Annotated in this window: 61 protein-coding genes and 1 pseudogene (2 of these 62 only partly in view); 36 read left to right on the forward strand and 26 right to left on the reverse strand. The window is 62.8% G+C overall.

The features are described 5' to 3' along the window. Positions 1-248, reverse strand: partial view of a class II aldolase/adducin family protein gene (locus XH92_RS15820; RefSeq protein WP_021080321.1) — the start only. It extends 547 nt beyond the left edge of the window; only the first 248 of its 795 coding nucleotides appear in the window; the start codon lies at positions 246-248; its stop codon lies off the left edge, out of view. Between the two features lie 188 nt (positions 249-436). Here XH92_RS15820 and XH92_RS15825 point away from each other — a divergent pair, with 188 nt between their 5' ends. Continuing rightward, a complete protein-coding gene (locus tag XH92_RS15825) occupies positions 437-1933 on the forward strand; it encodes a M81 family metallopeptidase (protein WP_194460010.1) in 1497 nt (498 codons plus the stop codon). Then, complete coding sequence (locus tag XH92_RS15830) at positions 1930-2940, forward strand: glutathione S-transferase N-terminal domain-containing protein (RefSeq protein WP_194460011.1); 1011 nt, start codon at positions 1930-1932, stop codon at positions 2938-2940. Before XH92_RS15825 ends, XH92_RS15830 begins: the two co-directional genes overlap by 4 nt. A gap of 31 nt (positions 2941-2971) precedes the next feature. Here the strand turns inward: XH92_RS15830 and XH92_RS15835 are convergent, their stop codons facing one another. The 5 genes from XH92_RS15835 to XH92_RS15855 all read right to left on the reverse strand — a co-directional run bounded on the left by XH92_RS15835 (position 2972) and on the right by XH92_RS15855 (position 8934). Then, positions 2972-3604, reverse strand: a complete 633-nt coding sequence (locus tag XH92_RS15835) for a 2-hydroxychromene-2-carboxylate isomerase (RefSeq protein ID WP_194460012.1) — start codon at positions 3602-3604, stop codon at positions 2972-2974. A gap of 493 nt (positions 3605-4097) precedes the next feature. Beyond that, positions 4098-6020 (reverse strand): NAD(P)/FAD-dependent oxidoreductase, encoded by a 1923-nt coding sequence (locus XH92_RS15840; RefSeq protein ID WP_194460013.1) that lies wholly within the window; start codon positions 6018-6020, stop codon positions 4098-4100. Positions 6021-6029: 9 nt separating this feature from the next. Then, positions 6030-6803: an SDR family NAD(P)-dependent oxidoreductase gene (locus XH92_RS15845; RefSeq protein ID WP_194460014.1), complete on the reverse strand. Its 774-nt coding sequence runs from the start codon at positions 6801-6803 to the stop codon at positions 6030-6032. Further along, positions 6800-7441: a TetR/AcrR family transcriptional regulator gene (locus tag XH92_RS15850; protein WP_194460015.1), complete on the reverse strand. Its 642-nt coding sequence runs from the start codon at positions 7439-7441 to the stop codon at positions 6800-6802. The genes XH92_RS15845 and XH92_RS15850 overlap by 4 nt, the downstream gene beginning before the upstream one ends. After that, complete coding sequence (locus XH92_RS15855) at positions 7438-8934, reverse strand: AMP-binding protein (RefSeq protein WP_194460016.1); 1497 nt, start codon at positions 8932-8934, stop codon at positions 7438-7440. Before XH92_RS15855 ends, XH92_RS15850 begins: the two co-directional genes overlap by 4 nt. A 169-nt stretch (positions 8935-9103) precedes the next feature. Between XH92_RS15855 and XH92_RS15860 the strand changes: the two genes are divergently transcribed. The 9 genes from XH92_RS15860 (at position 9104) to XH92_RS15900 (ending at position 17192) form a co-directional block, all read left to right on the forward strand. After that, complete coding sequence (locus XH92_RS15860) at positions 9104-10363, forward strand: ABC transporter substrate-binding protein (RefSeq protein WP_194460017.1); 1260 nt, start codon at positions 9104-9106, stop codon at positions 10361-10363. A 95-nt stretch (positions 10364-10458) separates the two neighbouring features. Next, positions 10459-11361: a branched-chain amino acid ABC transporter permease gene (locus XH92_RS15865; protein WP_194460018.1), complete on the forward strand. Its 903-nt coding sequence runs from the start codon at positions 10459-10461 to the stop codon at positions 11359-11361. Next, positions 11358-12377, forward strand: a complete 1020-nt coding sequence (locus tag XH92_RS15870; RefSeq protein WP_194460019.1) for a branched-chain amino acid ABC transporter permease — start codon at positions 11358-11360, stop codon at positions 12375-12377. Before XH92_RS15865 ends, XH92_RS15870 begins: the two co-directional genes overlap by 4 nt. Before the next feature lie 2 nt (positions 12378-12379). After that, positions 12380-13138: an ABC transporter ATP-binding protein gene (locus XH92_RS15875; protein ID WP_194460020.1), complete on the forward strand. Its 759-nt coding sequence runs from the start codon at positions 12380-12382 to the stop codon at positions 13136-13138. Beyond that, positions 13135-13851 carry an ABC transporter ATP-binding protein gene (locus XH92_RS15880; protein ID WP_194460021.1) on the forward strand — a complete coding sequence of 239 codons (717 nt, stop codon included), beginning with the start codon at positions 13135-13137 and terminating at the stop codon, positions 13849-13851. The genes XH92_RS15875 and XH92_RS15880 overlap by 4 nt, the downstream gene beginning before the upstream one ends. Before the next feature lie 27 nt (positions 13852-13878). Further along, positions 13879-15105, forward strand: a complete 1227-nt coding sequence (locus tag XH92_RS15885) for a CaiB/BaiF CoA-transferase family protein (RefSeq protein WP_194460022.1) — start codon at positions 13879-13881, stop codon at positions 15103-15105. Beyond that, on the forward strand, positions 15102-15878 hold the full coding sequence (locus XH92_RS15890) for an enoyl-CoA hydratase/isomerase family protein (protein WP_194460023.1): 777 nt from the start codon (positions 15102-15104) through the stop codon (positions 15876-15878). The genes XH92_RS15885 and XH92_RS15890 overlap by 4 nt, the downstream gene beginning before the upstream one ends. Continuing rightward, complete coding sequence (locus XH92_RS15895; protein WP_050405270.1) at positions 15879-16334, forward strand: MaoC family dehydratase; 456 nt, start codon at positions 15879-15881, stop codon at positions 16332-16334. 3 nt (positions 16335-16337) lie between these two features. Beyond that, on the forward strand, positions 16338-17192 hold the full coding sequence (locus XH92_RS15900; protein WP_194460024.1) for a CoA ester lyase: 855 nt from the start codon (positions 16338-16340) through the stop codon (positions 17190-17192). Here XH92_RS15900 and XH92_RS15905 read toward each other — a convergent pair whose 3' ends face one another. The 7 genes from XH92_RS15905 to XH92_RS15935 all read right to left on the reverse strand — a co-directional run bounded on the left by XH92_RS15905 (position 17193) and on the right by XH92_RS15935 (position 25040). After that, a complete protein-coding gene (locus XH92_RS15905) occupies positions 17193-18347 on the reverse strand; it encodes a CaiB/BaiF CoA-transferase family protein (RefSeq protein ID WP_246788559.1) in 1155 nt (384 codons plus the stop codon). Between the two features lie 80 nt (positions 18348-18427). Then, positions 18428-19471, reverse strand: a complete 1044-nt coding sequence (gene dctP, locus XH92_RS15910) for a TRAP transporter substrate-binding protein DctP (protein WP_194460026.1) — start codon at positions 19469-19471, stop codon at positions 18428-18430. Between the two features lie 40 nt (positions 19472-19511). Further along, complete coding sequence (locus XH92_RS15915; RefSeq protein WP_194460027.1) at positions 19512-20801, reverse strand: TRAP transporter large permease; 1290 nt, start codon at positions 20799-20801, stop codon at positions 19512-19514. Next, a complete protein-coding gene (locus tag XH92_RS15920) occupies positions 20798-21358 on the reverse strand; it encodes a TRAP transporter small permease (protein WP_194460028.1) in 561 nt (186 codons plus the stop codon). The genes XH92_RS15915 and XH92_RS15920 overlap by 4 nt, the downstream gene beginning before the upstream one ends. Positions 21359-21375: 17 nt before the next feature. Beyond that, positions 21376-22407, reverse strand: coding sequence for a TRAP transporter substrate-binding protein DctP (gene dctP / locus XH92_RS15925; RefSeq protein WP_194460029.1), 1032 nt, complete (start codon positions 22405-22407; stop codon positions 21376-21378). 339 nt (positions 22408-22746) lie between these two features. Continuing rightward, entirely contained in the window at positions 22747-24339 is a 1593-nt protein-coding gene (locus tag XH92_RS15930; RefSeq protein ID WP_194460030.1) for an ATP-binding protein, read from the reverse strand. After that, the gene (locus XH92_RS15935; RefSeq protein ID WP_194460031.1) at positions 24336-25040 is read right to left on the reverse strand and encodes a response regulator transcription factor; all 705 of its coding nucleotides are present in this window, start codon (positions 25038-25040) and stop codon (positions 24336-24338) included. Before XH92_RS15935 ends, XH92_RS15930 begins: the two co-directional genes overlap by 4 nt. A gap of 326 nt (positions 25041-25366) precedes the next feature. On the opposite strand from XH92_RS15935, the gene XH92_RS15940 reads away from it, so the two are divergent. Then, positions 25367-26671 carry a glycoside hydrolase family 3 N-terminal domain-containing protein gene (locus tag XH92_RS15940; protein ID WP_194460032.1) on the forward strand — a complete coding sequence of 435 codons (1305 nt, stop codon included), beginning with the start codon at positions 25367-25369 and terminating at the stop codon, positions 26669-26671. A gap of 10 nt (positions 26672-26681) precedes the next feature. On the opposite strand, the gene XH92_RS15945 is transcribed toward XH92_RS15940, so the two are convergent. The 3 genes from XH92_RS15945 to XH92_RS15955 form a co-directional block, all read right to left on the reverse strand. After that, positions 26682-27950, reverse strand: coding sequence for an OpgC domain-containing protein (locus XH92_RS15945; RefSeq protein ID WP_371818040.1), 1269 nt, complete (start codon positions 27948-27950; stop codon positions 26682-26684). A gap of 50 nt (positions 27951-28000) precedes the next feature. After that, entirely contained in the window at positions 28001-28276 is a 276-nt protein-coding gene (locus XH92_RS15950; protein WP_194461288.1) for a hypothetical protein, read from the reverse strand. A gap of 160 nt (positions 28277-28436) precedes the next feature. After that, on the reverse strand, positions 28437-29075 hold the full coding sequence (locus tag XH92_RS15955; protein WP_194460034.1) for an XRE family transcriptional regulator: 639 nt from the start codon (positions 29073-29075) through the stop codon (positions 28437-28439). Between the two features lie 127 nt (positions 29076-29202). Here XH92_RS15955 and XH92_RS15960 point away from each other — a divergent pair, with 127 nt between their 5' ends. The 4 genes from XH92_RS15960 (at position 29203) to XH92_RS15975 (ending at position 32751) form a co-directional block, all read left to right on the forward strand. Beyond that, the gene (locus XH92_RS15960; RefSeq protein WP_194460035.1) at positions 29203-29763 is read left to right on the forward strand and encodes a GcrA family cell cycle regulator; all 561 of its coding nucleotides are present in this window, start codon (positions 29203-29205) and stop codon (positions 29761-29763) included. Positions 29764-29856: 93 nt separating this feature from the next. Beyond that, entirely contained in the window at positions 29857-30432 is a 576-nt protein-coding gene (locus tag XH92_RS15965; RefSeq protein ID WP_194460036.1) for a DUF6456 domain-containing protein, read from the forward strand. A 343-nt stretch (positions 30433-30775) separates the two neighbouring features. Then, a complete protein-coding gene (locus XH92_RS15970; RefSeq protein ID WP_194460037.1) occupies positions 30776-31198 on the forward strand; it encodes a GFA family protein in 423 nt (140 codons plus the stop codon). Between the two features lie 290 nt (positions 31199-31488). Further along, positions 31489-32751 (forward strand): CaiB/BaiF CoA-transferase family protein, encoded by a 1263-nt coding sequence (locus XH92_RS15975; RefSeq protein WP_194461289.1) that lies wholly within the window; start codon positions 31489-31491, stop codon positions 32749-32751. Positions 32752-32901: 150 nt separating this feature from the next. Here XH92_RS15975 and XH92_RS15980 read toward each other — a convergent pair whose 3' ends face one another. Beyond that, positions 32902-33087: a hypothetical protein gene (locus tag XH92_RS15980; RefSeq protein WP_016847356.1), complete on the reverse strand. Its 186-nt coding sequence runs from the start codon at positions 33085-33087 to the stop codon at positions 32902-32904. A 25-nt stretch (positions 33088-33112) separates the two neighbouring features. Between XH92_RS15980 and XH92_RS15985 the strand changes: the two genes are divergently transcribed. Further along, positions 33113-33295, forward strand: coding sequence for a hypothetical protein (locus tag XH92_RS15985; protein WP_194460038.1), 183 nt, complete (start codon positions 33113-33115; stop codon positions 33293-33295). 23 nt (positions 33296-33318) lie between these two features. Here XH92_RS15985 and XH92_RS15990 read toward each other — a convergent pair whose 3' ends face one another. The 4 genes from XH92_RS15990 to XH92_RS16005 are packed head-to-tail and all read right to left on the reverse strand — an operon-like array spanning position 33319 to position 36443. After that, on the reverse strand, positions 33319-33639 hold the full coding sequence (locus XH92_RS15990; protein ID WP_194460039.1) for a cupin domain-containing protein: 321 nt from the start codon (positions 33637-33639) through the stop codon (positions 33319-33321). Next, the gene (locus tag XH92_RS15995) at positions 33636-34391 is read right to left on the reverse strand and encodes a YqcI/YcgG family protein (protein ID WP_194460040.1); all 756 of its coding nucleotides are present in this window, start codon (positions 34389-34391) and stop codon (positions 33636-33638) included. Before XH92_RS15995 ends, XH92_RS15990 begins: the two co-directional genes overlap by 4 nt. Before the next feature lie 25 nt (positions 34392-34416). Then, positions 34417-35709 carry an MFS transporter gene (locus XH92_RS16000; RefSeq protein WP_194460041.1) on the reverse strand — a complete coding sequence of 431 codons (1293 nt, stop codon included), beginning with the start codon at positions 35707-35709 and terminating at the stop codon, positions 34417-34419. Beyond that, positions 35709-36443 (reverse strand): hypothetical protein, encoded by a 735-nt coding sequence (locus XH92_RS16005; protein WP_246788452.1) that lies wholly within the window; start codon positions 36441-36443, stop codon positions 35709-35711. Before XH92_RS16005 ends, XH92_RS16000 begins: the two co-directional genes overlap by 1 nt. Positions 36444-36485: 42 nt before the next feature. Between XH92_RS16005 and XH92_RS16010 the strand changes: the two genes are divergently transcribed. From XH92_RS16010 to XH92_RS16020, 3 genes are all read left to right on the forward strand, one after another. Continuing rightward, positions 36486-37505, forward strand: coding sequence for a GlxA family transcriptional regulator (locus XH92_RS16010; RefSeq protein ID WP_194460042.1), 1020 nt, complete (start codon positions 36486-36488; stop codon positions 37503-37505). A gap of 165 nt (positions 37506-37670) precedes the next feature. After that, positions 37671-38804, forward strand: coding sequence for an alpha-hydroxy acid oxidase (locus tag XH92_RS16015; RefSeq protein ID WP_194460043.1), 1134 nt, complete (start codon positions 37671-37673; stop codon positions 38802-38804). A gap of 183 nt (positions 38805-38987) precedes the next feature. Further along, complete coding sequence (locus XH92_RS16020) at positions 38988-39143, forward strand: hypothetical protein (RefSeq protein WP_371818041.1); 156 nt, start codon at positions 38988-38990, stop codon at positions 39141-39143. 13 nt (positions 39144-39156) lie between these two features. Here XH92_RS16020 and XH92_RS16025 read toward each other — a convergent pair whose 3' ends face one another. Beyond that, positions 39157-39342, reverse strand: a complete 186-nt coding sequence (locus XH92_RS16025) for a hypothetical protein (RefSeq protein WP_194460045.1) — start codon at positions 39340-39342, stop codon at positions 39157-39159. A gap of 225 nt (positions 39343-39567) precedes the next feature. Here XH92_RS16025 and XH92_RS16030 point away from each other — a divergent pair, with 225 nt between their 5' ends. Next, a complete protein-coding gene (locus XH92_RS16030) occupies positions 39568-39921 on the forward strand; it encodes a phasin (RefSeq protein ID WP_029079996.1) in 354 nt (117 codons plus the stop codon). A gap of 28 nt (positions 39922-39949) precedes the next feature. Here the strand turns inward: XH92_RS16030 and XH92_RS16035 are convergent, their stop codons facing one another. Next, positions 39950-40210 (reverse strand): hypothetical protein, encoded by a 261-nt coding sequence (locus XH92_RS16035; protein ID WP_176530039.1) that lies wholly within the window; start codon positions 40208-40210, stop codon positions 39950-39952. Positions 40211-40390: 180 nt separating this feature from the next. Here XH92_RS16035 and XH92_RS16040 point away from each other — a divergent pair, with 180 nt between their 5' ends. Next, positions 40391-40711, forward strand: coding sequence for a hypothetical protein (locus XH92_RS16040; protein WP_194461291.1), 321 nt, complete (start codon positions 40391-40393; stop codon positions 40709-40711). A 100-nt stretch (positions 40712-40811) separates the two neighbouring features. Here the strand turns inward: XH92_RS16040 and XH92_RS16045 are convergent, their stop codons facing one another. Then, positions 40812-40997, reverse strand: coding sequence for a hypothetical protein (locus tag XH92_RS16045; protein WP_194460046.1), 186 nt, complete (start codon positions 40995-40997; stop codon positions 40812-40814). Between the two features lie 710 nt (positions 40998-41707). Here XH92_RS16045 and XH92_RS16050 point away from each other — a divergent pair. The 9 genes and pseudogenes from XH92_RS16050 (at position 41708) to XH92_RS16090 (ending at position 47711) form a co-directional block, all read left to right on the forward strand. Then, positions 41708-41869, forward strand: coding sequence for a hypothetical protein (locus tag XH92_RS16050; protein ID WP_194460047.1), 162 nt, complete (start codon positions 41708-41710; stop codon positions 41867-41869). 1 nt (position 41870) lies between these two features. Further along, positions 41871-42125 (forward strand): hypothetical protein, encoded by a 255-nt coding sequence (locus XH92_RS16055; RefSeq protein WP_194460048.1) that lies wholly within the window; start codon positions 41871-41873, stop codon positions 42123-42125. 218 nt (positions 42126-42343) lie between these two features. Then, positions 42344-42610: a hypothetical protein gene (locus tag XH92_RS16060; RefSeq protein ID WP_194460049.1), complete on the forward strand. Its 267-nt coding sequence runs from the start codon at positions 42344-42346 to the stop codon at positions 42608-42610. A 253-nt stretch (positions 42611-42863) separates the two neighbouring features. Then, the gene (locus XH92_RS16065) at positions 42864-43142 is read left to right on the forward strand and encodes a hypothetical protein (protein ID WP_194460050.1); all 279 of its coding nucleotides are present in this window, start codon (positions 42864-42866) and stop codon (positions 43140-43142) included. Positions 43143-43667: 525 nt separating this feature from the next. Continuing rightward, positions 43668-44141: pseudogene (locus XH92_RS16070) on the forward strand (phage terminase large subunit); the annotation flags it as partial. Positions 44142-44445: 304 nt separating this feature from the next. Continuing rightward, positions 44446-44874 carry a GNAT family N-acetyltransferase gene (locus XH92_RS16075; RefSeq protein ID WP_194460052.1) on the forward strand — a complete coding sequence of 143 codons (429 nt, stop codon included), beginning with the start codon at positions 44446-44448 and terminating at the stop codon, positions 44872-44874. Between the two features lie 362 nt (positions 44875-45236). Further along, entirely contained in the window at positions 45237-46463 is a 1227-nt protein-coding gene (locus XH92_RS16080; RefSeq protein WP_194460053.1) for an acyl-CoA dehydrogenase family protein, read from the forward strand. 10 nt (positions 46464-46473) lie between these two features. Then, a complete protein-coding gene (locus XH92_RS16085; protein ID WP_194460054.1) occupies positions 46474-47028 on the forward strand; it encodes a flavin reductase family protein in 555 nt (184 codons plus the stop codon). Continuing rightward, positions 47025-47711, forward strand: a complete 687-nt coding sequence (locus tag XH92_RS16090; RefSeq protein ID WP_194460055.1) for a TetR/AcrR family transcriptional regulator — start codon at positions 47025-47027, stop codon at positions 47709-47711. The genes XH92_RS16085 and XH92_RS16090 overlap by 4 nt, the downstream gene beginning before the upstream one ends. A gap of 6 nt (positions 47712-47717) precedes the next feature. Here the strand turns inward: XH92_RS16090 and XH92_RS16095 are convergent, their stop codons facing one another. Beyond that, the gene (locus XH92_RS16095) at positions 47718-48593 is read right to left on the reverse strand and encodes a polysaccharide deacetylase family protein (protein WP_194460056.1); all 876 of its coding nucleotides are present in this window, start codon (positions 48591-48593) and stop codon (positions 47718-47720) included. 15 nt (positions 48594-48608) lie between these two features. After that, the gene (locus XH92_RS16100; RefSeq protein ID WP_194460057.1) at positions 48609-49703 is read right to left on the reverse strand and encodes an LLM class flavin-dependent oxidoreductase; all 1095 of its coding nucleotides are present in this window, start codon (positions 49701-49703) and stop codon (positions 48609-48611) included. A 167-nt stretch (positions 49704-49870) separates the two neighbouring features. Here XH92_RS16100 and XH92_RS16105 point away from each other — a divergent pair, with 167 nt between their 5' ends. The 5 genes from XH92_RS16105 to XH92_RS16125 all read left to right on the forward strand — a co-directional run. Further along, on the forward strand, positions 49871-50752 hold the full coding sequence (locus XH92_RS16105) for a xanthine dehydrogenase family protein subunit M (RefSeq protein WP_194460058.1): 882 nt from the start codon (positions 49871-49873) through the stop codon (positions 50750-50752). After that, a complete protein-coding gene (locus XH92_RS16110; protein WP_194460059.1) occupies positions 50749-51234 on the forward strand; it encodes a (2Fe-2S)-binding protein in 486 nt (161 codons plus the stop codon). Before XH92_RS16105 ends, XH92_RS16110 begins: the two co-directional genes overlap by 4 nt. After that, a complete protein-coding gene (locus tag XH92_RS16115) occupies positions 51231-53621 on the forward strand; it encodes a xanthine dehydrogenase family protein molybdopterin-binding subunit (protein WP_194460060.1) in 2391 nt (796 codons plus the stop codon). Before XH92_RS16110 ends, XH92_RS16115 begins: the two co-directional genes overlap by 4 nt. Positions 53622-53685: 64 nt before the next feature. Beyond that, positions 53686-54939 carry an ABC transporter substrate-binding protein gene (locus XH92_RS16120; RefSeq protein ID WP_194460061.1) on the forward strand — a complete coding sequence of 418 codons (1254 nt, stop codon included), beginning with the start codon at positions 53686-53688 and terminating at the stop codon, positions 54937-54939. A gap of 55 nt (positions 54940-54994) precedes the next feature. Beyond that, on the forward strand, positions 54995-55096 hold the 5' portion of the coding sequence (locus tag XH92_RS16125) for a branched-chain amino acid ABC transporter permease (RefSeq protein ID WP_194460062.1). Its footprint extends 783 nt past the window's final position; only the first 102 of its 885 coding nucleotides appear in the window; the start codon lies at positions 54995-54997; its stop codon lies off the right edge, out of view.

A 55096-nucleotide genomic window follows, 5' to 3' on the forward strand; every position in this document is an offset into this window, starting at 1 on the left:
TCGACCTTGATCAGGCTGGAGGCGTCGATTTCTTCGTAAAGCATGCCGTAGGCATTGATCAGGAACTGGTCGGTGGTGCCGGGCACGCGGCAGGAGATGTGGTTCGCGATCATCTCGGTCATGCCGTACATCGCCGTGAGCCGATAACAGGCGGCAAGATCGACGCGGGCCTGCCACTCCTCGGCGCTCACCTGCTCGCGGACGGATTTGACGACCTTGATCGCGGGCGAGCTGACGGGGGGATTCATGGCGCTCTCTCCTTGAGATGTCTGCGAGGCCGGGGCCTGATTGTTGCCGCGGACCATAGCAGAATCCGCACGGTGGCAAGCGGCGGCGCGTCTGCTTATTTGCAGGTCTGGCGGGCAAAAACCGAATGTGGATTGGCGCGCCGCGCCTTCGATGCCAGGATGCGGAAAAACAGCCGAGGCGCACCAAAATGAGCGATCGCAAGATACGTATCGCCGTCCTGCATTTCTCCCACGAAACCGTCTCGTTCCTGCCGAATGAGACCACGCTCGACGACTTCATCTATCCCGGCTCGCCGGCCAGGGGCGAGGCGCTGTTACAGTTCGATCCCAAGAACTATATGGGCGGCTTCGTGCAGGTGGCGCGCGAGTTCTCCGAGGTCGAACTGGTCGGCATCGAATCCCCGCTGTGGCCGAAGACCTACACGGGGTCCGGCTGGATCACCCCGGAAGCCTACCGGACCTTCACAGGCAGGATGGTCGCCGGGCTGAAAGAGGAGGGGCCGTTCGACGGCGTCTATCTGTGCCTGCATGGTGCAATGGCGGTGCGGGACGTGCCGCGGCCCGAGGCCGATCTGGCGCGACAGGTCCGCGAGGTGGTCGGCCGCTCCGCCTTCATCGCCGCGACCTTCGACCCTCATGGCAACGAGGACGAGGCGTTCCTCGAGCAGGCGGACATGGCGTTCGCCGTCAAATATTTCCCGCACTACGACGCGCATCTGCAGGGCGAACGCGCGGCGCGCATGCTGGTGCGGGCGATCCGCGGCGACTACAAACCCGCGCATCGGACCATCAAGGTTCCCGTGATCTCGCCCACCGTGCTGCAATGGACCGGGGCGCGGCCTTGGATGGATCTCGTGCAGCGCGCGCTGGTCTGGGAGGCCCGCGAGGTCGACGTTTACGTCAACATCTTCTTCGGCTTCCCGTTCGCCGATGTTCCCGATGTCGGCATGACCGTCCAGGTCCTGACCAACGACAATCCAAAGCTCGCCGAGCATGTCGCACGCGATCTCGCCGGCACGATCTGGCGGCTGCGCGAGGCCTTGCTGCAATCGACCAAGTTGCACAACATCGCCGAAGGCGTCGCGCTGGCAAAGCGGGCCGTCGCCGACGGCAACACGCCGGTGGTACTGGCCGATCACAGCGACCGCTCGGGATCGGCGACATGGCTGCTGCGGGAGATCGTTGCGCAGGACCTCGCCAACACCGTCATCGCGACCATAGCGGATGCCGAGGCGACGGCAGGCCTGAAAGCGGCCGCCGCCAAGGCCGGCGATGCCTTCGATATGGAGATCGGCGGCCGCGCCGACGAGTCGGCGGGCGATCCGGTTCGCATCCAGGGCACGATCTCGGTGGCGGGTGACGGCTACGGGCAGTTCTGGGTCTGCGTGCGCTTCGGGCGCAACAATGTGTTGATCCTCTCCACCTATCTGGTGCAGGTGATGGAGCCGTTCTCGCTGAAGGCGCTGGTGCCTGACATCGGCAGCTTCGACGTGATGGCGATCAAGTCGCGGGTGCATTTCCGGCGCGGCTTCGACGACAATGGCTTCGCCAAGACGATCCTGCTGGTCGAGCCGGACCAGCCGTTCCTAGGCACGACGCGCCTTGACAAGCTGCCCTACAGGAACGTCGACCTCACGCGGTTCTATCCATACGGCAATCCGGAGTTCTCGGAGGTGTCGTCATGACGGAAGGCCGCTATCGCCTGATCGGATCGACCGCGTCGCCCTATGCGATCAAGCTGCGGGCGCTGCTGCGCTACCGGCGGATCCCGCATGACTGGGTGATCATGACCAAGGCGCTGCGCGCGGCGACCGCGCATCTGAAGCCGATGCTGATCCCGGTGTTGCAATATCCCGACGGCAGCTATCGCGGCGAGACTACGACGCTGGCCTACGATCTGGAAGCGCGGCACCAGGGCCGCTCGGTGATCCCGGAGGACAAGGCTGTCGCGTTCGTCTGCGATCTGCTCGAGGACCTCGCCGACGAATGGGCGGTGAAGCCGCTGTTCCTGTATCGCTGGTGGGATCCGGAAGATCAGGCCTATGTGTCGCGCTGGGCGGGAGAGGAATGGTCGACGTCGGAAGCCGAAGCCGGCAGCCGCGCGGAGATCGAGGAGTTCCGGCAACGGCAGATCTCGCGCATGGTCATTCTCGGCGCGACGGACGAGAACAGGCCGCTGCTGGAGGAGAGCTATCGGCGCACGCTCGCGGCGTTCGAGCCGCATGTCGGCATGACGAACTATCTGTTCGGCAGCCGGCCGTCGCTGGCGGATTTCGCCTGGTTCGGCCAGCTCAGCGAGATGGCGACCGATCCGACCCAGATGCGGATCATGCGCGAACGCGCACCGTTCACTGATCACTGGGTGCGGAGGCTCGATGACGCGTCAGGTGTCGAGGGTGACTGGTATGCTCGTGATCAGGCGCTTGGCGGGTTCGCGGAGGCGCTGCTGCGGATAGCCGGCGAACTCTATCTGCCGTTCCTGGTCGCCAACGCGGATGCATTCGCGAAGGGCCTCGAGCGGCTCGAGATCAACGTTTGGGGACTGCCTTACGCGCTGGCGCCGTTCAGATATCAGGTCAAGTGCCTGCAGCAGCTGCGCGACAAGTTCGCCGCGCTGGATCCCGGACATCGCGCGGCGTTGAAGCCCGTGCTGGAACGCACCGGATGCTGGGCCACCCTGAACGAAGGCTGATCGATCAGGGAGACTTCAAAACGGCGTGAGCTCAGGTCCGGTGCCTGCTCCCGAGAGCGGCGGCGATCGTCTCCGGCTGCTTGATCCGCTCGATCAGCATGTCGATGCGGTCGCCGCCCCAGAACAGCTCGCCGTTGAACACCATGCTGGGAACGCCGAACACGCCGAGCGCTTCGGCCTCATCGATGATGCGGTTGTGTTCCGCGCGGGCAGGGCCGCGAACATAGGCCTCGAAGGCCTCAGCGGAACCGCCGATCGCGGCGATCACACTGGCGATCTCCGACAACTCGTCGATCTCCAGCTCGTGGTTCCAGAACTTCCGGAACACCATGTCATGATAGGGGCGGAACAGCCCGTGCCGTTGTGCGAACAGCATCCCGGCGCTGGAATAGAAGGCGTCGTAGATCCGGCGCGGGCCCTTCATGGTCAGTCCCTGCGCATTGGCAAACCGCCGCGCATCCATGTAGGAATAGCGCACCTTGCGCCAGAAGTGCGGCGTCCGTTCCTCGACCGTGCCCATGAACTCGGGAATGCGCAGCGTGTAGGGCAGCCATTCGAGCGCGACGCCAAGGGTATCCTCCAGCTCGAACAGCCGCTTGTTGGCGACATAGGCGTAGGGAGACTTGTAGTCGGTGTAGATCCTGACCTTGGGCTTCTCGAGCATCGTTCCTCTCCCCGTCAGGACAATTGTTCCTGATCCCGCGCGGTGGCGCAATGCGACGACGGGGGCGGCGCGCAAACGAATGGGCCCCGGTGCATTCAAGCATCGCGGGGCCCTGCTACTTCGTTTTAGCGAAGGATCTCTGGTGTAGACCAGTGGTGTTTCGGGACCTGAAAGCACTTGGCCTTTGCGCTCTCGTCCTGCGGATATGTTCAGATTGTCGGCAGTGCACGCGGCTAGCAGCTGCTGTTCGCCTCAACGTGCACCGAGACCTTGCCGAGCAAGGTCGCTGGCTTTCGCCGGTGGCGTCATGCTCCTCTCCAAGGGTGGGCCGACGGACCTCTGTCCGCTTCTGCTGCCTGGCGGCCGATCCCATAATCGTCCGTCAATTCCTGCGACGCGAGGAGCAGGCGCTCCAGCACTCCAACAGGTGCAGTCAACGAAATGCTGCGGCAGTTATGGCCGTCTGTCAAGTTAACGAGCGAGGGAATTCAGGTCAGGAGTCCTGTCGCGACTTGGTCTTTCGATACCGAGTGAAGTCCGGATCGTGCGTCATTTTCCAGTAATCGACGAATCGCCACGGCATCGCCGAGAACACCCGGCCGCTGCTGTTGCGGTAGTAGGTCGTCATGCCCGGGTGCGTCCAGATCAATTGCTCATGCTCGGCGTCGACGCTGCGGATATACTCGTCATGCGCGTCGGGATGCACGTCGATCGCGGCGATGTCGTTCTCGATCATCTCGACGAGGCAGGCGGAGATGTAGCGGCTCTGGCATTCCGACTGGAAGATCACGCTGCCGCCGTGTGCGGGTCCCGAGTTGGGCCCGAGCATCAGAAACAGGTTGGGGAAGTCAGGCACGGTGAGGCCGAGATACGCGGTCGGATTGTCGTCACGCCACACCTGCTTGAGGTTCTTGCCGTCGCGCCCGGTGATGTTGAGACGCGCAGCCATCTCCGAGACCTTGAAGCCGGTCGAGATCACGATGACGTCGTGCCGCCGCGATGTGCCGTCGGCGGCAACGATTCCGTCCGCCGCAAAATAATCGATCTTGTCGGTGACCAGCTCGACATTCGAACGGGTCAGCGTCTTGAACCAGTTGTTGTCGAGCAGGATGCGCTTGCCGTAAGGCGGATAGGTCGGCATGCACTTCCCGATCAGGTCGGGGCGGTCCTTCAGCTCGGAGAGGATGAAGTCGGCCAGCTCCTGACGATGTCGGTCGTTGCCCTTGTTGACGGCGCGGTCCGGATGCGGCCAAGCCGGATCCTTGCGCAGGAACGGCAGCAGCCCGTCGCCGTAACGCCAGAACATGTTGAAGCGATACCACTGCACATAGAACGGCAGATGGGCGAGCAGCCACTGCGCGCCTTCGGTGATCGGATCGGAATAGCCCTTCACCGGCCGCGCCCACTGCGCGGTGCGCTGGTAGACGGTGACCGAGGCGACGCGGTCGGCGATCGACGGCACCAGCTGCATCGCGGTTGCGCCGGTACCGATCACGGCGACATGCTTGCCGTCGAGCTTGATGTCGTCGGACCACAGCGCCGAATGAACCTTGAGGCCGGTGAAATCCCCGCCTCCCTTGAAAGAGGCAGGCGAGGGATCGTTGAGTTGCCCGATCGCGCTGACCAGCGCGGTGGACTCGAAGGTCTCTTCGCCGCTCGCGGTCTTCAGCGTCGAGATCCAGCACCGCTTGGCTTCGTCCCAGCGCGAGGCGACGAGTTCGGTGGAAAGGCGGACGTGCTTGCGGATGTCGTATTCACGCACGACCTTGAGCAGATAGTCGAGCAATTCCTGGCGCTGCGCGAAATAGCGCGTCCACGGATTGCGGGCGCCGAACGAAAAGGAATAGGAGTGGTTCGGCGTATCGACGCCGCAGCCGGGGTAGCGGTTGACGTACCAGGTGCCGCCGATCTCGTCCTGCTTCTCGACGATCGTATAGGGAATGCCAAGCCGCCCGAGCGCGACGCCGAGCGCGATCGCGCAAACCCCTGCGCCGACGATCAGCACGTGCTGCTGCGCCAGCCGCTCATCGGACGGGCGTTCGCGCCAGCGCGCTTCACGCGGGATGAAGGCCATCTCCTCCCGCATCAGCGGGGCATATTCTGGCGCGACATTCTCGCCGAGCGTCGCGCGCATCATCCGCAGCATCAGCTCATCGCCGGGATCGGTGATGACGGGTTTCGGCGTGCCGCTGGCGAACAGGTCCAGCACGGCGGCGCGGATCTCGTCCTGGATCTCCTTCGGCACGCCGGCGTCCGGATCGGGAATCAGGCGAACGTCGCGTTTCGGCTTGTAGGGCGGCTCAAGCCATTTCTCGTCGCCGGTCATGTGCACGAGCACCATCAGCAGCACGCGGATGTCGCCCTCGGCGATGGCGGAGGACAGGTCGAGGTGTTTGCGCGGAAGCTCGATATTCATGTGGTGTCCTCAGCTCGCCGCTGCGTCCGGCAGGCCGCCATAGGCGGCCCATGTGGTGCCCGCGATGTAGCCGGCGTCGACCGGCAGGTTGATGCCGGTGACGCCGCTGCTCTGCGGCGACAGCAGCCAGGCGATCGCCTGCGCCACCTCCATCGGCTCGACCAGCCGATTCAGCGCGGTCGGGCGCGCCAGCAGATCCTTGTTCAGGGCGCCTGACGCGATGCCGGCTTCGAGCGCGGCGGTGCGGGTGAAGCCGGGCGATACCGCGTTGACGCGCACGCCGGAGCGGCCCCATTCGGCGGCCAGCGTCTGCGTGATCTGGATGACGCCGGCCTTCGCCGCGGTATAGGCGTGGATCGGGCCCGACGTCATGCCGGCCACCGAGGCGACGTTGACGATCGCGCCGTGCCGCCGCTTGGCCATTCCGATGCCGACGCTGCGCGCGACCAGGAAGGTGCCGCGCAGGTCGATATTGACCTCGCGATCCCATTGCTCCATCCGCACCCGCTCGATCGTGTGCATCTTGCCGAACACGCCGGCCGCGTTGACGAGCCCGCTGATCGGGCCGTGCGCCTTTTCGATATCGGCAATGCCAGTGACTACGGCGCCTTCGCTCGCGACGTCGAACGGCGCCGGCCACAGGATCGCGGCCGTTCCGACCAGCGGCTCGGGTGCGATGTCGACGATGACGACGCTGTGTCCCTGATCGGCAAGCAGTGTTGCAGTCGCCGCGCCAATGCCGCGGCTGCCGCCGGTGACGAGGATGGTGCCGTCAGCGCTCATCGCTTCTTCCCTTCGCTGCTGTTGAACAGGCCATGCGTGACCAGCTTTTGATAGGCCGTGATGACATAGTCGGGCACGGCGGTGACGCCGTGTTCGGAATAGGAATAGCGCCGGCTGAGATAGCCACGCGCGCCCATCAAGACCTGGACGATGGCCTCGAATTCCTCATCGCTGAATTTATTGGTGGCTCCGGCAGTGCGTGCACGCTGCAGGATCCGGACATAGGCACTCGAGATGTTGTCAAAATGCTTCTGGTAGCCGATCGGCGCGAAGAACTCGGCTTCGTTCAGGATGCGCAGGAATTCGGGGACCTCGCGGATGAAATCGAAGAAGGCGCTGAAGCGTTCGACCTCCTGCCGGGCCTCGCTCGCGGTGCCGGTGCGCGCATGGATGAAGCGGACCATGTCGAGACCGATCTTCGGCAGCAGCTGGTCGAGCAACTCCTGGCGGTTCTCGAAGTGATTGTAGAAGGTGCCTTGCGCGACGCCGGCAGCTTCGGTGATCCGCGCAACCGAGGCTTCGGCATAGCCGTATTTGCCGACGACCTTGGTCGCGGCGTCGAAGATCCTCTGCTTGGTCCAGGCGTTGCGCTCGACCCGGTTGAGTTTTGTCACTTTGGCGGATGTCGCTTGCGTCATGCGGTGGCCTCGAGTTCGGCGCGGAGCACGCGTTTGAGCACCTTGCCAGATGGATTGCGCGGCAGGCTGTCGCGGATGATCAGTTGCCGCGGCACCTTGAAGCCGGCGAGCCGTGTCCGGCAGAATTCGGTGAGATCAGGCAGGTCGAGCCTTGCGTCGTCGGCCAGCACCACGATGGCGACCGGCTTCTCGCCCCAGCGGTCGTCCGGCAGGCCGATCACTGCGACCTCGCGCACTCCGGGGATTTCATAGATGACACGCTCGACCTCGGAGGAGGCGATGTTCTCGCCGCCGGAGATGATCATGTCCTTCTTGCGGTCGGTCAGATAGAGGAATCCGTCTTCGTCGAGATAGCCGACGTCGCCGGTGCGGAACCAGTCGCCGAAGAAGGCGGACGCGGTCTTCTCGGGATCCTTCCAGTAGCCCTGCGTGACCTTCGGGCCGCGCAGGCAGATCTCGCCATTCTGCCCGGCGGGCAGGCGCTTGCCGGCATCGTCGCGGATCTCGATCTCGACATGGGCAATGGCGCGGCCGGTCGAGCCGATCTTCTCGATCTCGCGGCCGGCGTCCATGAAGGTGTCGCCGCCGCAACTTTCGGTCAGGCCGTAGGCATCGATGTAGCGCGCATTCTTGAAGTAATCAGAGAAGGCGCGGATGCGATTCTCCGGCGTCTTCTCGCCGCCGCCGATCGCCCATTGCAGGCTGGAGACGTCGTAACGCTCGCGGTTCGGGCAGGTGAGGAGGGCGGTGGTCATGACTGGCGCGAACCACGCCGCGTTGAGCTTCTCGCGCTCGATCGCGGCCAGCGCCGGCTCTGCCTCGAAGGTCCGGTGGATGCACAGCATTCCGCCGTGCCAGAGCACGGCGATGCCGGGCAGATCGAGCGCGCCGACATGATAGAGCGGGCCGACAATGAGCAGCCGGGTGTCGGCGTTCAATTCGAGCACCAGCGTCTGGTCGGCGGATTTCCAGTAGATGTTCTCGTAGGTGAGCATCACCCCCTTGGGGCGATCGGTCGTGCCCGAGGTGTACATCAGCCGCATCAGATCGCGCGGCCGGCGCACATGGATCGGCGCCGGTGCGATGTCCGGCACAAGATTGGTGACGCTGGATTGCGCGACTTCATCGAGCAGCACCACCGGTGCAGCACCGGTTGCGATCACGGCAAATTCCTCGTCGGCGACCAAGAGCCGTGCGCCGGAGTTGCCGACGATGTAGTCGACCTCATCGGCCGAGAGGCGATAATTGATCGGCAGGAATACCGCGCCGATATGGCTGGTCGCAAACACAAGTTCGAGGAAGGCGGTGCTGTTCTTCATCAGGACGGCGACGACATCGCCGGGCGCGATCCCGTGGGTCGCGAGCCAGCTGCCGACCTGTCGGATCCGCAGATCAAAATCTGCATAGGAGACGTCTTCGCCGCGATATTTCAGCGCACAGCGGTCCGGAGTCCGCCTGGCGTGAAATGCGATGAAGCTGGAAAGATTGATCATTTGCCGTTCGTCGGGCCGATTCCGGCGCCGTTTCCTCCCTAGATGAATTATGAGTCGTAATTCATCTTTGGCTTGACGTCACCCCCCTTGCTCTGAAAACATTGCAGCCATGGAGACGAAACGATCTCCGGCAGGGATTTGGGAACGCGAACCCGACAGGGAGGGGAATATGACGAGGACCCGGAAACCGGGCATCAGCCGGCGCTCGACGCTTGCGCTGATGGGCGCCGGTGCGGCGAGCTTTGCTGCGCCATGGGTGGCGCGTGCACAGGCCAAGACGATCAAGATCGGCATGCCGACCATTCTGTCGGGCCGCGTCGCGCAGCTCGGCACGTCCTCGCGCAATGCGGTGCTGCTGGAAGTCGAGAAGGTCAACGCCACCGGCGGCCTTGCCGGCCGGCAGATCGAGATGGTGATCCGCGATTCCAAGGGACAGCCGCAGGAAGCCGCGCGCATCGCGCGCGAGCTCGTCAACACCGACGGCTGCGAGATGCTGCTCGACGGCGAGGCGTCGTCGGGATCGTTCGCCGTTCACGAGGTGGCGCGGGATCTCGGCGTGCTCTGCATCCACACCTGCTCGGAAGCCTCGTCGCTGACCGCCGATCCCAAGCAGCACATCCCAAACGCCTTCCGCTGCGTGCGGCAGGGCATTCATGACTCGATCGTCGGCGCCGGCTACGCGGCTGGGATCGCCAAGGCCAAGGGTTTGAAGAAGTGGGCGACCTGTTCGCCCGACTATGCCTATGGCCGCGACACCACCGGCGAGTTCGTGCTGTACCTGAAGAAGTTCGCGCCTGATGTCGAGGTCATCAGCGAATCCTGGCCAAAACTGTTCCAGCCCGATTACACCGAGGTGGTGACCAAGATCCTGCAGGCCAAGCCGCAGGCGCTTTATTCCTGCCTGTGGGGTGGCGATCTCACCTCCTACATCGATCAGGCCAACATCTACGCGATGTTTACCCAGATGGAGGTGTTCGCGGTCAACATGGCCGACTACACCGCACTCACGGTGGTGAAGAACCTGCCCAAGGGCATCCACTCCGGCGATCGCTACATCAAGACATTCCCGGCGACGCCGGAGAATGCGGCTTGGGGCGATGCCTACAAGGCGAAGTACAACGAGTATCCGACCAACTGGTCCTGGCAGAACGCGACGGCCGTCATGTTCCTCAGCGAGGCCGTCAAGAAGGCGAACTCGACCGACGGCAAGAAGGTCGCGGAGGTGCTCGCCGGGCTCACCATCAAGTGTCCGTTCGGCGCCGACGGCACCGTTACCATGCGTGCCGACGATCACACGCTGGTCGGCTACGCCATCGGCTGGGGCACCACGATCCCGCAGGAGCCTTACGTGCCTGAAGTGAAGGCCGGAGACTGGAAGGCCATCTTCGAGCTCGAAGCCGAGTGGAAGAAGAGCAAGGGCTACACCTGATCCGCATGCGCGGCGGAGGCAGCCAGCTGTCTCCGCCTTGCATCTGATGCTTGTCGCGCGCCGGCGTTGCGGCCCGCCGAAATGGATGATTTCTCGTGGACCTCGACGCGCTCGCCAGTTGCCTCGCCAGTCCTGCATGCCTGGTGACCCAGACCACCAGCGGCCTGATCATCGGCATGCTGCTGTTTCTGGTCGCCGTCGGCCTGACGCTGATCTTCGGCGTGCTCAAGGTGGTGAATTTCAGCCACGGCGCCTTCTATATGTTCGGCGCCTATTTCGCGATGACGGCCTACCAGGTCACCGGCAGCTTCGCGCTGGCGATCCTGAGTGGCGCTGTGGGCACCGCGCTCCTCGGCCTGATCTTCGAACGCGTATTCATGAGCCGCGTCTACGGCCGCGACGTCCTGATGCAGCTATTGGTGTGCTACGCCTTCGTGCTGATCTTCGACGACGTCGTCCGCATGATCTGGGGGCCCGAGTTCAAGTCGATGGGCATGCCGGCCGCATTCCAGGTGCCGCCGCTGTTCATCGCCGGCGGCGTGGTGCCGCCATATTATCTGCTGCTGATCGGCGTGGCGCTCGCCGCGGCGGCGCTTCTCGGACTGGGGCTGGCGCGCTCCCGGATCGGCAAGGTGATCCGCGCGGCCGCGCATAATCCCGGGATGGTGTCGGCGCTCGGCATCAACACCGGGCTGATCTATGGCGGCGTGTTCGCGCTTGGCGGCATGCTGGCGGGACTGGCGGGAGCGCTGGCCGCGCCGGTGCGCTCGCTGACCCCGGGCATGGGGTTCTCGGTGTTGATCGAGTCCTTCATCGTCACCGTGATCGGCGGCATGGGCTCGATCCTGGGCGCGCTGATCGGCGCGCTCCTGATCGGCCTTATCCGCTCGTTCGGATCGCTCGGCTTCCCGCTGTTCACCGAGGGGCTGATGTATCTCTTCATGGTAATCGTGCTGGTGTCGCGTCCGACCGGCCTGTTCGGCAAGGAGGTCGCATGACCGAGGTGCAGGCAGGCCAAGGTACGCAGCCGCTCGAGGTTCCCCGGATCGACGCCAGGCCGCAGCGCTATCGCGATGTGCTGATCGCGCTCGTGGCCTTTGTCCTGCTCGCGCTGCTGCCGGTGCTGTTCGGCAGCAAGCAGTTGCTCGACTTCGTGATCCGCTGCGCAGCCTACGGATTGTTCGCGACGTCGCTCAATCTGTTGGTCGGCTACACCGGCCTGATCTCGTTCGGCCACGGCATGTTCTTCGGCCTCGGCGCCTATGGTTTCGGCTTGATGATGCAGAAGACCGGTGTGCCGATTCCGGTAGCTTTTATTGCGACGCTGGCAATGACCGTCGTCGTCGCCGTCGTCATCGGCGCGATCTGCGTACGGTTGAAGGAAATCTACTTCGCTTTCGTCACGCTGGCGTTCCAGATGCTGATCCATTCGACCATCCTGTCCTGGCAATCGCTGACCGGCGGCGACCAAGGCCTGCGCGGCGGCATTCCGCGGCCGCCGTTCCTCGGCATCGACCTGTCGAACCATCTGCATCTCTACATCACGAGCTGTGCGCTGCTGGTCATCGGCCTGCTCCTGATGCGCCAGATCGCGCAGTCGCCGTTCGGCTACACGCTGCGCATGATCCGCGACAACGCCACCCGGGCGAGCTTCATTGGCATCGACGTCTGGCGTGCCAAGCTCGTGATCTTCGTGCTGGCGGCGCTGTTCGCGGCGACCGGCGGCATCATCATGGCGCTGTTCGTCTCCGGCGCCTATCCCGAATTCGCCTATTGGACGATCTCGGGCGAGGGCATCTTCATCAATATGCTCGGCGGTGTGACCACGTTCCTCGGACCGATGGTCGGTACGGTGCTGCTGCTGATCCTCAACGACACCGTGACCCGCCTGACCGAGTATCACGGCATCGTACTCGGCATCGTGATCCTGTTCTTCGCCATTGGCCTGCGAAAGGGCCTGATGGACTTTGTCGTCGAATGGTTCGCGCAACGCCGCGGCGAGGGGCGCGCTTAGCCATGCTGGAGATTCGCGCCCTCTCGAAATCCTTTGGCGGCGTCAAGGCGACCGACAACGTCTCGCTCGACTTCGCCGATGGCTCGCTCACAGCCGTGATAGGCCCCAACGGCGCCGGCAAGAGCACCTTCTTCAACCTGATCACGGGCGCGCTGCGGCCGGATGCCGGGCAGATTCTGCTCAATGGCGTCGACATGGCGGGCAAGACGCCGCCCGAGATCGTGCGCCACGGCATCGGCCGCGCCTTCCAGGTCGCGAGCATCTTCCCGTCGCTGACGGTCGAAGAAACGATGCTGGCCGCGGTCTGCGCCGATCAGCGCCGTGCCGGCGTGATGCATCGCCGCTTTCCATTGGCCGAGACGCGCGACCGCGCCGAGCACGCGATGGAGCTGCTCGGCCTTGCCGGCAAGCGCAACAGGACCGCGGCGACACTGTCGCATGGCGATCAGAAGCTGCTCGATATCGCGCTTGCGCTGGTGCTCGATCCCAAGGTTCTGCTGCTCGATGAGCCGACCGCGGGCATGGGCACCGAGGAGCGCTGGCGGATGATCGACAAGGTGCGCGAGCTCTGGGAGAGGCAGAAGATCACCGTCGTGTTCATCGAGCACGACATGGATATCGTGTTCAAGATCGCGCCGCAGATCGTCGTGCTCTGCTACGGCCGGATCCTGGCGACCGGCACGCCGGACGCGATCCGCAGGAACGAAGCCGTCATCGAGGCATATCTCGGCAGCGACGACCACGCGGGAGCGGTGGCATGAGCGCGCAGCCGGTCGTGCAGGTCGAGGACCTCGACGTCTACTACGGCACCAGCCAGATCCTGTTCGGCGTCGGCCTCTCGGTGCGGAAGGGCGAGACCATGGCGCTGCTTGGCCGCAACGGCGCCGGCAAGTCGACCACCATGAAGGCGATCATGGGGCTGGCGCCGGCGCGCCGCGGCAAGGTGAGTCTGCGCGGCAATGTGGTCTCCGGAATGAGACCTCATCATATCGCGCGGGCCGGGCTCGGCTTCGTGCCGGAGGACCGCCAGATCTTTCCCGAGCACACAGTCGAGGACAATCTCGTGATCGGCCAGAAGAAAGGGCCGGACGGCGAGGACGATTGGTCGATCCGCCGCGTCTATGACGTGTTCCCGCTGCTGGAGCCGTTGCGGCACCGGATCGCGGGCCGGCTCTCCGGCGGTGAGCAGCAGATGCTGGCGATCGCCCGCACGCTGATGGGCAATCCGGTGCTGCTGTTGCTGGACGAGCCGAGCGAGGGGCTGGCGCCGATCATCGTGCAGCGCATCGGCGAGCTGCTGCGGCAGCTCCGCGGCACCGGTGCCACAGTATTGATCGCCGAGCAGAACATGCATTTTTGCCTTGGCCTTGCGAGCCACGCGACGGTTATCGACAAGGGACAGATCGTCTACACATCCTCCATCGATGAGCTGAAAGCCAACGACAACATCCGGCAGCGCTATCTGGCGTTGTAGGGCTCTTCGAGAGCTGTGGGAGGACAAATGGCGGGCGAACGCAAGCTGACGCCGACGCACGAAGCACCGTATCGCGGGCTGAAAGTGCTGGATTTCGGGCAGGGGATCGCCTCACCCTATTGCGCGATGCTGCTCGGGGTGTATGGCGCCGACGTCATCAAGGTCGAGCCGCCCGAAGGCGACTGGTCGCGCTATCTCGGCACCACCTACGGTAACCACACGACGCTGTCGGCGGTCTACAACCGCGGCAAGCGCAGCCTGTGCCTCGATATGAAGCACAAGGACGGCATCGCGATCGCGCAGCGTCTGGCGCGCGAAGCCGATGTGCTGATTGAAGGGTTTCGTCCCGGTGTCGCGGAGCGGCTCGGGCTCGGCTATGAGAACCTGTCGCGCGACAATCCGGGTCTGGTCTACCTGTCGGTCAGCGGGTTCGGGCAGAGCGGGCCGTATTCCAAGCGGCCGGGTTCGGATTCGGTGGCGCAGGCGTTTTCGGGGCTGGTGTCGGTCAATCTCGGCAGCGATGGCGTGCCGCATCGGGTCGGCACCACGATCTCCGACGTCGTCACCGGCGTGTATGCGTTCCAGGCCATTGCGACGACGCTGTTCGCGCGTGCGACGGTCGGCAGCGGGCGCTGGATCGACGTCAATCTCTGCCAATCGACGTCGGCGCTGCTCGGTCACAAGGTCGCGGAGTTCATCCTCGAGGGCGGCGCGCCGCGCGCGCTGAACGTTCCGGCCGGCACCTACCAGACGCAGGACGGCTGGATGATGGTGACGCTGGTGAACGAGCCGCAATACAAGCGGCTGTGCGGTGCGATCGGCCGCGAGGATCTCGCCACCGATCCGCGCTTCGCCGACTTCGCCCGGCGTGCGGACGCCGCCGACACACTGATCCCGCAGCTGCGCGAGGTGTTCCTGACGCAGCCGACGGATGCCTGGCTGACACGGCTGCATGCCGCCGATATCATCGCCGAGCGGATCCTCAATCCCGGCGAATGGCTGCGCAACGTACACGTCGAGGCGACCAGAGCGTCGGTCCGCCAGAACACACCCGGGGTTGGCGCAGTGTATTCGCCGCGCACCCCGGGGATCGCGAGCCTGTCCGAGGATCATCTTTGCCCTGCGCCGGACGTTGGGCAGGATAGCCGCGCGGTGCTGACGGAGGCTGGACTTGGCCCCGGCGAGATCGACGGCTTGCTGCTGTCGGGCGCGGTGCGGCAGGCCAAAGCGATGACAGGAGGCAAGACATCATGAGCACGGACCTCATTCGTTACTCGGTCAGCGATCAGATTGCGGAGATCGTGCTGGATCGTGCGCCGGTCAACGCGCTCAGCATCCCCTTGATCGACGCGTTGCTGGCGGCGCTGGCGAAGGCGCGGGACGATGACGCGGTGCGCGCCGTCATCATCAGTAGCGCCCACAAGGTGTTCTGCGCGGGCCTCGACCTCGACATCGTCAGGGGCAAGCCCGCGATCGAGACCAAGGCATTCCTCGAGCGGCTGTATTTCGCGCTGAACGATACGCAATACCGCATGGGCAAGCCGACGATCGCGGCGATCGATGGCGCGGTACGCGCCGGCGGCATGACGATCGCGATTTCCTGCGACATGATCGTCGCGGGCGACGGCTCGACCTTCGGCTATCCGGAGATCGATGTCGGCCTGATCCCCGCGATCCACTTCGTGCAGCTGCCGCGGCTGGTGGGAAAGCACCAGTCGTTCGGTCCACTGTTTCTCGGCGAGCCTTTCGACGCCGCAACTGCGTATCGCATGGGCTTGCTTAGCGAAGTCGTGCCGAGGGGCACCGCGCTGGAGCGTGCCCGCGAGATTGCGCGGAAGCTTGCGGCGAAATCGCCTATCGTGATGAAGATCGGCCGCGACGCCTTCATGCGCGCGGTCGATGCCGATTTCCGCCGTTCGGTGGAGAACACGGCGGAAAGCTTCGTGGTGGTCGCATCGACCGAAGACTGCCAGGAAGGGCTGAATGCATTCGTTGAGAAGCGGGCACCCAACTACAAGGGACGGTAAATGGCTGGACTGTATTTCGAAGAGTTCGAGGTCGGGCAGGAATTCCATCACGAGTTCAGCCGAACCGTGACGGAGATGGACAACACCATGTTCAGTCTCCTGACCATGAACCCGCAGCCGCTGCACATCGATGCGCATTTCTCAGAGAAGACCGAGTTCGGCCAGCGGCTGTTCAACAGTCTCTATACGCTCGGCATCATGATCGGCATGAGCGTGTACGACACGACCTTGGGCACTACGGTCGGCAATCTCGGCATGACTGACGTCAAGTTTCCGAAGCCGGTGTTCCATGGCGACACTCTGAAGGCGCACACCAAAATCATCGGCAAGCGCGCCAGCAAGTCGCGGCCGACCCAGGGTATCGTCGAGTTCGAGCACACGATGACCAATCAGCGCGGCGAGGTGGTGGCAAGCTGCCGCCGTACCGGCCTGATGCACTGCAAGCCGAAGGCATAGACAATGCGATCGTTCCTGTTCGTTCCCGGCGACAGCACCCGGAAATATGAGAGCGCGAAGAAGACCGCGGCCGACGCATTGATCCTCGACCTCGAGGATTCCATCGCGCCGGAGCAGAAGGTGGTTGCGCGCGGCATCACGCGGCAGATGCTCGATGCGCGCAATCCGGATCAGAAGCTCTACATCCGTGTCAACGCGCTCGACACCGATCTGACGCTCGGCGACCTCGCAGCCGTGATGCCCGGAAAGCCCGATGGTATTGTGCTGCCGAAATGCGCCGGCGCTGCCGACGTCAACAAGCTCGCGCTCTATCTCGATGCATTCGAGGCCGCCTCAGGTATCGCGCAGGGTACGACGCGGATCGTCACGGTGGCGACCGAGACGGCGCGGGCGGTGCTGAAAATCCTTGACTTCGAGAATATGAGCCCGCGGCTGTGGGGTATGATGTGGGGCGCGGAGGATCTCGCCGCTTCGCTCGGCGCAACCCGGAATCGCACCGACGGCCGCTATCACTCGCCCTTCATTCTCGCCCGCGATCTCTGCCTGATCGGCGCGGCCGCGGCCGGTGTGGTCGCAATCGACACTATCGCCACCGACATCAACGATCTCGATGCGCTGAAGGCCGAGGCGATTGCTGCGCGGCAGGACGGCTTCCTTGCCAAGGCCGTGATCCATCCCAAGCACGTCGATGTCGTCAACGCGGCCTTCATGCCGACCGACGAGGAGATCGCCTGGTCGGAGCGGGTGATCGCCGCGTTCGCCGACAATCCGTCGGGTGTCGCCAAGATGGACGGCAAGATGCTGGACAAGCCGCATCTGCGCGCCGCCGAGAAGATCCTGGCGTCACGCAGGAAATAGTCAGCGGTCGGGCTCGATCAGTGCGCCCTCCTCGAGGAGGGCGGCAATCTCCGCATCCGGAAGTCCGGCCTCGCGCAGAATCTCCCGGCCATGCTCGCCGAGGTTCGGCGGATAGGTCCGGATCGACGGCGGCGTCCGGCTCCAGGTGGCGGCCGGGCCGGCCACGCGCAGTGTGCCTTCGGTCGGATGCTCCACTGATTGGATCAGTCCTACGGCTTCCAGATGCGGATCGTCGATCAGGCTGTCGAGGTCGTGCAGCGGCGCATGCGGAATGTCGGCTTCTTCGAAGAAGCGCATCCATTCGGCGGTGCTGCGGGTCCTCATCATCTGCGAGAACCAGTCGTAGACGAAGTCGTAATTCCGGGTTCGTGCCGAGATGCTGTTCAGCCGCGGGTCGCGGGCGGCTTCATCACCAAGGCCGATCTTGGCGAAGAACGCATTCCACTGCTTGTCGGAATAGACCAGCGCGCAGATGTAGCCGTCGCTGGTTTGATACGGGCGGCGGTCGGGCGAGAGCAGCCGGGAATAGCCCGGCGGTCCGATCGGCGGCTCGAAGCTGCGGCCGGCCATGTGATCGCCGAGCACGAACTGCGCCATGGTCTCGAACATCGGGATTTCGATCGCCTGGCCTTCGCCGGTGCGCTCACGATGGAACAGCGCCGCCAGGATGGCGTGCACTGCATTGAGGCCGACGATGCGGTCGGCCATGGTCGCCGGAGAATAGCGTGGCTCGCCGGTGATCTTGCCGGTCAGCGCGGGCAGGGCAGTCAGCCCTTGGATCAGGTCGTCATAGGCGGGCCGGCCGGCATAGGGGCCGGTCTCGCCAAAGCCGTGCAGGCTGGCGTAGATCAGTCGCGGGTTGGTGGCGAGGAGATCGTCGGAACCGAGTTTGAGCCGCGCCATCGCCGCAGGACGAACGTTGTGGACGAACACGTCCGCGTGCGCAGCAAGCCTCAGCACCGCGGCACGGCCGCCTGCCTTCTTCAGGTCGAGCACGATCGAGCGCTTGTTGCGGTTGCCCTGCAGATACATCGCGCCCATCGCGGGATGGCGCATCGGGGCGGCGTGGCGCATCACGTCGCCGTCGGGGCTCTCGACCTTGATCACGTCGGCGCCGTAGTCGCCGAGGATCATGGTCGCGTAGGGGCCCATCATCACGCTGGAGAGGTCGATGATCCTGACACCGGCGAGCGGGCCCGCCGGCGCGGATGGTTTGTCTCTCGTCGGTGCCTGGCTCAATGGGTGGCGGCCAGCGCTTCGGTGAAGGCCTTGAAGACGTCGGTGCCCGGCTTGCCGCGCTTGTCGACGTCCTTCACCCAATCCTGGGCCACCGACCTAAAGGCGGTGTCGAACACCTTCCTGTCGTCGGCGCTGAAGTTGATAACCTTCATGCCCTGCGACTTGATCTTGTCGGCCGCAGCCTTCTCGCCGTCCTCGAACCGCTTGCAGGCCTCGCGCGTGGTCTGCTCGCCGGCCTCGACCAGCGCCTTGCGCACATTCTCGGGCAGTGACTTGAATTTCAGCTCGCCGATCGAATAGGTGAAGATCGCGGTGCCGAAATTCAGCCCCTCGGTGCCCGACTTCAGGATCTTGCCGAAGTCGTAGGACGCCGAGCTCTGGTAGGAGAAGATCAGCCCGTCGAGCGTGCCGCGGGTCAGAGACTCGTAGATCTCGGGCGCGGCCATCCGCACCGGCACGCCGCCGATCGAGCGCATCATCAGGTCCATCGCGCCGCCGGTGGTGCGGATCTTTAGGCCTTCGAGATCCTTTGCCGTTTTCACGTCGCGGCTGGTCGCAAGCTGGACCTGGTAGGCCGGCAGCGCGAGCGTCACCAGCGGACGAAGCTGGTTCGGCGTGAACTCCTTGGCCTCCAGGATGCCGCCATTGTGCGAGATCTTGTAGAAGGCGAGCGAGCCCTGGCATTCGCTGTCGAAGATGCCAGGCAGTTCGGCGACGGCCGTCAGCGGAAACTTGTCCGACGAATAGGACGGCACGATGTAGGAGACGTCGGCGACGCCGAGCGCGGTGAGCTGGGCCATGTCCTTGGCCTTGCCGAGCTGCTCCGCCGGGAAGTGCTGGAACGTGACCTGGCCGTTGGTCAGCTTGGTGACGAGCTCGGAAAACGGCTTGCCGACGAGCTCGTGGATCACGTGGCCGGAAGGCAGGCTGTCGGCAAGCCGCAGGGTGATCTTCTCCTGGGCGAGGCCCGGCGATGCGGAAGCCGCTAGCAGGGCCGTGCCGACACCTACGCCGGCGAGGAAACGGGAATACAAATTCATAATGGTCTCCCAGAGATGGCCGTCTCGACCGACGGCTTCTTCAATGTTGCATATGGTTCGGCAGCCAGAGGATGATCTCCGGGAATGCCACGAAAATGGCGATGGCGATCAGATGCGCGATGAAATGCGGGAATGTGCCGTGGAACACTTCGCCCACCGGTCGATGTGCGTAACGCGCCACGATGAAGCAATTCAGCCCGATCGGTGGCGTGATCATGCCGACCTCAGCGGTCACGATCTTGATGACGCCGAACCAGATCGGGTCGAAGCCGAGCGACTTGATCAGCGGCAGCACGATCGGGACCGTCAGCACCAAAATCGCGATCTGATCCATGAACGAGCCGAGCACGATGTAACCGCACAGGATCAGCGTGATGATGATCCAGCGCGAGACATCGAGCCCGCCGACCCAGCCGACGATGTTCTGCGTGACCTGCGTGAGGGTGAAGAAATAGCCGAAGATGTGTGCGCACATGATGATCAGCACGATCATGCAGGTACCCTGTGCGGCATGCCGTAACGTCGTATAGAGCGATGTCAGGTTGATCTTGCGCTTCCAGCAGGCGAGGCAGAAGGCGCCGAATGCACCAAAAGCCGAGGCTTCCGTCGGCGTCGCGATCCCCAGATAGATCGTGCCCGTGACGATCGAGAACAGGACCACCATCGGGCTGACCTGCCAAAGCAAGCTGAGCCGCTCCGACCATGTCACCGCCGATATCGTCGGCGCGCGGGAGGGATCAAGCAGCACCAGGATATAGATCGTCGACATGATGATGATTGTGACGAAGATCGCCGGGATGATGCCGCTGATCAGCAGCTTTCCGATGTTCACCTCGGCAAGCAGGCCGAAGATCACCAGTGCGACCGAGGTCGGCAGCAGCATGGCCAGCGTGCCGGAGATCGCGACGACCCCGGCGGCCATTTTCGGCTCATAGCCCTGGCGGATCATCGCGGGCAGGCTGGTCGAGGACAGCGTCGCGGCGGAGGCCGTGCTGGTGCCGCAGATCGAGCCGAAGCCCGCACCCGCCAGCGCGGTTGCCATGCCGAGGCCGCCGGGGATGCGTCCAACCCACGCCGCGGCGGTTTTGAACAGATCGTCGGCGACACCCGACAGCAGCACCAGGTCTGCCATCAACAGGAACATCGGGATCGTGATCAGCTCGTACGAGGTGACGGCCGACAGCGGCGTGGTCTGCAGCACGCCGAGCAGGATCGGCAGGCCGCCGGTCAGATAAAGGCCGAGCCCGCCGGAGAATGCCATGGCGAACGCGACCGGGGTTCCGATCGCCAGCAGGAAGAACAGCAGCGCGAGAATGAAGGTCGGGATCATTCGAAACCTCCGGCAGCCTTCTCCGAATGACCGGAGATGGCCGGCAGCGGCAGCAGGTTTTCGCCGGTCAGGAGGCTCGCGGTATTGGCAATGAGATGAACGGCAAGTCGTAGCGCGAGAATTCCCGCCCCGATCGGCACGAAGATCGAGGATGCCCAGGTCGGCCACGGGATCGCACCGGCCATCACGTCGCCCGAGACATAATTGTCGAGTGCGCGCTGATGACCGAGCCAGGCGATCGGAACGAAGATCGCGAGGCCGACGAGGTTCGAGATGATGACGCAGAGGCGCTGGATGATCGCCGAGAAGCGCGGCAACAGGATATCGACGCTGATATGGCCGTTGACCGCATAGGTGCCGGAGAGCGACAAAAAGAACACGCCGGCCATCACGTAGAGCGAGATCAAATCATAGGCCCAGGAGAATGGCCGGTTGAAGACGTAGCGCATCACGACATCCGAAAAGACGATGATCATGATTGCGAACATCAAGACCGCGGCAATCGCCGAGGTCACCTTCTCGATGGCGGTCAGAGCCTTCAGGCTTGTCTTGATCAATTTGGGCTCCGTCCGTGTTACTGGGCCGGCACGGCAGCAACAGCAGCGCTGAATTCCTTCAGGGCGTCGCTGCCGTGCTTGCCGCGCGCATCGAGCCCGTCGGCCCATGCCTTGCCCACGCCCTTCGTCAGGTCCTTGAGCTTTGCGACGACGTCAGGCTGCAAGGTGTCGAAGTGGACGCCTGCACTCTCCATCGACTTCATGGTCTCGCTGTCCTGCTTCTGCACCTCCTTGCAGGCGGAAGGCAGGATCTCCTCGGCGGTGTCGATCATCGCCTTCTGGATTTCCGGCGACAACTTCTTCCAGGCATTCTCGCTGATCGAATAGGCGACCACGAAACTCGCGAAGCCAAAGCCGTCGGTCGAGTGCTTCACGAGCTTGTCGGCGCCATAGGCGGCGACGCTCTCGAGCGGAAACAGCAGGCCGTCCATCGTGCCGCGCGACAGCGACTCATAGGCGTCGGGTGCCGCCATCCGGACCGGCACTGCGCCGATCGCGCGCAAGGTGAGGTCCTGCGCGCCGCCGGTCGAGCGCAGTTTCAGGCCGTTGATGTCGGCGGTATCCTTCACCGGCTGCTTCACGGTCAGGATACGATAGGGCGGCAGGCTCACTGCGAGCAGCAGGCGGATGCCGTTTGGGGTATAATCCTGCTGTGCAATCACGCCGCTCCGCGCGGTCTTCCAATAGGCGAGCGTTCCCTGGCAGGAATGCTCGAACGCGCCGGGGAGCATCGCGACCTCGGAGACCGGCATCTTGTCGGAGACATAGGCGGGCGCGACATAGCCGATATCGGCGACGCCGGTTTGCGTCAGCTTGAGCATATCGGCGGCCTTGCCGAGTTGCTGGGCCGGGTAGTGCTCGAACGTCACCGCGTTGTTGGTGCGCTTCTGCACCTCGGCCATCCAGGGCTCGAGCACGAGGCGGACGAGGTAGTGTCCCTTTGGGAAGGAGTCGGCGATGCGCAGCTTGATCGGCTCTGCCGCCGCCGCCAGATTGACCGATGCGATGAGGAAGCCGTAACCGGCCAGCGCTCGCCGAAGCCCGCCCATATGTCCTGCCCTTTAGGATACTTGTTGTTTTGAGCAGCTGCGCACAAACGAAATTGCGCGTCAAGCATGGCTCAGCTGAGCATGCCTGATTGGACAACCGGAGAGCGCGAAGCACCATGCGTTGACGCGATGGCGGGGAGGAGAGGAATCACGCGAGAGAACGTCGATGTGCTCTTGCTGTTGGAAGCTGTCGCAGTTGCGATCAAGGGCCGGCACTTCGACAAAAGTCTGGTTCCGGTTTGTCCACCGCGCGGTAAATTCCTTCAACGTGGTCGATGGCCCGGCTCCGCCGGCGGCGGCATGGTACCCGCGATCATCATGGAGCGGGTTTAACCTCGGTCAAACCGCGGGAAACTCCAGCGCGAATGCGACGCCCCGGCTCGAGGGCAGGAGACGGATCGAGCCGCCATGGGTCACCATGACCGCTTGCGCGATGGCGAGCCCCATGCCGGTGCCGCCGCTATCCCGGCGTGTGGTGAAGAAGGCATCGAAGATCTTGTCGCTGTTGGCGTCGGAGATCGGGTCGCCATCGTTGCTCACCGTCACCCTGACGGTCGAGGCTTCGGCGGTCGCTTCGAGCTGCACCGACTTGGCATTGTGGCGGAACGCGTTGTCGGCCAGATGCGCCAGCACGATCAGCGCCTTCTCAGCGGACATCCCGATCGGGCGGTCGAGCTGTCCGCTGGCCACGATGGTCCGCTCCGCAAATCGGCTTCTCAGGTTCGCGATGACGCCCGAGAGCGGGGTCTGCTCGTTCTGCGGAGCGCTCTCTGCGCGGGCCAGCTCGCGCAGCCGCTGGCTCATGGCATCGAGCCGCTCGACGTCGCCAAGGATGTTCGAGATGAAGCTCTGTTGTTCGGACCGGGTCAGCGTGTCCGACTTGCTTTGAAGCGAATCCTGCAGCAGTTCGGCGGCTCCCCTGATCGACGTCAGCGGCGACTTCAGTTCGTGCGTCAGGTGTGCCGAGAAGGTGGCAATGTAGTCGGAGCGGCGCGACAGCTGCTGGGCCATGTCGAGAAAGCTGTCGGAAAGCTGGGCGAGCTCGCGGGTGCCATAGTGCTGCAGCGGCTGAAACGCATTGCGGTCGCCGCGGCCGATCCGCACGGCGCGATCGACCAGCTCGCGCATCGGACGCGTGACCGTGCGCGAGAACATCAGCCCGATCGCAACCGTCGCCAGCAGCACGGCCGATGTGGCGAGCAGGAACTTGCCGCGCTCCTGATAGAGATGATCGAAGATGTTGCTCGGCGTGCGGGACGTGTAGATCACGCCGGCGACGTGATCGTTGACGATCACGGGCATCGCGGAGAAGACATGGACGCCGACGCCACGGCTGATCGAATAGATCGGTGGCGGAGGCTTGTCGGGCATGCGGATGCGGAGCGCGGCGCTGTACTGCCCGCCCAGCGCCGCCGCTACTTCCTCGATATGGGCAAGCGACTGCCCGACCTCCTGGCGTCCGGCGATCACCACGCCTTGCGGATCGAGAATGCGGAAACCCGCCAGCGTGACCTTTTGGGTCTCCAGGATGATAGGCATGAGCGCGGTACCGATCGCGACATAGGCTGGATCGGCGGGCTTGGCCGCCGGAACCGCATCGGGCCGTCGCCGCAGCAGATCGTTGCTGGCGAGATCGAGCGCGGGCCGGATCGGCGTCACCTGATCGCCGGGATCGGGTAGCGCCTCCGGCGGTACCGCGGCGCCGAGCGGGATGCCATTGCCAAGCCGTGCCTGCACGTCCCGCGCATAGATGGCAGCCAGCACGCGGCTCTGCGCGATCAGCTCGGCTTGGGTCTGGTGAATCAGCTGGTTGTCGTAGAGCCGGAAGAAGAACAGCCCCATCAGCGGCAGCACCGCGACGAGGGCGAGCACAGTGAAGATCACGAAGCCGAGCGAGGGTCGCCACTTCTGGTCGGCGCGGAACGACGTCATGCCTGCGGCTCGCAGCGTCCGAGCTTGAAGCCGACGCCGTGCACGGTCTCGATGACATTGTCGCAGTTCGCGGCGGCAAGCTTGGCCCTGATATTGCGGATATGGCTGTCGATCGTGCGATCGGAAACCTGGATGTTGAGCTGGTAGGCCGCACTCATGATCTGCTCGCGGTTGAACACCGCGACCGGCCGCGTCAGGAAGGCGCGCAGGATCCCGAACTCGATCGCGGTGAGATGAAGCGCCATGCCTGCGAAGGTCGCAACGTGCTGCTCGGGATCGATCGAAAGATGTCCCCGCGAGAGCACTGTCGCCTCCGGTATCGTGCCGGCCGCGCGCGGCGCGAGGCGCCGCAGGATGACGTTGATCCGCGCGACAAGTTCGCGCGGACTGAACGGCTTGGTCACGTAGTCGTCGCCGCCAATCTCGAGGCCGAGGATGCGATCGATCTCCTCGTCACGGGCAGAGAGGAACAGAATCGGCACGTCGGACGATTTACGGATCTCGCGGCAGACGTCGAGGCCGTCGAACTCCGGCATGCCGATGTCGAGCACGATCAGGTCCGGCCGCTCGGCGGCAAAGCGAGCCAGCGCGTCCTTGCCGTCGCGTGCTTCGGTCACGCTCATGCCGGCCTTCCTGAGGGCGACGCGGATGACCTCGCGGATATGCGGGTCATCATCGACAACGAGAATACGGTGGGTCAACGGGATCTCCGAATGCAGCATTCTGGCCGCGCCTTTGCTCTCGCTTGATGCAAATGTTCTACAGGGCAACTGCGGCGGGAGACAAGGACGGATCGGCTTCATGGCGATCGGGAGGGGCTGAAGCGGGTTGGTCTGTCGCGAGCAGGTGATATCCGGCTCGCAGTTCGACCACTTTGAGTCGTGGATGTGCACTCGGCAAGAACGCGAGCAGCAGGAGTTCAGGATTTTTATGCAGATTGCGTGCAGACGCCACGTATCGGCTCGCGCCGGCGAATCTCGTCTGATACGGACGGCGCCGATCGGCCTCTTTCGTCACGCGTGGTCTCATGCAAGTCAGCAAATGCATCGGCACTATCCTACTCTGGATCGCCGGGCTCGTATTCGTCCTGGTGGGCGTCAACAACAACGATCCGTATCTGGTCCCGTTGCGCGGGACGGGCAATCTTTTCCTCGTGGTGGCGTGCATCCTCGTCGTGTTCATGCTGGTCCGCGGCGGCGCGTGGCGCAGGCGGGCGCCGGCAGGAAAGCTTCTTGTGGTCCTGTGGTGCCTGCCGCCGCTTGCGATGCTTGCCGCGCATGGTGTGTTCGAGGTGCGGAAGCACCACGTTCTCCAGACCGAGCCGGGTCTGACGCAGTCGGTGGGGCAACACTTCATCGTCGGCTATCGGTCGTTCGACGAGGTCGCGCCGCTTGCGGAGAAGGGCTTCGTTGCCGGCATCTATGTCACCCGGCGCAATGTTGTCGGCAGGACGGCCGACGCCTTGAGAGCGGAAATTGCCACACTGCAGGCCAGGCGCCGTGCCGCGAGGCTGCCGCCTTTGATGGTCGCGACGGATCAGGAAGGCGGCATCGTTTCACATCTGGCGCCGCCGCTGACGAGGCTGCCTGCGCTGGCCTCTCTGGCCGAGCTGGCGCCCGATGAGCAGAAGGCGAAAGCCGAAGAGCTCGGGCGTATCCATGGACGCGAGCTGGCGTCGCTTGGCATCAACCTGAATTTTGCCCCGGTGCTCGACCTGCGGCCGAAGGCGAAGCACAACCGGCTCGATTTCAATACGCTGATCAATCAGCGGGCGATCTCCGATGATCCGGCCAAGGTGACCGCGATCGCGGGTGCCTATATTCACGGCCTCGAGTCCGCGGGCGTCAATGCCACCGTGAAGCACTTTCCGGGATTGGGCCGCGTGCGCGCCGACACGCATCATTTCAACGCCGACCTCGATACGCCGGTCGGCGAACTTGAGGCTGCCGACTGGCGTCCGTTCCGCGATGTGCTGTCGTCGACCGGCGCGCGCCTGATGATCGGGCACGTGGCGGTGAGCGCGCTCGACCCCGGACGGCCGGCGTCGCATTCCAAGGCCGTCGTCGACGGGCTGATCCGGAAGAGGTGGAACTACCAGGGCATCGTCATGACGGACGATCTGGTGATGGGCGCGATCTATCAGCACGATGTCTGCACGGCTGTCGTGGAGGCGCTGAACGCCGGCGTCGATCTGTTGCTGGTCGCCTATGACGGGTTGCAGTTCTACCGCCTGTTCGCTTGCGCGACGGATGCAGCAGCGCGAGGAGAACTCGACACCGCCATGCTGCACGACAGCGAGACGCGGTTGAGGCGCGCGCGGCTGGTCGACTAGATCGACGGATTCAGGAGTGAGCGCCGGCCGCCGATTTGTTGTCCTGCTGCTTCGACCATGAGACGTAGTAGGCGACAGCAGTCATCGCTGCGAGGCCGGCGAGGCTGACCGCGACCTGCCTGACCACCGAGTTCGGGCCTGTAATCAGGATCAGGTGCGCGGCAAAGGAGAGGAAAACGCCCGCACAGAATACGGCGAGCCATTCCTCGCCGCACTTGACGATCGGTTGCAGGGCGTAAGATCGCAAATGCTCCCAATTGCACGGCACCAGCAAGGTGAACAGAAATGTCAGGGCCAGGAAATGCAGGATGCGGTGCGGCGCAATGTCCTCCCGGTCGGTCGGCAAGAGCATATCGCTCAATCCGCTCGGCATGATCTGGGCAAGTGCCGGAATGTCGCTGCCGGAGACGATCACAAGAGCGAACACCAGATACGACAGGGCGGCAGCACGCAGCGTCGGAATGGCCTGTAGCGCGCGAATCTCGGGCGCGAATTGCTTGCCGACGAGCGCAAGCCAGCCCCCCATCACGAACAGCAATTGCCAGCAGAGCGGGTTCAGGTACCAGCGCCCATCCGGATATGAGGTCAGGTTCCAGTCGAGCATGCGAGCGGTCGCATAAAGGGCCGTGGAGCCGGCGAGCGTCGCGTTCGGTGCATAGAACAGCCCGCACACGACAATGGGCTGGAGCGCCATCAGAACGATAATGAGTTGCAGGACATCGAGATTGAGCGGCTTGGCCTGCAGAAACAGACCGTAGATCAGTGTTCGGATCCCGTGGTCGATGAATCCGGTGATATTGAACTCGCTGATGATCTCGGGTGCCGCAGTCCGGGCCGCAACGTAGCTGATCAACTCGACATAGATGACGAAAAGAACGATGTAGGCGGCGTAAAGCTGCCACACACGCCTGAAGATGCGGGTGGCCGCCACCAGCATTCCGCGCTCCACCGCCATCCTTGTGTAGATCAGCGTCGTCGCATAGCCGCCGACGAACACGAACAGATCGGTCGCGCCGCTAAAGCCGAAATTGCGCATGGTCAGTGCGCTGACGACGTTATGCGGAACGTGATCCAGGAACAGAAACCAGTTCGCGATGCCAAGCAGCAGCGCGATCCTGAGATCGCCATCGGCTCTCGCGATCTCGGCGTTTGTTGTCGAAGTCATCTGAAACTGAAATCTGCCGGCCCGAGAAAACGATTCGCAATCTAGAGGGAACCCGCGCCCGGTCCGAATAGACTCTGCGTGAACCCTATCTAGTCCGTTTCGAGTTCCGGCCAAGTGGTCGGCTCAAGAAAGATCACGTTTTCGCAATCACAACGTGAGCGCCGTCAGACCGGCTCGTGTTTGCGCAGGTCGCGGGCGTGATCCAGCGTATTGGCTTGCAGGTTCGTGCCGGTCAGGGGGACTTCCGGCAGGGCGGCCTCGGCAAGGATGTCGTCCGTGACATCCGCGACCGAGCACTCGGCAACCTCGTGGATGAAGCTGATATTGGTGTATTCGCCTGACGTCACCCGCGAGACGACCTCGCGGCGTGTCATTTCGGGGTCGACGATCGCCTCGCGGCCACGGCGGCCGTAGTCGATCATCACGACAAAATACTGCATTGCCTGGTGGCTCGATGCGTTGACTTTCGCCGCCATTGTTTCCGATAATCGGAATTATGTCAAGAGGAATTGCCGATAATCGGAAACACAGGCAGGTCGCGCCGACCGACTCGGGCGCAATGCACCCGAATCGGTCAGGCCGGCCGCCGAAGCCGCGCCGCTATTTCTCGGACGACCGTCCACCCTGTGACCGGGCGGATTTGCGGCCCTTCGCCGCCGTCTTGCCGCGCAGCCTTTCGATCTGGCCGCGGGGCAGGGTGACGCAAATCTCGCCGATCCATTCGAGCTTGACGCCGTTGATCGGCTTGGCATTGAAGCTCTTGAGATTGACCGTGCCGGACGAGCTGCCCCGCTCGATCGTCTTCAGATAGCGCTCGCCGCTCTTCAGCCGGACCGCAGCTTCCTCTCCGTAGAAGCTGGACAGCGGATAGCGCTGCTCACGATACACCACGATGACATCGCCGTTCTCGTATTTCGGCAGCATCGAATCGCCTGAAACTTCGAAAGCGACGGTTTCCTCCGTCATCGGGAAGGGGAGCTCGATCTCGCCGAGACCCTCCGGCGGAACCTGCTCAAGCTCGGGCTGGATCGACGCACCGGCGCCGACCCGGCCCACGATCGGCACCGCGTTCAGCTCCAGGTATTCCATGATCGGGGCGATCTCCGATGCCTTGATCAAGCGGATTCCCGACAGGATTTCGGACACCGCTCCGGCCCGAACGCCCATCGCGCGGGCAAGCCCGCCCTTGCTCTTTCCGGTCTTCTCCAGTGCTCGTTCGATAAGTGCCGCGTCCAGCATGTTTGATCCTCTCCAAAGCTGGACACATTATTAGCGTTACGATTATCAGAATTCAAGCTTGACTTTTTCTTCGGAATATCGGAAGGTATGCGAGGCGCCGGCGGAATGACAAAAATGGGAATTTGGAATGGAAATGATGAACTGGCTGCCGGAGCATTCGGCTGCCTTGCAGGACCTGCGCGCCCGCGGCTTGTCCTATTCGGAAATCGCTGACACCATCAACGCAACCTTCAGTACGGCCTATACACGCGACGCGGCGCTCAGCCGGGGGCAGCGCATGGGGCTGGCGGGCCTCGACCGGTTCGAGCCGTCCCTGCCGGGACACCTCGATCCACCCAAGCCGGCCTTGCCGGAGCCGCCGAGGATCGGGCGCCTGCGTGAAGGGCGGTCCGAGCTGAAGCCCGATTGGCTTCGCTGGCCGAAGAGCTTCACCGAAACGGTGGAGATGCCCCAACTTCGTTGCGCTGAGGTCGTGCCACGCCACCTTTCGCTGCTCGACCTCGAGCGCGGGGACTGCCGCTATCCCTATGGCGGGGATGCCGACGGCGAAACCATGACCTTCTGTGGTCACCCGTGCCGGCCAGGTTCGAACTATTGCGCCCCGCATCTTCGCTTGAGCCGCGATCCCGAGACGTCGGCGAGGCCAGTACTGAACGAGGCCTGGCTTCAAGCCGTCGGGGCCATCTGAGGCGGCTCATGTTCCGACCGATGGAAGTCGGTCCACAACCGCGATCGCGCGGAAGACGCCGCGCGCTTTCATAACCCATTTCGGAGGTCACAGATGCCGCGCGCAAAACGCCGGAAACCGTACGATCCTGCTGGAACACATGATCGGCGCTCCCAGGATCTGCCATTTAACGCCGAGGTGGCGACCGTCGAGATCGACGATCCCCTCGCGCTCGAGCTGGGCGAGAAGATCGTTGCCTTTCGCTCGATACGCAGTGATCCGCTCGGCCGGTTGCATGCACACCGGCAGATCGACGAAACGCAATACCGGAGCGGCCGGGCCTTCCAGAACGACTGGGAGAAGGCCGAGCGTGGCCCTCGCGCGGTAGATACGACGCGTGAATACGTTGATGGCGGTCAGCGGCGTGAGCCGATCACGGAGGGGCAGCGCCAGGCGACCTTGCGGCTGAATCGCGCCGAGCATGAGCTCGGTGCCGACGGTTCGGCGCTGGTGCACGACGTCCTGATCCTCGGCATGACCATGGAGCAGGTTGGGCAGCGGCGCGGATTGCGTACGCAGCGCTGGCAGGACTATTTTGCGCGGCGCCTCAAGGAGTGCCTCGATCGGCTGGCGCTGATGTACGGGCTGGCCACGCCGAACAAGGTTCCGGCGAAGGACCGGCAACGCTGATCTTGAAGTGATGTGCTCACGTGCCGGTTGCCGCGCAGGCATCCGGCGCGGCGGCGCTTCAGCATTGCCACACGGTACTTGGCCTCACACTCAGCTCGTCCGTGGCGCTTTCGAAGACGGTCGACAACAGCGCGGACTCTCATGTAGCTTCGGTCGCGTCGACGACCTGCCTGCGTTCGAGTGCATGTGCCTGCCTCTTGCGCGAGAAATGGTCCGGTACGGCCACAAGGGAGTTCGCGGCGGCTACGCCCGCCTACATGTTATCCTGCATCGCGAACATCACGAACAACGTGAGTCGATGCCGGCGCGGAGTCCTATCAATTCACCCAAGGAGAACCGAGCGATGAATCACACTGGAAATTGCTTTTGCGGCGCCGTCGAACTCAAGGTCACTGGGGAGCCTGAGGCGATGGGTTACTGCCACTGCCGTTCATGCCGCTCCTGGTCCGGCGGCCCGGTGAATGCGTTCAGCCTCTGGAAGCCAGAGGCGGTCGAGGTCACCAAGGGCGCCGATCATGTTGGGACGTTCGAGAAGACCGCGATGAGCCAGCGCAAATATTGCACCAAGTGCGGCGGTCACCTGATGACGAACCACCCGACGCTTGGGCTCGTCGACGTTTTCACCGCAACGATCCCAACGCTGAAGTTCAGCCCCGGCGTTCACGTCAACTACTCCGAAGCGGTACTGCCGATACGCGACGGCCTGCCGAAGCTGAAGGACTTTCCGGCCGAGTTCGGCGGCTCCGGCGAAATGATCGCCGAATAGCGCGACGCTTCTCGAGCGGGTGGCGATGGGGCGTCGCTACCCGCCGATGTCTACCTCCATTGGCCGGACGCGCCGATCCGGTATCCGGCGGGCTTCCCTGACATTCGAATCGCTAGACTGTGCCGGCACTGCGGGAGCTCCCTTGCCGGTGACAGCCATGTCAGGCGAAGGTCCCGCCCTGCAAAATCCGGGTTTGGTCTTGGTGACGGGCTTCCGCTAAAAGGCAGGCAGCGCCGGTCCCGGCAGGGGCCGTTGTATTTCGCCTGACAAAATAACAGAGGAAGCGCCAGATCATGACCAAGCCAGAATTGCCAGGGCGCGCCCCGCGCGGGGAGGGGGTTCCGACGGCGCTCGATGGCCTGCTGGTGGTCGACTTTACCCGCGTCGTGGCCGGCCCGGCCTGCACGCAAACGCTGGCCGACTTCGGGGCCGAGGTCATCAAGATCGAGAATCCGGACGGTGGTGACGACACGCGTGCCTACGAGCATGCCGAAATCGGCGGGGAAAGCGCCGCGTATCTGAGCCTCAACCGCAACAAGCGTGGCATTGCGCTCGATTTCAACAATCCTGCGGCGCTCGAAGTCGCGCGCGCGTTGATTGCCAGGGCAGACGTCGTCGTGGAGAATTTCTCCGGCGGCGTGATGAGGAAATTCGGCCTCGACTATGCGTCGGTGGCGCCGACCAATCCGCGACTGATCTATTGCTCGATCTCCGCCTATGGCCGCAAAGGTGACTTCGCGCTACGTCCAGGTTTTGACCCGATCACGCAGGCCGAAAGCGGATTCATGTCGCTCAACGGCTTTCCGGATGGTGAACCGGTGCGCACCGGGCCACCGATCGTGGACATGGCGACCGGTATGTCGGCCTGCAACGCCATCCTGCTGGCGCTGATTGCGCGGGATCGGCTCGGTCGCGGGCAGCAGGTCGAGGTCGCGTTGATCGACACTGCGGTGTCGATGACCGGATTCTACGGCATGGCCTATCTCATCAACGGCAACAACCCCGGCCGTTTCGGCAATTCTCCAAATGGTTCGCCGACCGTCGGCGTCTACCGGGCGTCCGATGGTCCGCTCTACATGGCCTGCGCCAACGACCGGCTCTATCGCCGTCTCGTGACCGACGTACTCGATCGCCCGGACCTCGTCACCGACCCCGAGTTTGCCCACCGCAAGGCGCGGTCCGCCAACAAGGAGAAGCTGCGCGCCATCATCGCCAGCGTGTTTGCAAGCGACACGCTCGAGCACTGGATGGCAAAGATGAAGAAGGCCAATATTCCCGTTGGCTATCTGAGGACGGTCGAGGAAGGGTTCAACGCACCCGAGGTGCGCGATCGGCATCGCCTGAGCAAGATCGCGCATCCAACGGCCGGCTCGGTTCCGAACATCGAGTCGCCGGTCAACATGAGCCTGACGCCGACGGTCGATCCCGTTGCGGCTCCGCTACTCGGTCAGCACACGAAGGACGTGTTGCGCAAGACGCTTGGTTACGACGACCGACATATCGCCGCGCTGGCCGAGGCGGGCGCGTTCGGCAAGGCAAGCAATACTGGCTAGCGGTTTAGCCTGAACCAAGATCAAATATCTGCAAACCACCTGAGCTGAGGCGAGAGGGAAGTCTCTCGCCTCGCAAGATGTCGTTCAGACGTCACGGGCCCCCACCGCGTGCGGGCGGTCTTCGGGCCCGAATTGGCCCGTTTCGGGACCTCAGTTCGGCTTGCTGCGCAAGTTGTTCCTTGGCATACTTTCAACTTCCTCGGGCTCCGCCCGATCAATCTCGAGACGGGCCATCCGGAGTATCAAGGTTGCCGTGGTCAGGCCGAGGCGTTCGGCCTCTTGCGCTGCGGTGTCGACCTTCTGGGCCAAGCCTTCACGTTTACCTGGGTATGCCATTCGTAATCCTCACTTAAGGTGCGAGATGAAAAATCCCACATATGTTGCAGAGCTGCAGAACAAGCTCGGAGCTCCATCGAGCGAAACACTGGAAAGCCTGCGACTGTTGAAGGCTTTCCTTCGACTTGCGTCCGACCAGCGTTCCGAGGTCATCGAACTGGTCGAACGTTTGGCGGTTGATCCGCCGCGCGATCCTTCACTGTCCTGAGGTGTTCGCGTTTTCCCTGTATCTCAGTTGTTCATCGGTCTGGCGGGCGGTTGCGTCGCGATCACGTAGATTGCACCGCCCTCGAGTGCTTCGGATTGGTGCCGGGTGCCGGCTGGCAGCAGGATGGTGTCCCCGGCGCCGACGATCCGCTCACCGCCGTCCCAGATGAAGTTCAACCGGCCGCTGATGATCATCAGGATTTCATCGACCGGATGGGTATGGAACTGATGCACCTTGCCGGCGGCATCATGCTGCAACTCAACCGATCCCTGCGCCGGGAGCAGGTTCAGGATCTCCCGATCGATGGCAAATTCGGTCTTCGTGCCCGCGATGATCTGGGTCATGCTGCCTGTTCCTTGTTCGCGATGGGTGGCGTCTTGTTCTGTGCGAGCTTGGCAAAAGGGCAGCCTCCGCTCGCATTGTTGTCGTCATGCAGGAAGTACTGCAGATATTCGCGGCCATCGGTCGCGCCGTAGCGGCCAAGCAGCGGAGAGGGGCTCGCGCTGTCGTACGGGATCAGGCGCTTGCGTACCTCGGCGAACGCCGCGGTCGCCGCCTTTTCTGTCCCGAGGATCTTGTCGAACACCCAGCGCGGTTGGAACGTAAGCATGAAAGCACTGGACCGTCGGCTCTGGCGCATCACATGGGCTGGCGTCGTGCACACGACGAAGATCGGCTCGCCCGCGAACGAAAACTCCCACATCGGATGGTCGATCTGCTCCGGAATCTCTGATGGCCACGGGTTCTTGTCCAGCCGCGCGAGCTGGTCGAGCGTCAGCCACATCTTGCGATAATAGGCGTCGAGCGTTTGCACGGGGCGGGGCCGCGTGAAAACGATCAACGAGGTGTTGGGACCGAACGAGCGCGCCTCCGAAACATATTGTGCGAGCTGTCCGCCGAGCACAGCGACGTCGTACGGATCGAGGAAAAGATAGCGGAGCTGATCCTGGCGATGTCCGGTCACCCCGAACACGCAAGGGAACGGCCTTGCCTCGCTGCTCATCTGCGCTTCAAACTCGGAGAACATCACGCTTTGCCAGCTGCTGACCGGAAAGTTTGACGCGACTTCGCCTTTTCTCAAGAACAAGCGCTCCATAACACCCCCTACACTCATAACGACACTAACGAGCTATCAACTTGCTTCTCATCAATAGCGGTCCGGCAATGCCCGGCAGCGACATGAGAAGCAGAATGACAATCAAGGCGCTGTAGCCGCCGTCACCGATCGCGGCCGTGTTGTGCACGGCGTCGGTTCCGGAGGCGTTGCTGGCGGCAAGCATCGCAAAGCCGATGATCGGCTGCGAAACGCCGGCGAAGATCCCGGCGGCGGTGGTGTTCACGGAAGCACCCACACCGATCAGGTCGGAGGTGTAGAGCTTCTTGACGCATTTCAGCACCAGCGGGACGGTGCCGCCGGCGACGAGGCCCAAGGCCGTGAATACAACAGTGACGTAGGCAAGGCCAAATGTCCGGGCGACCTGCGGCAGCAGCATCGCGATCAGCGCGATGCGCAGTACGCAAATGCCGATCAATGCGCGGTCGAGCGCCGCCGCGGCACGATCGGCGGCGTGACCGAGGAAGATCGAGCCGAGCGCATTGCCGATCATGAAGGCGAGCAGCGGCGTGCCGGCGGCGGTCGGGGAAATATGGAAGAAGTGGGCGACCATCGGAATGCCCCAGACACCCGACAGCGTCGTCACAACAGCGAAGTGCGAGGCGAACGTCATCGCGCAACCCCAGTTCGCGACGTGGGTCAGCGATTGCCGCGCAGCGAGCACGACGCCTTTCAGCGTCTTGTTGCTATGCGATGCCGGATCGGGCTTGAGCGCGAGCTTGGCGAAGGCGAGGTTGGCGAGGCCAATACAGGCGATGAACAGGAAGCAGGCCCGCCAGCCGAACCCCGAGACGGCGGCTGCGAGCGGCGTGGTCGCAATCACGCCTCCGACATAGCCGGAGACCTGCGAGATGCCCGACATCATGCCGAACCGCTCGTCGGCGAAGCTTTGTGCCACGAGTTTCAGAAGTGCCGTGAAGACCAGCGCGTCGCCGCAGGCGACAATCAGGCGCGCAGCAAAGACGTCGAGCAGGTTCGGCGCCAGAGCGAACGCGGCGCTGCCGAGCGATGAGGCGATCATGCTGACGAGGACGACACGCTTGACGCCGTAACGATCGACCAGAAGGCCGGCCGGAATCTGCATCAATGTGTAGCCCCAGAAATAGCTCGAGGCGAGCATCGCAACACCGGCCGCATCGGTGTTGAAGTCGTGCATGAAGCTGAGGCTTACCGATTGCGGCGACACCCGCTGCAGGAAGGCGATGGCGTAAGCGATGGCCACTGCCGTCCAGGCGAGATAGGCGCGGTCGGTGAAGCGCGACGTCGGGGCGTAAACGGCTTGTTGTCCGAGCATCGACATCACACCCTCGCGTAACCCACCGAGAAAAGGGCATCAGCTGAATTCGGAATCTTCCGCGACATCGCGGCGTCGACCAGCGACGCGGTGCCACGATAGGCCTGCCGATGGTGTTTAATGTGGCCGTAAGCGCCACGCATGATCATGTCGGGCAGTTCGAGCGGCTTGCCGGGATAGAGCGAGGTGCACATCTCGACACAGGCGGCCTGCAAGGCCGGGTCCTGTGCATCATCGAGCAGCGATGGACTCACTTTTTCGCAAATTTTAGCGTTCGCTGCCCAGACGATCGGATTGCGGGTCCGCCAGCCGTAGAGCACGTTGCGATCGGCTCTCTCGGCGGCGCCTGAGCATTTCAGAACTTCCGCTGTAAAGAAGCCGTAGAGGCCGCGACCCTGATGCGCCGGGAGCACTTCCGTGCCGCTGCGATAGATTCCAAGTCCGGCCGACATCTGCAGGATGCGATAGACCGAGAAGGCTATGAGGCCGGAGCCGTCATAGACGAGGATCAGGCTGTACTTCTTGTCGAAGGGCGAGGAGGTTGCGGTCCAGTGCGGCTCGGTGGCCTGCCAGTTGACGGCGATGATGCCGTTCATGGCGTCCATGAGCGGCCGACGGTCGCAGGCTTCGATCCGGGAGGCGTCGGGTAGACTGTAGATCGCGTAATCCGTCCAAGGCGATCTGATCGCCTCGTACCCGCTGCCCAGATATCGCGACATGGCAGAACTCCAGAATTCCATGGCGAGCTATACATGGCAGCCTCGAATGGCTTAAAGGACAATATGCCCTCGAAAACTGCCAAACCGCCCCGGCGCGAGCCGCGCGACAAGAAAGCGACGCGGCGGATCGCGATCGTTGCCTTTCCGGGCGTGACCTTGCTCGACATCTCGGGACCCGCTCAGGTGTTCGCGGAGCTGGAGGCAATCGAACTGCCCGGGCCGGACTACTCACTATCCTACCTGTCGACTTCAGGTGGCTTGGTGCCGACCGATGTCGGCATGATGATCGACACGGCGCCGATCGCCGGCGTTGCGCCCGCCGAGGTCGATACGCTTGTGATCCCCGGCGGGCCCGGCATCTGGAAAATCCGCAACGACGCCGAGTTGATGAATTGGATCGCGGAGGCGTTGCCGAAGGCGCGCCGCATCGCCTCGGTCTGCCTCGGCGCCTTTGCGCTGGCTTGGACCGGGATCCTCGACGGCAAGCGTGCTGCAACGCACTGGCGTTATTGCCCGCGGTTGCAGGACGGCTTTCCCAACATCCGCGTCGAGCCCAACGCGATTTTCGTCAAGGACGGACATGTCTGGTCCTCTGCGGGTGTCAGCGCCGGCATCGATCTGGCGCTCGCCATGATCGAGGAGGATTTCGGCCACACCATCGCGCTCGATGTGGCGCGCAGGCTGGTGGTGTTTCTGAAGCGGCCGGGCGGTCAGAGCCAGTTCTCGACCGTCCTTGCAGCCCAGGCGTCGGACGTCGAGGGACGCTTCAGCGCGCTGCATGCCTGGATCATCGAGAACATCACGAGCGATCTCAAGGTCGAGACCCTCGCGGAAAAGGCCGGGATGACGCCGCGCACCTTTGCCCGGACCTATGTCAGCCGCACCGGCATGACACCTGCGAGCGGCGTCGAGGCGCTGCGTGTGGAGACCGCGCGCTTGCTGCTCGAAAGCCGCCAGATCGGCGGTGTGGTTGAGGTCGCCAAGCGTGCAGGATTTGGCGATGACGAACGAATGCGGCGGGCCTTCCTGCGCCACCTCGGCGTGTCGCCGACCGAGTACCGAAACCGGTTTTCGGGCAGCTAGCTCGCGTCGGACGAGGTCAGTCCGGAGGCGGCGGCGCCGCCTTGGAATCCGATCTATCTCACAAGCGAATAGCTGGCCTTCGCTGGTCGAATTCATGGTGCAAGGTGGTAGCTTTTCCGGTTTGTCTGCGGCTAATGTGCCGGCCAAATCGGGAGAAGAAACACCATGAATGACGGGACCCCCATTCGGCAGGCGCGCAACGTCGAACTCGGCGCCAGCGGCGAGGAATTCCAGAACCTGCACGAATTCGCGCAAAAGGCCCGCGCCAAGCTGAACCAGAACGCCTGGGATTACATCGTAGGCGCCTCGGAGACCGAGACCACGATGCGCCGCAACAGAATGGCGCTCGACGAAATCGCGTTCCGTCCGCGCGTGCTGCGCAATGTCATCAATGTGGATCCATCGACCGAAGTATTCGGCCGCAAGCTCCGGCTTCCGGTGATGATCGCGCCGGTCGGTGCGCTCGAGATCTTCGATCAGGATGCGGGCGCGGCCGTCGCGCGCGGAGCGGGAGCGTTCGGCGCGGCGCATATGTTGAGCTCGGTATCGGAGCCTGGGCTCGAGAACACCGCCAGGGCGGCGCCCGACGCCTTGCGCATCTTCCAGCTTTATGTGCGCGGCGACGATGCGTTCGTCGAAGATGTGGTCAGCCGCAGCATCGACAACGGCTACGCCGCGTTCTGCCTCACCGTCGACACGGCTCACTATAGCCGGCGTGAGCGCGACATCGCCAAGCGCTATGTCCGCGAAAGCCGCATCCGCGCCACCGGCGGCGATTTCCAGAAGGGGCTGGAATGGCGGACGGTGAAATTGATCAAGGACAAGTTCAAGATTCCGCTGATCCTCAAGGGAATCGCCACCGCAGAAGACGCCAAGATCGCCCTCGATCACGGGGTCGACTGGATCTACGTCTCAAATCATGGTGGACGGCAGCTCGACCACGGCCGTGGCTCGATGCATGTCCTTCCCGAGATCGTTCAGGCCGTCGCGGGCCGGGCCAAGATCATGGTCGACGGCTCGATCTGCCGTGGCACCGACATCGTGAAGGCCATCGTTTCGGGCGCCGACCTGGTCGGGATCGGCCGTCTGCAATGCTGGGCGCTCGCCGCGGCCGGCGAGGCAGGCATTGTGCGGATGCTGGAATTGCTGGAGGACGAGGTGATCCGCTGTCTCGGCCTGCTCGGCGTCACGAGCTTCGCCGAGCTGGACAAGTCGTACCTGAATCCGGCGACGCCGACCAATCTGCCGAGCGTGTTCAGCGCATTCCCGCTGCTCGATATCGATCCCTATCGCTATTGAGCCGCGGCGAGAGACATTGGAGCGATGACGTGATCGGCACGCCGGGCCGCTCGATCGCGCCGTCAATCTGTGGTGTCCACGAAGCCGCCGCGGCAAAGACAAAGTCTGATCCAAATGCGGAACTAGTCGAAGTGAATGGCAGATAATCCATTCGCTGAATTTTCACTTGAACGCGCGATCGGCTTGCGCTGGACCCTTCGCGATATCCAGGCTCGCAGGCTCAAATTGTCACCGGTCAGCGACGATGATCTGCGGGTCCTCGCCGGGCTCGGTCTGGTCGAATTGCATGACGACGAGCCCGAGCTAACGGAGGCGGGGGCCGCGGTGCTGAACGACTGAACGGGCCGATGGCCTAGCGCGCGTTCAGGAAGCTTTCGCCGGAATTGCAGGGTGCGCACTGATAGGTCAGCAAATCGTAGACCTGGTCGCGCGGCTCGATCGAGGCAAGCCGCATCTGCGTGCCGCACTTCATGCACGGCATCTCTATGCTGGTCTTGAAGCGGGTGCAGGTCGGTGTTGGACGAACGGCGCGCAGCATCGGATCCCCTTATTCCCCAAGAGACGCGAACGCGACCACGACGAGGTCGAATCACTATGCCACAGTGCTGACATGATTGGAATCGGTGGGTGGCGCGGTCTGCCCTGCTAGGTAATTTTTCCTCGGTTGGAGCGGCGAGCGGGGCCTGTCGTGGTTGGCGATACGCCGCTGACGCCGTCACAATCTATGCTAACGTGCCAGACGCTTATTTCAGGGGGCGCGATCATGATTGAGCCAAAGCTTGAAGTTCCCGCGGAGTTGCGCGATCTCGCGGAAAAGACCATCGACCAGGCCGAGAAGGCCTTCAGCCTGTTCTTTGACGCCGCGAGCAAGTCGATGACGGCGATGCCGGGCACCGGGACCGAGATTTCCAAACAGGCGCTGTCGTTCACTGAGCAGAACATGAAGGCGGCGTTCGAGCATGCACGCAAGCTCGTGCACGCTACGGATCTGCAGGAGGCGATGCGGATCCAGTCGGAATTCCTACGCAGCCAGTTCACCAATGCCGGCGAACACATGCGGCAGATCAGCGGAAGCGTGATGTCTGCGACCAAGGACGCCACGAAAGGCAAGTTCTAGGGCAGGCGGCCCTCGCGGCGGGCGACGTCTAGCGCCGGCGCGCCGCAGCAACGCCGAGCAGAAACGCGACAAACAGGCTTGCGAGCGGCGCTTCCCGGGTGACCGCGCTCACGGTGGCGAGGACGCCGCCCGGCCGGCGCGAGGTCGCGATCGCGTCGCTGAGGCGATCGGCCGCGGCTCGAAGTCCGTCCGACACCTCCGTGATGGTGCGCGAAACGTCCGTCGCAGTGTCGATCGCCCGCTCACCGAGCGTGGGCTGAAGCGGAGACTCGGGTGTTTCAGAGCTCATGTCGTGCCGCGATTTCACTAAAAGGTGGCCGCTACCTTGGCTATCCGCGCGCGCATGTCGACAGCCACATACCGGGAAAATTCAGCAGTCGGGGATTGGTTCCACACCTCGCTTCACATCGGGAACCGGAAACTTATGTGCCGGTCGCGGCTTGTCTCCGTGGAGGAGACGATGATGACGATGCAGGCGCATGGCATATCGGATGGCCACCCGGTCAAAGATCGAAGCTCGGCCAAGGATCGAAATCGGCACGGTGGCACGCCGCTGTTGGTTGCAGCCGTGGTCGCGATCCTAGGCGTGCTCGGCATGTTGATCGTCGACCATGGTCCCTGGAGCAAGCCGAAGGTACAGCCGGCCGCTTCCGCCAACTATTCAACGACGGGCGAGGCGGCCCGCGCGGCGGGCGCAAAGGTGATGCCGACCGAGCCGAAGGCGCCGATCGAACCAGCTCCTCCAGGTCCGAAGCCCGCTCAACCGGCAAACCCGAATCTGCCGCAATAGATGCGGGGCGTTCTTGAGAACCGCTTCCAACGCAAAGCGCAGCAATTGACTCGTCGGGCAAATCAGCGGCACAAACGATGGTCGGAATACTGCGGGACGATCAGCGAACGCTGACAAGCATGCCCCACGCTGCGGCAAATCCCGCACCGACGAGAACCAGCACCGGGCTATCGCAGAAGATGCCGCCATACTGGCACATCGTGGTCCCGAGTGATCCGATCTGATGATGGCCCGCGGCGTAGAACATGCCGGACAGGACCGCGAGCACGGCAGCAACGAAATACATCGACGCTCCTCCTTGCAATCAAACTGCGGCGCGGGTCAACCGACGCGAGCCAAAACTGTCCTGATGTCGATCCAACGTCGTGAGCCGCTTGCCCACTTGACGCGTCGGGCAACTCAGCGGCACACTGGCATCATCGCAACAAGCATACGGCGATCGGCGCCCGGCTCATGTCGCGATTCCAGATCATGCATCGACTTTCGATCAGGGCGGTTTCTCATCGTCGAAGTCGACGCATCACATTTTACCGATCGCATTTAGCTCGTAAAAACGTTTGACACGTCGGGCAACTCAGGGGCATAATCCGAAAATCAGAAATTGTTGAGCCCGCGCGGAGCAATCCGCGGCGGGCTTTTTCTTTGCCGTTTCACCAATCGGACGGCGGCCGCAACGTCACGACGCCACATCCCCCAGCCCGTCGCCTGCGCGTCGCTAGCGAGCCGCCGTCCGAACCCATTGAAACGAGCACGAAATTGGCCGGTGCGCGCGAACGCGCCGGTCCAGCGGCGCGGCGAAAGCCGGCGCCGCCAGCGGCCCCATTCGTCAGGGATAAGGTTCGCGCCCCAAAGATCGCCGCCCGCTGCGCGATCTGCCGCACATTCATTCCATGGCCGTCTCAACGCGCTGACGGCCGATCAACGAGGTTGCATGACCGCTCATCTGATATCGCTCGCGCTCGCGGGCCTGATCGCCATTGCATTGTCGGAGTTTGCATGAGCGCCGAGATCATACAATTCATCCCCCGTCCGCGCCACGAAGGCGAACGAACTGATTTTCCCACGATCGCATTTCGCTCGGTGTTGCCCGACCCTGACACGAATGATGTGGACACGGCTCCGAGCGAATATCTCCCGTCTGATTGGGAGGAGAAATAGCTTGGCGAAGACGATCACCCAGATCCGCTCACTCGCGCGGAGCCATACGATGAGCGCACTCAATGCGCTGGTTGGCGTGATGCGATCAACCAGCGCCACTCCGGCTGCCCGCGTCTCCGCGGCCAACGCCATCCTCGATCGCGGCTGGGGCAAGGCGCCGCAGGCGATCGAAAACGGTGACGGAGCGCTCGAACTTGTGCACCGCATCGAGCGCGTCATCGTCGCTCCCGAGGAGGTTGAGGGCGAGGATGCCTGAGAGCTGCGGCCGCAGTTCACCGGACCCAACGGATGGCTTGAATTGCTTTGTCGAAGGTCTTTCCCAAACGTTCAATCACGCCATCGAGAGCCCGGGCCGCTATCGTGGCCACTCGCGGCATCGTGTGCCCGGTACAGCGGGGGGCTCTTACCTGCGTGCTAGCCGGTATGATATCAATCATGGCGTGTCCAAGCAGAGCGCGCGATGGCGAGGGGCCAATGTGGATTGTCCAAGATTTTGTTGCGATGTTCCTCTATTTCGTCGTTAACGTGATTGGATACACTGTGGCGCGGCTCATTTTGCCAGTCGTCTCGTTGGGACGAATTCGGGTGGCCGCCTATGGTTGTGACGAAGGAGAGTCTGGTTGGTTGGGCGGCCGGCGCGACGGCTTTGGGAGGCTGGAGCTAGGAGCGGGCGTCGCCAGCGGGATCGGCCTTGTTATCCGCGCGCTCTATCTGGCAGCGGTTTTATGGTTCGTGGGGTGACGTAGCGGGTCTAGTTGGGCAGCCCGTTTCGTATTTTTTGCGAAGCGATACTGGACGTCCAGATCAAACGACTGAACTGTTCCGGCAGTTTTGCGGCGATCGCGCATTGTGGCGCTGATCGCCTCGACGGGCATTTTCATCCCAAGATATCAGAGCTTTCGAAGCGACGCGCCGACGGTTCCGGAAACGGGCAATTGCTCCGCGCTATTTTGTGGGATTTTTCCGGTGCCTCTAGCTGAAGTGGAGATTACTTGTGTGGCAATTGTTCTTGGATGAGTTCGCCAGGCGGTTGGTATTGCAAGCTGTGAAGGGCGAGGGTTGGAAGGCATTCCAAAAGCTCTTCCGTAATAATCTGAGCAAGCCGGAAGCGTATGCTGACCGGATTAAGCGGGAGTTCGGTATTAGTGATTATCCCCAAGCGCGGGCTCTCTATGATTCAAACCCTGCCTATTGGGAAGCTCTCTACGGCAGCGATCCGCTGAATTCGCGTAGTTCATCCTGCGTCTCCTGCGCGCAGCTTGTTTCCGCGTGAGGCCGCGGCGCGCGATCCGGGCTATGATTATCTCGGGCCATCGCCAAGCCATTCCGGTGCCTTCGGCCGGTTCGGCACTGGCGGGCAGCTTTCGGCGGGATCGGCTACATCGTCGCGACCACTTTACGAGACGCAGTCATTCGTTGCGCCGCATGAGCCATTTCGACGGAGGAGCGCCGGCCGTGCCGTTCGTTCCGTCGACTCCGATTCCGCAGGTGGGGCGGCCCGCGACATTCGACGAGCGCTTCGGGGCTTTTGCGGGCACGCCTTCGGCTTCGACCAGAGCGGTGGGCCCGTCCAGTGGACAGCCGATGCGATATCTGCCGCCGTCGGTGTTTGGTATTCGGGAGACATCCAGCGCGGCAGAATGGCAATCTGAACGCCTGGCTTGCCGACCTGATCAGGGCGCGCCCTCGTCAATGATCATTCAAGCGATATGATCGCGGCTCGCTATCGGGTGGGCGAGCAAGCCGTCGTGCATTACCGAGAGCAGCCTTGTCGATCCTGAAAATTCCAACCGCAAAAGTGTTCGAGCCGCTGTTGCAGCCGGCGCGATACAAGGGAGCATTCGGCGGCCGAGGGTCGGGAAAGTCGCATTTCTTCGGCGAACTCCTGGTCGAGATGTGTCAGGCCGAGCGCGGTACGCTCGCGGTTTGCATCCGCGAGGCGCAGCGGACGCTGGCGCAATCGTCGAAGCGGCTGATCGAAAGCAAGATTGCGTCGCTTGGCGTCGGCCAGGGGTTCAAGACCTATTCGGACAGGATCGCGACGCCCGGTGACGGCGTGGTGATCTTCCGGGGCATGCGGGATCACACGGCGGACTCGATAAAAAGTCTCGAGGGGTTCAAGGTCGCCTGGATCGACGAGGCGCAATCGCTGAGCGCGCATAGCCTCGCCTTGTTGCGGCCGACGATCCGTGCGCCGGGCTCTGAATTGTGGGCGAGCTGGAATCCGCGACGGAAGTCCGATGCGATCGATGACTTCCTTCGGGTACGCCTGCCGCCCGGAGCAATCGTCGTTAATGCGAACTGGCGCGACAATCCGTGGTTTCCGGCCGTGCTCGATGAAGAATTGCGCGCGGACTTCCAGCACCTCCGGCGGTGGCGAAAGAGCGTAGAGCAGGCGCAAAGCTACACTTTCAAGGCAGTGATCACCGTGATCGCCACCGGATTCGTCGGCGCAGTCTGGTTGGGTATCAAGGCCACGCTTGGAAAGTAATCGGTGTTGCGGGGAGCGAGCGCATCTCCCTCCAGACGGGAGAGCCAGGTACCTTGACGGGCAATAGAATCTCGAGGTGTGGAGAATGTACAGGATACGCGAGGTTGATCCGCAGGACGAGGAGGTCTCGGATGCGCTCGCCGAGCTGCATCAGCTGACCTTCTGCGATGGGACTCGTGTGCCCGACTTCGAGCAGGGGTATTGGTGGATTGCCTTCCGTGGGCTGAAGCCGATTGCATTCGCGGGTGTCGTTCCGTCAACCCATGTTGCCAACGCCGGATATCTGTGCCGCGTCGGGGTCGTGATGCAGCATTGCGGCCACGGCCTGCAGGTGCGGCTTACTCGGGCGCTGGAAGCGCGAGCGCGGCGAGCCGGCTGGAAAGCGATCGTTTCGGATACGACGGACAATCGTTACTCGGCGAACAACTTCATTCGCCGGGGGTATCGGCTGTTCGAACCTGCCTCGCCCTGGGCATGGCAGCATACGCTGTATTGGCGGAAGGAGCTCGTCTAGATTCCGCGTGGTGAATTAGATCGTTGCCGACAGCCTGACAACGTGGAGCGCCCGGTGGTCGATTGGCTACCGGGCTCCTCGGCGTTTCCGGTTCGTAGGCAGCCCCTTTGGCAAGCCACGGTCGCTGGCCAGCACCGCGCATCAAGTCATGGGCGGGAGAATGCTGGAATGCCCTTTCCCGCGCGGACGAAGCATGGCTGAGAGCGTTCCGTCACTGGACGCCGGTGGTAGCAATTGAGAGTTCGGCGCTTCGAATTCGCCGGATGGAGGCTTGCGCGTCTTGATCTCTGGTGATCGCTCGATAAACTGAGCCGATCGGCCCGGTTGTGCGAATGTTTGGAGATTGAACGAAGGAAGAGACCATGGTTGAGGTTGGCCGCGGGCTCGACGCGAAGGTGCCGCCAGGCCCCGATATGGATCGCTATTCGGTCATGGTTGCACGAGCTAGGGCGCTTGTTCCGCTCTTGCGCGAACGGGCACAGCGGACCGAAGACCTGCGCCGCTTGCCGCCCGAGACCGAGCGAGATTTGCACGATTGTGGGCTTTTCCGAATCCTGCAGCCCAAACGCGTCGGGGGCAGCGAGCTCGATTATGTTGCGCTGGTCGATTGCGCCGACGCCCTGGGGCAGGGCGACGCCTCGGTCTCCTGGAACTTTGCCAATCTTGCGAGCCACCACTGGATGCTGGGTATGTTCGCGCCCGAGGCGCAGAGCGCCGTGTGGGACGACAATCCCGATACGCTGATAGCATCTTCCTTTGTGTTCCCGGCAGGTCGAGCCAGGAAGACAAGCGGCGGATATATGCTGAGCGGTCATTGGCCGTTCTCGTCCGGGGTAGAAGCATGCGGGTGGAACATGCTCGCGAGCGTAGTTGCCTCGGATGATGAGGCTGACGGCGTCGAGTATCGGCTGTTCCTGCTCAACAAACGCGACTACAGCATCGACGACACTTGGAACGCGGCGGGCCTGCGCGGAACAGGATCGAACGATGTGCGGGTAACCGACGCATTCGTTCCCGAGCACATGACCGTTGCCGTCAGCGATCTTGCCGGCGGCGCAACGCCAGGCAGTGTCGCTGATCCGAATGCGCTCTACATGCTTCCGGTTTTCTCGTTGTTTCCCTACGTGCTGTCTGGTGTCGGTCTGGGGAATGCCCAGGCTTGCCTTGACGATTACGTCGAGATCGCGCGCCACCGCGCCTCAACATATAACCGGGCTAAGATCGGTGACCTGCAGAGCACACAGATCAAGATTGCCGAGGCATCCGCGAAAGTAGATGCAGCGCGGCTGATCATGCGCACGAATTGCATTGAGGTGCTTGCGGAGGTCCGGCGTGGCGAGATCCCGAGCATTGCGGCGAAGACGAAGCTCCGGCGCGATGGCGCGTTCGCGGTCAATCTATGTACCGAGGCGGTGTCACTGCTATTTGCAGCGAGCGGGGCGCGCAGCTTGTTTAGCTCGGGTGCATTGCAGCGCCAATTCCGCGATGCACACGCGGTGAACTCACACCTTGCCTTCAACTTCGACGCGGCGGGCACCAATTACGGGCGGGTGGCTCTTGGGTTGCCGTCTGAAAACCTGACGCTTTGAGGCTGGCCGGATGTCCGACTCACCCAAACATCCGCCGGATCCGGCCAGTGAGCTCGCAAGCGACGGTTCGACGATCGATCCTCGTGACTTCCGCAGTGCGCTCGGTACGTTTGCAACCGGTGTGACGATCGTGACCGCGATGTCGGCCGAAGGACGGCCGTACGGAATTACTTGCAATTCCTTTGCGTCGGTGTCGCTTAATCCGCCACTGGTGCTGTGGAGCCTGGGGATGTTTTCGCAGGGACTGCCGATCTTCCAGAATGCCAGCCATTTCACGGTCAATGTTCTCGACATGTCACAGCAGACGTTGGCGACGCAGTTTGCCAGGTCGTCGGGTGACAAGTTCGCGGGTGTGAGCTGGAAACCAGGTCTTGGGAATGCCCCTGTGCTTGACGGTGTGGTCGCTAATTTTCAATGCCGTGCCGCCAACCGCTACTACGGGGGAGATCATGTCATTTTCCTGGGAGCGGTGGAAGCGTACGCCTACAACCGGAACAATCCGCTGTTGTTCGCGCGGGGAGGTTTTGGCCGGTTCCAGGCTGACGATGATGGCAACGCATCATGAACCGAAAGACACCCGCCAAGCGAGCACATGCCAAGCAGAAGCGGTTATCAGCCGACGATCGTCGCAGTGAATTCGTCACCAAGGCAACCGAGCTCTTTGCCGAGGAAGGGTTTGGCGGGGGTACGCGTGCCTTGGCGCGCAAGCTCGGCGTAACCCAGCCGCTGCTTTATCGCTACTTTCCGAGCAAGGATGATCTCATCAAGGAGGTCTACCGCAAGGTCTATCTGGAGCCCTTGGAGATCGGTTGGGAGAAATTGCTCTCGGATCGGTCGCGTCCGATTCGTGTGCGGCTGCAGGAATTCTACGAAGTTTATACGGATGCGATCTTCAACCGCAGATGGCTCAGAATCTATCTCTACTCCGGCCTGAAGGGACTCGATATCAACCGTTGGTATGTCGGCATGGTCAAGGACAAGATATTGACGCGCATTCTCAGGGAATGCCGCTACGACGCCGGCCTCGCGACCCAAAGCAGGCCCAGCGCCGCCGAACTGGAGCTGGCCTGGGTGTTTCACGGCGGGATCTTCTATTACGGCGTGCGCAAGTACATCTACGAAGCGCCCGTCCTCGAGGACAAGGCGCAGATGATCAGTGATGCGCTGGATATCTTCCTTGCGGGATTTGAGAGGATGGCGGAAAGCGCGACCGACCGTCGACGAGCGCCGATCAAAATCGTCGGTTGAGCCGCGCTACCTTACCGCCATCTGATCCCGATACCAATCTCCAATCTGGCTCGCTGTCATCAGCGCTACGCCATCATGGCCGATGACGTAATCGAGCAGGGCCTCCAGGTACTTGATTCGATGCGGCACCCCCGTGATGTAGGGATGCACCGAGATCGCCATGATCCGCGCGTTCTCGGCGCCTTCGAGATACAGCCGATCGAACTGGTCGGTACAGCGCGTCAGGAACTGCTCCGATGGGAGGTGCTGCAGCGCGTGAATGACAATGTCGTTGGTCTCGACGGAATAGGGAATCGTGGTCACAGTTCCGTACGGCGTGGCGATATCCTGCGGAAGATCGTCGATTACCCAGTCGGCCACATATTCAATCCCGTTGAGGCGCAGCAGTTCGAGTGTTTCTTCGGTCTCCGTCAAGCCCGGGCTTTCCCATGATCGCGGTGCCTTTCCAGTAAATCCAGCAATTGTGTCGACCGCACGCTTGATCGCGTCCGCCTGGTTCTCGACCTTGTGCATCGGGCCCTGGACAAAGCCGTGTCCCATGAATTCGAAGCCCGCTTCGCGCGCCGCCGACGCCACGCGTGGATAGCTGTTGCAGACGTTTGCATTCGTGGCCAGCGTCACCGGTATCTTTCGGTCGGTGAGGGCCTTGAATTGCCGCCAGAAGCCGGCGCGCATGCCGTATTCGTGCCACGACCAGTTCGGCACGTCAGGCAACAGTGGCTGGCCCATCGGTGGACTCAGCACGGTGCGTGGCATCGCATTTTCGATACGCCATTCCTCGACATTGAGGATGACCCAGACGGCGAGTTTCTTGCCATCGGGCAATGTCAGTTTCGGTCGGTCGACCTGAGCCTGGTACGGAATACGATCAGTGAAAGCCACGTTGAAGTTCCCTGGTCACGCGGATGATCCGGCGGCGGCGTTGATCTGTGGCAAGACCTTCTCGGCCATCAGGATCATCGATTGACGACCAAGCTCGCGATCCTTCCAGTCCTTACCGGCATAGAGCAAGGTTCCGAAGATGCCGATCTCTTCCTGGAACATCAGCAGCTGGTCGGCCACGCTTTCGGGTGTGCCGTAGATGATCAGCCTGTCGCAGATCGACTCGAGGGTGACCTCCGAGTCCGGTTGATCCCGTCGTGTCTTGAACAATTCGAGCCGGCCGCTGCGTTTCAGTTTCGTGAACAGCTGGTGATAATAGTACACGTAGGGACTGTCAGGCGACGTGGCATAGGCCCTCGCCGTTGCTGCGTCTTTTGCCACGAACACGCTCTTGGCGACACGCCAATTGGCGGTGTCGACGACCCGGTTCACACGCTCGCAACCCTCGACATATTTGGGCCAGTGGCTCTTCACCCAGGCAGGCATCAGGAAGTTCGCCGAGATCGGATCCCAGCCGCGCGCCGCGGCTTCCGTGACGCCCTTCGAGAATGGCGCAACCGCGGTCACCACGATCGGTGGGTGAGGGGTCTGCAGGGGGCGAGCCACGATTCCCTGGCCGATGTCCTCGATCAGAGTTTTCTTGACCGAGACATTCCAATATTTGCCTTGCAGATCATACGGCGGCGTCCGCGCCCAGATTTCGAGGACCTGGTTGATCGCCTCGAGGAACATCGCATTGCGGTCGGCATCGAGATTGCCGAAAACTTCCGCGTCAGACAGCAATCCCCCCGGGCTAATTCCAAGAATGAAGCGGCCATCAAGCATGTGATCGAGCATGGCGACGGAAGCGGCGACCGATGCCGGATGAGTGTTCGGCATGTTGATGGTACCGGTTCCAAGCTTGATCTGCCTGGTTGCGGCCGCGAGCCAGGCAATGAAGGCGATACTCGAGGTGATGTTCTCGGCTTTGTCGGTGACATGTTCGCCGACATATGCCTCGGTGAACCCGAGCTCATCCGCGAGCAGGAAGGCTTCACGATCCTCCCGGAGCGATTGCCGCCAATCCTTCTCGAGAGGATGGATCGGCATCGTAAAGAAGCCGAGCTTCATGATCCGCCTCCCTGCGCGTTGAACTTTAGTTGGCCAGGAACCTGCGACCTTCCCGTGCCGAAGACAAGCCCTGCCGCACAAATAATCACTCGATAAACAAGCTTGACCTTTGAATAGGGCGGCCCTCTAATCGGGCAAACCAAAATTGGCCGGGAGGCCACGCCCGCATGAAAGCCGCGGCTTTCGCCTACGCCCGCGCGACCAGCGTCGTGAATGCGCTGGAGCTGCTTGCTGCGCATGGTGACAGGGCGAAGGTTCTGTCGGGTGGCCAGAGCCTGATGCCGGCGATGAACCTGCGGCTTTTGTCTCCCGACGTTCTGGTGGATATTGGCGGTCTTGCCGAGTTACGTGGCATCGCGGTGAGAGGAAACCTGCTGGTCGTTGGCGCGCTGACCAGGCATGTCGATTTGCTCAGATCGCCGGAGATTGCGCTGCACGCGCCGCTATTGCGCGATGCCGTTGCCCACGTTGCTCATCCCGCAATCCGCAATCGCGGGACGATTGGCGGCAGCCTCGCGCACGCCGATCCGGCATCGGAACTGCCGGCCTGTGTTGTCGCACTCGGTGCCACGATCGTTGTTCGTGGCCCGGCCGGTGAGCGCCGGATTGCTGCGCCGGAGTTTTTCAAGGGAATCTACGAGACGGCGCTGTCGCCGGACGAGTTACTGGTCGCGGTCGAGGTGCCGGTCGCAGGCAACGGCGCGTCATTCTTCTTTCAGGAGTATGCCCGGCGGCATGGTGACTATGCCGTCGTTGGTCTCGCCGCGCGTGCTGTTGTTGCCGCCGGCAGGTTCTCGGATCTTCGGCTCGGCTTCTTTGCCGTTGGCGACCGACCGCTGCTCGCAGCGGCCGCCGGGAAGCTGATCAACGCATCCGTGACATCTGCTTTGCTCGCGGAGGCGGCGACAGCGCTGGCTGATGAGCTCGATCCGCAGGAAGATCAGCAGGCGAGCCCGGCGATGCGACGATACCTCGCCGTAGTCTTGCTGCGGCGCTGCGTGGCTGCGTTACTGGCGCGGCCCGAACTGGAAGCAGGAGTGACCAGGTGAGCGCTCCGGTGCCCATTTCACTTCTTGTCAACGGCGAGCGCATCGATGCCTTTGTCCTGCCGCGGCTCAACCTCGCCGATTTCCTCCGCGAAAATCTCAAGCTGACTGGAACCCATGTCGGTTGCGAGCACGGCGTTTGCGGTGCGTGTACCGTGCGGATCGATGGTGAGATCGTTCGCTCCTGCCTGATGCTGGCGGTCCAGGCGGAGGGGACGTCGGTCGAGACAGTCGAGGGGTTGTCCGACAGCGGCGAAATCGCCGACCTTCAGGCGGCATTTCGCGAACGTAACGCATTGCAGTGCGGTTACTGTACGCCTGGGATGCTGATGACGGCGCAAGACTTGCTGAAGCATTTTCCCGCGCCTGATCGCCAGGCGATCCGCGAGCACCTCTCCGGCAATTATTGCCGCTGCACTGGTTATCAGGCCATCGTGGATGCCGTGGAGGCAACGGCCAAGAGGCGCGCGGAGCAGCGTGTATGACCGAGACCCGTGCCCCAGCAGAGGCACTTTCAGTGCTCGATCGCCCGAATTCCTATATCGGCAAGACGGTGCCGCGGCCGAACCTCGACAGGCTGCTGCAAGGGCGCGGACAATACGTCAGCGACCTGGAATTGCCCCGGATGGCGCACGTGGTCTTCCTGCGGTCGCCCCATGCCCACGCCAGAATCGTGGCGATCGACGCCGGCCCGGCGCGGCGCATGTCAGGCGTCATTGCCATCGTCACGGGTCGCGAGCTCGAGGCCGTCATCACGCCGTGGGTAGGTGTGCTTTCGCACCTGAAGGGATTGAAGTCGGCGCCGCAGCACGCGATCGCGGTCGACCGCGCCTGTTGGCAGGGTGAGGCAGTCGCGGCGATTGTCGCAACCAGCCGTGCGGCAGCTGAAGATGCCATGGAGCATGTCGTCGTCGACTACGAGGAACTCGCAGCGATCACGGACATGTGCACCGCACTCGATCCGGCAACGCCGGTCATTCACGCTTCGCTCGGTGACAATCTTGCCTTTGAACGGACGCTTGATGCCGGCGATGTCGACCAGGCATTGTCGGATTCCGAGGTCGTCGAGGCCGAATTTGTGTTCGGGCGCCACACCGGCGTGACGCTTGAACCGCGGGCGGTGGTTGCCGACTGGAATGCAGCCGACGCGCGGCTCACGATCTATCAGGGCACGCAGGCACCTCACATGGTGCAGAATATCGCGGCGCTGCATCTCGGGCTAAGGGAAGCGCAGGTCCGGGTGGTCTGCAAGGACGTCGGCGGCTCGTTCGGCATCAAGGTCCACATCTACGCCGACGAAATGGCGACCTATGCGCTGTCGAAGCTGCTGCGGCGGCCGATCAAATTCGTGGCCGACCGTGTCGAGAGCTTCAACACGGACATTCACGCCCGCGATCATCGATGCAGGGGCCGGATCGGTGTCCGGCCGGACGGCACCATCACGGCCTTCGAGATCGACGACCTGACGGGGATCGGTCCCTATTCGATGTATCCGCGCACTAGCGCCATCGAGGCCAATCAGGTAGTCAATCTGGTTGGCGGGCCATATGTCACGGCGAACTATCGAGCGCGAGCGCGGGTCGTCTTCCAGAACAAGAACGTGATGTGTCAGTACCGGGCGGTCGGGCACCCGATCGCCTGTTCCGTCACTGAAGGCCTGGTTGACCTTGCCGCGGCGAAGATCGGCATGGATCCCGTCGAAATCCGCCGCCGCAACCTGATCGCCGACAACGCATATCCCTGTGCATCGCCCTCGGGCATGAAGTTCGAGCAGCTTTCGCACCACGCCACGTTGACCAAGCTGCTTCAGATGATGGACTACGATGCATTGCGTGCGGAGCAAGCGGCTTTGCGCGCCAGAAACGTTCACCGCGGCATCGGAATCGCGAGCTTCATCGAGGTGACCAATCCCAGCGCCGCCTTCTACGGTGTCGGCGGCGCAAGAATTTCATCGCAGGACGGCGTTGCTGTTCGGCTCGACGCGCAAGGCTCGGTGATCTGCCAGACCAGCATCACGGAGCAGGGGCAGGGCTCGGAATCGCTGACTGCCCAGATCGTGGGCAGCGTGCTGGGCGTTTCGATGGAACGGGTCCGCGTCATCCTGGGCGACACCGACAATACGCCCTATGGCGGCGGCACTTGGGCCTCGCGCGGCGCCGGCATTGGCGGCGAAGCCGCGTTGCAGGCCGCCAAGGCTCTGCGCCAGAATATTCTGGATGTCGCCGCGGCCATCCTGCAATCGTCGCCGGCCGGGCTCGATATCGTCAACAACAGCATCGTCAATGCTGACGACGGTACGCCACGCATCGAGCTCAACGAGCTGGCGCGGATCGTCTATTTTCGTCCGGACACCCTCCCGCCAGGCATCCAGCCTGAATTGATGGCGACCCGACATTTCGTGCCGCGCCAGTATCCCTTTGCGTTCACCAATGGGGTTCAGGCCTCATGGCTCGAGGTCGATACCGAGACCGGGTTCGTGAAGCTGCTGAAGCATTGGGTGGTCGAGGACTGCGGCACCATCATCAACCCGCAACTGGTCGACGAGCAGATCCGGGGCGGGGTCGTGCAGGGCCTCGGTGCGGCGCTGTTCGAGAAATGCATCTATGACGAGCGCGGTCAGCTGACCAATGCCAACATGGCGGACTACCTCGTCCCGATGTCTGGCGAGATGCCCGATATCGAGGTTGGCCACGTCGTGTCTCCGACGCAGGAATCGGAGCTGGGTGCCAAAGGGGCAGGCGAGGCAGGGACAGCCGGCGCGGCAGCTGCGGTTGCCAACGCCGTTAACGACGCGCTACGGCCGTTCGGCACAATAATTACCGAGATTCCGCTCACGCCTCAGGTTATCCTGACGGCCTTGGGACGGATCTGAGTGGAGACGTTCCGGGCAACGACACGATAAGCAAAGCACAGACAGTTCTTGGGGAGGAATAGTCATGACGAACAAGGTCGCTAAGATTGGGTCGATATCGCGGCGTCGTCTGCTGACGACGGCAAGCGCCGGCGCCGCTCTCGCCGTCTCGCCTTTTCGCATCAATCTGCTCCAGGCCGAGGAAGCACCCATCAAGATCGGTTTCCCCGTTCCCTTGACCGGTCCGTATGGCGCCGAGGCCCAGGACCAGGTGCGGGCGGGTCAGCTGGCCGTCGCCCAGTTCAACGATGCCGGCGGTCTCAACGGCCGCAAGGCCGAGCTCGTCGTACGCGACGACAAGCTCAATCCCGGTGAGGCGGCGACGCGGACATTGGAGCTCGTCGAGAAGGAGAAGGTGAATTTCGTCGTCGGCAGTCTGTCCGCGGCGGTTCAGCTTGCGATCAACAACGTTACCAAAGAGCGCGGCGTCATCTTCAATTCGATCAGCCAATCCGACGCCATCAACGAGGCGGCCGACTTCAGCAAATTTACGTTCCACGAAGCGCTGAACCCGCACATGACGTCAGGCGCGGTCGGCCGCTATGCCTTCGCCAAATTCGGCAAGAAGGTTGCTTTTCTGACGGCGGACTATGCCTACGGTCACGAAATGGTTCGCGGCTTCCTCGAGGTCGGCAAGGAATTCAACATCGAGAACCTCGGCGACATCCGCCATCCGTTGGGAACGACTGATTTCTCGACCCTTTTGCCGCGGCTCCAGGCGCTGAAACCTGACATTCTCTGCATCAGCAATTTCGGCCGGGACCAGCAGATCGCGCTGAAACAGGCAACCGACTTCGGCATCAAGAAGTCGATCCAGATCATCGCACCATTGCTCTCCCATGCCAGCCGCGTCGCGGCGGGTCCCCAGGCATTCGAAGGCGTCGTCGGCGGCTGCTCGTTCTATTGGGGCATCGAGGACAAGTTCGCCTCGACCAAGGCGTTCAATGACGCCTTCCGCAAGATGTACGACGGCAAGCTGCCGACCGACTATGGCGCGCTCGGCTACGGCGGTGTTCGGACCGTGCTGGAGGCGGTCAAGGGCGCCGGCAGCGGGGAGACCGAGAAGGTCGTCGCTGCATTGGAAGTCCTCAAGTACGACTACTACAAGGGGCCGCAATACTATCGCAAATGCGATCACCAGTCGGTGCAGTCGGTGCTCGTGATCAAGTCGAAGTCCAAGGACCTGAAGAACGAGTCCGATGTGTTCGAGGTCCTGTCGACCGAAGAACCCAATGAGAAGTACCTGCGCAGCTGCGAAGCGCTCGGCCGCAAGGCCTGAGAGCTTACGACGGCGCGTACCGCGGGCCGGTGCGCGCCGTGTTGAGGGGGGACAAATGGCGGGCCTCAGCTTTAACCTCATTGCGCTGCAACTGTTTGCCGGGCTGGCGCTCGGCGCCATCTATGTACTGTTTGCTATCGGCCTCTCGCTGATCTTC

It is taken from the genome of Bradyrhizobium sp. CCBAU 53421 (genome assembly GCF_015291625.1).
In the GTDB taxonomy this organism is placed as follows: Bacteria; Pseudomonadota; Alphaproteobacteria; order Rhizobiales; family Xanthobacteraceae; genus Bradyrhizobium.

Bases quoted from the DNA above. Each gene is read 5' to 3' on its own strand.
- dctP (WP_194460026.1), bottom strand. From the start codon at position 19,471: ATGAATTTGTATTCCCGTTTCCTCGCCGGCGTAGGTGTCGGCACGGCC.
- XH92_RS15825 (WP_194460010.1), top strand. From the start codon at position 437: ATGAGCGATCGCAAGATACGTATCGCCGTCCTGCATTTCTCCCACGAA.
- XH92_RS16000 (WP_194460041.1), bottom strand. From the start codon at position 35,709: ATGTCGATGCTCGGACAACAAGCCGTTTACGCCCCGACGTCGCGCTTC.
- XH92_RS15875 (WP_194460020.1), top strand. From the start codon at position 12,380: ATGCTGGAGATTCGCGCCCTCTCGAAATCCTTTGGCGGCGTCAAGGCG.
- XH92_RS16100 (WP_194460057.1), bottom strand. From the start codon at position 49,703: ATGAAGCTCGGCTTCTTTACGATGCCGATCCATCCTCTCGAGAAGGAT.
- XH92_RS15870 (WP_194460019.1), top strand. From the start codon at position 11,358: ATGACCGAGGTGCAGGCAGGCCAAGGTACGCAGCCGCTCGAGGTTCCC.
- XH92_RS16010 (WP_194460042.1), top strand. From the start codon at position 36,486: ATGCCCTCGAAAACTGCCAAACCGCCCCGGCGCGAGCCGCGCGACAAG.
- XH92_RS16015 (WP_194460043.1), top strand. From the start codon at position 37,671: ATGAATGACGGGACCCCCATTCGGCAGGCGCGCAACGTCGAACTCGGC.
- XH92_RS15845 (WP_194460014.1), bottom strand. From the start codon at position 6,803: ATGAGCGCTGACGGCACCATCCTCGTCACCGGCGGCAGCCGCGGCATT.
- XH92_RS15970 (WP_194460037.1), top strand. From the start codon at position 30,776: ATGAATCACACTGGAAATTGCTTTTGCGGCGCCGTCGAACTCAAGGTC.
- dctP (WP_194460029.1), bottom strand. From the start codon at position 22,407: ATGGGCGGGCTTCGGCGAGCGCTGGCCGGTTACGGCTTCCTCATCGCA.
- XH92_RS15940 (WP_194460032.1), top strand. From the start codon at position 25,367: ATGCAAGTCAGCAAATGCATCGGCACTATCCTACTCTGGATCGCCGGG.
- XH92_RS15895 (WP_050405270.1), top strand. From the start codon at position 15,879: ATGGCTGGACTGTATTTCGAAGAGTTCGAGGTCGGGCAGGAATTCCAT.
- XH92_RS15880 (WP_194460021.1), top strand. From the start codon at position 13,135: ATGAGCGCGCAGCCGGTCGTGCAGGTCGAGGACCTCGACGTCTACTAC.
- XH92_RS16035 (WP_176530039.1), bottom strand. From the start codon at position 40,210: ATGAGCTCTGAAACACCCGAGTCTCCGCTTCAGCCCACGCTCGGTGAG.
- XH92_RS15855 (WP_194460016.1), bottom strand. From the start codon at position 8,934: ATGATCAATCTTTCCAGCTTCATCGCATTTCACGCCAGGCGGACTCCG.
- XH92_RS15990 (WP_194460039.1), bottom strand. From the start codon at position 33,639: ATGACCCAGATCATCGCGGGCACGAAGACCGAATTTGCCATCGATCGG.
- XH92_RS16075 (WP_194460052.1), top strand. From the start codon at position 44,446: ATGTACAGGATACGCGAGGTTGATCCGCAGGACGAGGAGGTCTCGGAT.
- XH92_RS16045 (WP_194460046.1), bottom strand. From the start codon at position 40,997: ATGTATTTCGTTGCTGCCGTGCTCGCGGTCCTGTCCGGCATGTTCTAC.
- XH92_RS15965 (WP_194460036.1), top strand. From the start codon at position 29,857: ATGCCGCGCGCAAAACGCCGGAAACCGTACGATCCTGCTGGAACACAT.
- XH92_RS16085 (WP_194460054.1), top strand. From the start codon at position 46,474: ATGTCCGACTCACCCAAACATCCGCCGGATCCGGCCAGTGAGCTCGCA.
- XH92_RS15955 (WP_194460034.1), bottom strand. From the start codon at position 29,075: ATGCTGGACGCGGCACTTATCGAACGAGCACTGGAGAAGACCGGAAAG.
- XH92_RS15840 (WP_194460013.1), bottom strand. From the start codon at position 6,020: ATGAATATCGAGCTTCCGCGCAAACACCTCGACCTGTCCTCCGCCATC.
- XH92_RS16115 (WP_194460060.1), top strand. From the start codon at position 51,231: ATGACCGAGACCCGTGCCCCAGCAGAGGCACTTTCAGTGCTCGATCGC.
- XH92_RS16090 (WP_194460055.1), top strand. From the start codon at position 47,025: ATGAACCGAAAGACACCCGCCAAGCGAGCACATGCCAAGCAGAAGCGG.
- XH92_RS15980 (WP_016847356.1), bottom strand. From the start codon at position 33,087: ATGGCATACCCAGGTAAACGTGAAGGCTTGGCCCAGAAGGTCGACACC.
- XH92_RS16050 (WP_194460047.1), top strand. From the start codon at position 41,708: ATGAGCGCCGAGATCATACAATTCATCCCCCGTCCGCGCCACGAAGGC.
- XH92_RS16025 (WP_194460045.1), bottom strand. From the start codon at position 39,342: ATGCTGCGCGCCGTTCGTCCAACACCGACCTGCACCCGCTTCAAGACC.
- XH92_RS15915 (WP_194460027.1), bottom strand. From the start codon at position 20,801: ATGATCCCGACCTTCATTCTCGCGCTGCTGTTCTTCCTGCTGGCGATC.
- XH92_RS15850 (WP_194460015.1), bottom strand. From the start codon at position 7,441: ATGACGCAAGCGACATCCGCCAAAGTGACAAAACTCAACCGGGTCGAG.
- XH92_RS16040 (WP_194461291.1), top strand. From the start codon at position 40,391: ATGCAGGCGCATGGCATATCGGATGGCCACCCGGTCAAAGATCGAAGC.
- XH92_RS16060 (WP_194460049.1), top strand. From the start codon at position 42,344: ATGTGGATTGTCCAAGATTTTGTTGCGATGTTCCTCTATTTCGTCGTT.
- XH92_RS15830 (WP_194460011.1), top strand. From the start codon at position 1,930: ATGACGGAAGGCCGCTATCGCCTGATCGGATCGACCGCGTCGCCCTAT.
- XH92_RS16105 (WP_194460058.1), top strand. From the start codon at position 49,871: ATGAAAGCCGCGGCTTTCGCCTACGCCCGCGCGACCAGCGTCGTGAAT.
- XH92_RS15900 (WP_194460024.1), top strand. From the start codon at position 16,338: ATGCGATCGTTCCTGTTCGTTCCCGGCGACAGCACCCGGAAATATGAG.
- XH92_RS15905 (WP_246788559.1), bottom strand. From the start codon at position 18,347: ATGATGGGCCCCTACGCGACCATGATCCTCGGCGACTACGGCGCCGAC.
- XH92_RS15930 (WP_194460030.1), bottom strand. From the start codon at position 24,339: ATGACGTCGTTCCGCGCCGACCAGAAGTGGCGACCCTCGCTCGGCTTC.
- XH92_RS15885 (WP_194460022.1), top strand. From the start codon at position 13,879: ATGGCGGGCGAACGCAAGCTGACGCCGACGCACGAAGCACCGTATCGC.
- XH92_RS15960 (WP_194460035.1), top strand. From the start codon at position 29,203: ATGGAAATGATGAACTGGCTGCCGGAGCATTCGGCTGCCTTGCAGGAC.
- XH92_RS16080 (WP_194460053.1), top strand. From the start codon at position 45,237: ATGGTTGAGGTTGGCCGCGGGCTCGACGCGAAGGTGCCGCCAGGCCCC.
- XH92_RS15835 (WP_194460012.1), bottom strand. From the start codon at position 3,604: ATGCTCGAGAAGCCCAAGGTCAGGATCTACACCGACTACAAGTCTCCC.
- XH92_RS15985 (WP_194460038.1), top strand. From the start codon at position 33,113: ATGAAAAATCCCACATATGTTGCAGAGCTGCAGAACAAGCTCGGAGCT.
- XH92_RS15860 (WP_194460017.1), top strand. From the start codon at position 9,104: ATGACGAGGACCCGGAAACCGGGCATCAGCCGGCGCTCGACGCTTGCG.
- XH92_RS16005 (WP_246788452.1), bottom strand. From the start codon at position 36,443: ATGGAATTCTGGAGTTCTGCCATGTCGCGATATCTGGGCAGCGGGTAC.
- XH92_RS16030 (WP_029079996.1), top strand. From the start codon at position 39,568: ATGATTGAGCCAAAGCTTGAAGTTCCCGCGGAGTTGCGCGATCTCGCG.
- XH92_RS15890 (WP_194460023.1), top strand. From the start codon at position 15,102: ATGAGCACGGACCTCATTCGTTACTCGGTCAGCGATCAGATTGCGGAG.
- XH92_RS16120 (WP_194460061.1), top strand. From the start codon at position 53,686: ATGACGAACAAGGTCGCTAAGATTGGGTCGATATCGCGGCGTCGTCTG.
- XH92_RS15950 (WP_194461288.1), bottom strand. From the start codon at position 28,276: ATGCAGTATTTTGTCGTGATGATCGACTACGGCCGCCGTGGCCGCGAG.
- XH92_RS15995 (WP_194460040.1), bottom strand. From the start codon at position 34,391: ATGGAGCGCTTGTTCTTGAGAAAAGGCGAAGTCGCGTCAAACTTTCCG.